At 30.2% G+C, this 57,671-nt stretch carries 54 protein-coding genes and 1 tRNA gene (2 of these 55 cut by a window edge); 24 read left to right on the plus strand and 31 right to left on the minus strand.

The window, feature by feature from the left end:
* Positions 1-1,293 carry the 3' portion of a DUF5689 domain-containing protein gene (locus OD91_RS09840; protein WP_144896215.1) on the plus strand. Its footprint begins 129 nt before the window's first position, so 1,293 of the gene's 1,422 nt are visible here — the last part of the coding sequence; the start codon falls outside the window, past its left edge; its stop codon occupies positions 1,291-1,293.
* Positions 1,294-1,416: 123 nt separating this feature from the next.
* On the opposite strand, the gene OD91_RS09845 is transcribed toward OD91_RS09840, so the two are convergent.
* Positions 1,417-2,025, minus strand: coding sequence for a superoxide dismutase (locus OD91_RS09845; protein ID WP_144896216.1), 609 nt, complete (start codon positions 2,023-2,025; stop codon positions 1,417-1,419).
* A 129-nt stretch (positions 2,026-2,154) separates the two neighbouring features.
* Positions 2,155-3,162, minus strand: coding sequence for a class 1 fructose-bisphosphatase (gene fbp, locus OD91_RS09850; protein WP_144896217.1), 1,008 nt, complete (start codon positions 3,160-3,162; stop codon positions 2,155-2,157).
* A gap of 166 nt (positions 3,163-3,328) precedes the next feature.
* On the opposite strand from fbp, the gene OD91_RS09855 reads away from it, so the two are divergent.
* The 10 genes from OD91_RS09855 to dnaG all read left to right on the plus strand — a co-directional run bounded on the left by OD91_RS09855 (position 3,329) and on the right by dnaG (position 16,107).
* Positions 3,329-3,808, plus strand: coding sequence for a GNAT family N-acetyltransferase (locus OD91_RS09855; protein WP_144896218.1), 480 nt, complete (start codon positions 3,329-3,331; stop codon positions 3,806-3,808).
* A gap of 2 nt (positions 3,809-3,810) precedes the next feature.
* Complete coding sequence (locus OD91_RS09860) at positions 3,811-5,064, plus strand: aspartate kinase (RefSeq protein WP_186434434.1); 1,254 nt, start codon at positions 3,811-3,813, stop codon at positions 5,062-5,064.
* 45 nt (positions 5,065-5,109) lie between these two features.
* Positions 5,110-6,918, plus strand: coding sequence for a lysophospholipid acyltransferase family protein (locus OD91_RS09865; protein ID WP_144896220.1), 1,809 nt, complete (start codon positions 5,110-5,112; stop codon positions 6,916-6,918).
* Between the two features lie 40 nt (positions 6,919-6,958).
* Positions 6,959-9,568 (plus strand): T9SS type A sorting domain-containing protein, encoded by a 2,610-nt coding sequence (locus OD91_RS09870; RefSeq protein ID WP_144896221.1) that lies wholly within the window; start codon positions 6,959-6,961, stop codon positions 9,566-9,568.
* Positions 9,569-9,587: 19 nt separating this feature from the next.
* Entirely contained in the window at positions 9,588-9,992 is a 405-nt protein-coding gene (locus OD91_RS09875; RefSeq protein ID WP_144896222.1) for a hypothetical protein, read from the plus strand.
* A gap of 130 nt (positions 9,993-10,122) precedes the next feature.
* The gene (locus OD91_RS09880; RefSeq protein ID WP_144896223.1) at positions 10,123-10,473 is read left to right on the plus strand and encodes a phage holin family protein; all 351 of its coding nucleotides are present in this window, start codon (positions 10,123-10,125) and stop codon (positions 10,471-10,473) included.
* A gap of 147 nt (positions 10,474-10,620) precedes the next feature.
* A complete protein-coding gene (gene tig, locus OD91_RS09885; protein ID WP_144896224.1) occupies positions 10,621-11,943 on the plus strand; it encodes a trigger factor in 1,323 nt (440 codons plus the stop codon).
* A 136-nt stretch (positions 11,944-12,079) separates the two neighbouring features.
* On the plus strand, positions 12,080-12,739 hold the full coding sequence (clpP, locus tag OD91_RS09890; RefSeq protein ID WP_144896225.1) for an ATP-dependent Clp endopeptidase proteolytic subunit ClpP: 660 nt from the start codon (positions 12,080-12,082) through the stop codon (positions 12,737-12,739).
* Between the two features lie 75 nt (positions 12,740-12,814).
* A complete protein-coding gene (gene clpX, locus OD91_RS09895; protein WP_144896226.1) occupies positions 12,815-14,053 on the plus strand; it encodes an ATP-dependent Clp protease ATP-binding subunit ClpX in 1,239 nt (412 codons plus the stop codon).
* 98 nt (positions 14,054-14,151) lie between these two features.
* Positions 14,152-16,107 (plus strand): DNA primase, encoded by a 1,956-nt coding sequence (gene dnaG, locus OD91_RS09900; protein ID WP_144896227.1) that lies wholly within the window; start codon positions 14,152-14,154, stop codon positions 16,105-16,107.
* Between the two features lie 235 nt (positions 16,108-16,342).
* Here the strand turns inward: dnaG and nadE are convergent, their stop codons facing one another.
* Positions 16,343-17,131, minus strand: a complete 789-nt coding sequence (gene nadE / locus OD91_RS09905) for an NAD(+) synthase (RefSeq protein WP_144896228.1) — start codon at positions 17,129-17,131, stop codon at positions 16,343-16,345.
* Positions 17,132-17,181: 50 nt separating this feature from the next.
* Between nadE and gldB the strand changes: the two genes are divergently transcribed.
* The 3 genes from gldB to OD91_RS09920 all read left to right on the plus strand — a co-directional run bounded on the left by gldB (position 17,182) and on the right by OD91_RS09920 (position 19,060).
* A complete protein-coding gene (gene gldB, locus OD91_RS09910) occupies positions 17,182-18,141 on the plus strand; it encodes a gliding motility lipoprotein GldB (protein WP_144896229.1) in 960 nt (319 codons plus the stop codon).
* The gene (gldC, locus tag OD91_RS09915) at positions 18,141-18,479 is read left to right on the plus strand and encodes a gliding motility protein GldC (RefSeq protein WP_144896230.1); all 339 of its coding nucleotides are present in this window, start codon (positions 18,141-18,143) and stop codon (positions 18,477-18,479) included. Before gldB ends, gldC begins: the two co-directional genes overlap by 1 nt.
* Before the next feature lie 83 nt (positions 18,480-18,562).
* A complete protein-coding gene (locus tag OD91_RS09920) occupies positions 18,563-19,060 on the plus strand; it encodes a hypothetical protein (RefSeq protein WP_144896231.1) in 498 nt (165 codons plus the stop codon).
* A gap of 58 nt (positions 19,061-19,118) precedes the next feature.
* Here the strand turns inward: OD91_RS09920 and OD91_RS09925 are convergent, their stop codons facing one another.
* The 7 genes from OD91_RS09925 to OD91_RS09955 all read right to left on the minus strand — a co-directional run bounded on the left by OD91_RS09925 (position 19,119) and on the right by OD91_RS09955 (position 29,530).
* Complete coding sequence (locus tag OD91_RS09925) at positions 19,119-20,639, minus strand: OmpA family protein (RefSeq protein ID WP_144896232.1); 1,521 nt, start codon at positions 20,637-20,639, stop codon at positions 19,119-19,121.
* Between the two features lie 76 nt (positions 20,640-20,715).
* Entirely contained in the window at positions 20,716-21,840 is a 1,125-nt protein-coding gene (gene folK / locus OD91_RS09930) for a 2-amino-4-hydroxy-6-hydroxymethyldihydropteridine diphosphokinase (RefSeq protein WP_144896233.1), read from the minus strand.
* 98 nt (positions 21,841-21,938) lie between these two features.
* On the minus strand, positions 21,939-24,179 hold the full coding sequence (locus tag OD91_RS09935) for a polyribonucleotide nucleotidyltransferase (protein ID WP_144896234.1): 2,241 nt from the start codon (positions 24,177-24,179) through the stop codon (positions 21,939-21,941).
* A 241-nt stretch (positions 24,180-24,420) separates the two neighbouring features.
* Positions 24,421-24,690: a 30S ribosomal protein S15 gene (gene rpsO, locus OD91_RS09940; protein WP_144896235.1), complete on the minus strand. Its 270-nt coding sequence runs from the start codon at positions 24,688-24,690 to the stop codon at positions 24,421-24,423.
* 128 nt (positions 24,691-24,818) lie between these two features.
* Complete coding sequence (gene accD, locus OD91_RS09945; RefSeq protein ID WP_144896236.1) at positions 24,819-25,676, minus strand: acetyl-CoA carboxylase, carboxyltransferase subunit beta; 858 nt, start codon at positions 25,674-25,676, stop codon at positions 24,819-24,821.
* A gap of 192 nt (positions 25,677-25,868) precedes the next feature.
* Positions 25,869-26,927: a class II fructose-bisphosphate aldolase gene (gene fbaA / locus OD91_RS09950; RefSeq protein WP_144896237.1), complete on the minus strand. Its 1,059-nt coding sequence runs from the start codon at positions 26,925-26,927 to the stop codon at positions 25,869-25,871.
* A gap of 104 nt (positions 26,928-27,031) precedes the next feature.
* The gene (locus OD91_RS09955; RefSeq protein WP_144896238.1) at positions 27,032-29,530 is read right to left on the minus strand and encodes a BamA/TamA family outer membrane protein; all 2,499 of its coding nucleotides are present in this window, start codon (positions 29,528-29,530) and stop codon (positions 27,032-27,034) included.
* Positions 29,531-29,599: 69 nt separating this feature from the next.
* Between OD91_RS09955 and OD91_RS09960 the strand changes: the two genes are divergently transcribed.
* Positions 29,600-30,325 carry an RNA methyltransferase gene (locus tag OD91_RS09960; RefSeq protein WP_144896239.1) on the plus strand — a complete coding sequence of 242 codons (726 nt, stop codon included), beginning with the start codon at positions 29,600-29,602 and terminating at the stop codon, positions 30,323-30,325.
* Position 30,326: 1 nt separating this feature from the next.
* Here the strand turns inward: OD91_RS09960 and OD91_RS09965 are convergent, their stop codons facing one another.
* The 5 genes from OD91_RS09965 to OD91_RS09985 all read right to left on the minus strand — a co-directional run bounded on the left by OD91_RS09965 (position 30,327) and on the right by OD91_RS09985 (position 35,266).
* Positions 30,327-31,019: a porin family protein gene (locus tag OD91_RS09965; protein WP_144896240.1), complete on the minus strand. Its 693-nt coding sequence runs from the start codon at positions 31,017-31,019 to the stop codon at positions 30,327-30,329.
* Positions 31,020-31,021: 2 nt separating this feature from the next.
* Complete coding sequence (gene ubiE, locus OD91_RS09970) at positions 31,022-31,750, minus strand: bifunctional demethylmenaquinone methyltransferase/2-methoxy-6-polyprenyl-1,4-benzoquinol methylase UbiE (RefSeq protein WP_144896241.1); 729 nt, start codon at positions 31,748-31,750, stop codon at positions 31,022-31,024.
* Positions 31,743-32,639: a NifU family protein gene (locus tag OD91_RS09975; protein ID WP_144896242.1), complete on the minus strand. Its 897-nt coding sequence runs from the start codon at positions 32,637-32,639 to the stop codon at positions 31,743-31,745. The genes ubiE and OD91_RS09975 overlap by 8 nt, the downstream gene beginning before the upstream one ends.
* Before the next feature lie 113 nt (positions 32,640-32,752).
* Positions 32,753-34,135: an OmpP1/FadL family transporter gene (locus tag OD91_RS09980; RefSeq protein WP_144896243.1), complete on the minus strand. Its 1,383-nt coding sequence runs from the start codon at positions 34,133-34,135 to the stop codon at positions 32,753-32,755.
* A 15-nt stretch (positions 34,136-34,150) separates the two neighbouring features.
* A complete protein-coding gene (locus OD91_RS09985; RefSeq protein WP_144896244.1) occupies positions 34,151-35,266 on the minus strand; it encodes a hypothetical protein in 1,116 nt (371 codons plus the stop codon).
* A gap of 177 nt (positions 35,267-35,443) precedes the next feature.
* Here OD91_RS09985 and proS point away from each other — a divergent pair, with 177 nt between their 5' ends.
* The 3 genes from proS to rpsT all read left to right on the plus strand — a co-directional run bounded on the left by proS (position 35,444) and on the right by rpsT (position 37,357).
* Entirely contained in the window at positions 35,444-36,922 is a 1,479-nt protein-coding gene (gene proS / locus OD91_RS09990) for a proline--tRNA ligase (protein ID WP_144896245.1), read from the plus strand.
* A gap of 85 nt (positions 36,923-37,007) precedes the next feature.
* Positions 37,008-37,079, plus strand: a tRNA-Glu gene (locus OD91_RS09995).
* A gap of 26 nt (positions 37,080-37,105) precedes the next feature.
* Positions 37,106-37,357, plus strand: a complete 252-nt coding sequence (gene rpsT / locus OD91_RS10000; protein ID WP_144896246.1) for a 30S ribosomal protein S20 — start codon at positions 37,106-37,108, stop codon at positions 37,355-37,357.
* 78 nt (positions 37,358-37,435) lie between these two features.
* On the opposite strand, the gene rodA is transcribed toward rpsT, so the two are convergent.
* The 7 genes from rodA to OD91_RS10035 all read right to left on the minus strand — a co-directional run bounded on the left by rodA (position 37,436) and on the right by OD91_RS10035 (position 45,456).
* Complete coding sequence (rodA, locus tag OD91_RS10005) at positions 37,436-38,716, minus strand: rod shape-determining protein RodA (protein WP_144896247.1); 1,281 nt, start codon at positions 38,714-38,716, stop codon at positions 37,436-37,438.
* On the minus strand, positions 38,697-40,583 hold the full coding sequence (gene mrdA, locus OD91_RS10010; protein ID WP_144896248.1) for a penicillin-binding protein 2: 1,887 nt from the start codon (positions 40,581-40,583) through the stop codon (positions 38,697-38,699). Before mrdA ends, rodA begins: the two co-directional genes overlap by 20 nt.
* On the minus strand, positions 40,576-41,085 hold the full coding sequence (mreD, locus tag OD91_RS10015; protein WP_144896249.1) for a rod shape-determining protein MreD: 510 nt from the start codon (positions 41,083-41,085) through the stop codon (positions 40,576-40,578). Before mreD ends, mrdA begins: the two co-directional genes overlap by 8 nt.
* Positions 41,078-41,887, minus strand: a complete 810-nt coding sequence (gene mreC, locus OD91_RS10020) for a rod shape-determining protein MreC (RefSeq protein WP_144896250.1) — start codon at positions 41,885-41,887, stop codon at positions 41,078-41,080. The genes mreD and mreC overlap by 8 nt, the downstream gene beginning before the upstream one ends.
* A gap of 22 nt (positions 41,888-41,909) precedes the next feature.
* Positions 41,910-42,938, minus strand: a complete 1,029-nt coding sequence (locus OD91_RS10025) for a rod shape-determining protein (RefSeq protein ID WP_144896251.1) — start codon at positions 42,936-42,938, stop codon at positions 41,910-41,912.
* Positions 42,939-43,014: 76 nt separating this feature from the next.
* A complete protein-coding gene (gene purH / locus OD91_RS10030) occupies positions 43,015-44,544 on the minus strand; it encodes a bifunctional phosphoribosylaminoimidazolecarboxamide formyltransferase/IMP cyclohydrolase (RefSeq protein ID WP_144896252.1) in 1,530 nt (509 codons plus the stop codon).
* A gap of 456 nt (positions 44,545-45,000) precedes the next feature.
* Positions 45,001-45,456, minus strand: coding sequence for a GAF domain-containing protein (locus OD91_RS10035; protein ID WP_144896253.1), 456 nt, complete (start codon positions 45,454-45,456; stop codon positions 45,001-45,003).
* A gap of 38 nt (positions 45,457-45,494) precedes the next feature.
* Between OD91_RS10035 and xrtF the strand changes: the two genes are divergently transcribed.
* The 6 genes from xrtF (at position 45,495) to OD91_RS10065 (ending at position 50,363) form a co-directional block, all read left to right on the plus strand.
* Positions 45,495-46,037, plus strand: a complete 543-nt coding sequence (gene xrtF, locus OD91_RS10040) for an exosortase family protein XrtF (protein WP_144896254.1) — start codon at positions 45,495-45,497, stop codon at positions 46,035-46,037.
* Positions 46,030-46,461: an exosortase F system-associated protein gene (locus tag OD91_RS10045; RefSeq protein WP_144896255.1), complete on the plus strand. Its 432-nt coding sequence runs from the start codon at positions 46,030-46,032 to the stop codon at positions 46,459-46,461. The genes xrtF and OD91_RS10045 overlap by 8 nt, the downstream gene beginning before the upstream one ends.
* Before the next feature lie 44 nt (positions 46,462-46,505).
* Positions 46,506-46,910, plus strand: a complete 405-nt coding sequence (locus OD91_RS10050; RefSeq protein WP_144896256.1) for a hypothetical protein — start codon at positions 46,506-46,508, stop codon at positions 46,908-46,910.
* 73 nt (positions 46,911-46,983) lie between these two features.
* The gene (locus tag OD91_RS10055) at positions 46,984-49,224 is read left to right on the plus strand and encodes a TonB-dependent receptor domain-containing protein (protein ID WP_144896257.1); all 2,241 of its coding nucleotides are present in this window, start codon (positions 46,984-46,986) and stop codon (positions 49,222-49,224) included.
* Between the two features lie 2 nt (positions 49,225-49,226).
* On the plus strand, positions 49,227-49,622 hold the full coding sequence (locus OD91_RS10060) for a heavy-metal-associated domain-containing protein (protein ID WP_144896258.1): 396 nt from the start codon (positions 49,227-49,229) through the stop codon (positions 49,620-49,622).
* A gap of 3 nt (positions 49,623-49,625) precedes the next feature.
* Positions 49,626-50,363 (plus strand): hypothetical protein, encoded by a 738-nt coding sequence (locus OD91_RS10065; RefSeq protein ID WP_144896259.1) that lies wholly within the window; start codon positions 49,626-49,628, stop codon positions 50,361-50,363.
* 78 nt (positions 50,364-50,441) lie between these two features.
* On the opposite strand, the gene groL is transcribed toward OD91_RS10065, so the two are convergent.
* The 9 genes from groL to OD91_RS10110 form a co-directional block, all read right to left on the minus strand.
* Positions 50,442-52,079 carry a chaperonin GroEL gene (gene groL / locus OD91_RS10070; protein ID WP_144896260.1) on the minus strand — a complete coding sequence of 546 codons (1,638 nt, stop codon included), beginning with the start codon at positions 52,077-52,079 and terminating at the stop codon, positions 50,442-50,444.
* 19 nt (positions 52,080-52,098) lie between these two features.
* The gene (groES, locus tag OD91_RS10075) at positions 52,099-52,374 is read right to left on the minus strand and encodes a co-chaperone GroES (protein ID WP_144896261.1); all 276 of its coding nucleotides are present in this window, start codon (positions 52,372-52,374) and stop codon (positions 52,099-52,101) included.
* A 179-nt stretch (positions 52,375-52,553) separates the two neighbouring features.
* The gene (secG, locus tag OD91_RS10080; RefSeq protein ID WP_144896262.1) at positions 52,554-52,892 is read right to left on the minus strand and encodes a preprotein translocase subunit SecG; all 339 of its coding nucleotides are present in this window, start codon (positions 52,890-52,892) and stop codon (positions 52,554-52,556) included.
* Positions 52,889-53,605, minus strand: a complete 717-nt coding sequence (locus OD91_RS10085; RefSeq protein ID WP_144896263.1) for a hypothetical protein — start codon at positions 53,603-53,605, stop codon at positions 52,889-52,891. Before OD91_RS10085 ends, secG begins: the two co-directional genes overlap by 4 nt.
* Positions 53,599-54,105, minus strand: coding sequence for an LptE family protein (gene lptE / locus OD91_RS10090; protein WP_144896264.1), 507 nt, complete (start codon positions 54,103-54,105; stop codon positions 53,599-53,601). The genes OD91_RS10085 and lptE overlap by 7 nt, the downstream gene beginning before the upstream one ends.
* A 33-nt stretch (positions 54,106-54,138) precedes the next feature.
* Positions 54,139-55,362 carry a sigma 54-interacting transcriptional regulator gene (locus OD91_RS10095; RefSeq protein WP_144896265.1) on the minus strand — a complete coding sequence of 408 codons (1,224 nt, stop codon included), beginning with the start codon at positions 55,360-55,362 and terminating at the stop codon, positions 54,139-54,141.
* A gap of 2 nt (positions 55,363-55,364) precedes the next feature.
* The gene (locus OD91_RS10100; protein ID WP_144896266.1) at positions 55,365-55,709 is read right to left on the minus strand and encodes a n-acetylglutamate synthase; all 345 of its coding nucleotides are present in this window, start codon (positions 55,707-55,709) and stop codon (positions 55,365-55,367) included.
* Positions 55,710-55,711: 2 nt separating this feature from the next.
* A complete protein-coding gene (miaB, locus tag OD91_RS10105; protein WP_144896267.1) occupies positions 55,712-57,169 on the minus strand; it encodes a tRNA (N6-isopentenyl adenosine(37)-C2)-methylthiotransferase MiaB in 1,458 nt (485 codons plus the stop codon).
* Positions 57,170-57,257: 88 nt separating this feature from the next.
* Positions 57,258-57,671, minus strand: partial view of a 7TM diverse intracellular signaling domain-containing protein gene (locus OD91_RS10110; RefSeq protein WP_144896268.1) — the 3' end only. Its footprint extends 1,008 nt past the window's final position; 414 of the gene's 1,422 nt are visible here — the last part of the coding sequence; its start codon lies off the right edge, out of view; its stop codon occupies positions 57,258-57,260.

The raw sequence follows: 57,671 nt of genomic DNA on the forward strand, positions 1-57,671 counted from the left end.
TCATTATTAGATAAAATTAAAAATGACAATACCTATACGCTTAGAACGATTTCAGAAATCAAACAAGATTTTTTTACATCCAGAGAAGCAAAACAAGTCACAGGTAATTTTGTGGTAAAAGGATATGTGTCTTCTTCCGATGAAACTGGTAACTTTTTTAGAGAGTTTTATTTACAAGATAAAGCAGAAAATCCTACTTCGGGAATTAAAGTGATTCTAAACAAAGTAAACTCTTATACTCAGTTTAATGTTGGGAGGGAAGTGTATATTTATTTAAAGGATTTATATATTGGTGAAACACGTGTTGGTGATAATGATGTAACAATAGGCGGATTTGTAGAGAGTGGAGGAACAGAATTAGAAGCGGTTTCTGAAAACCAAATAAAAAATCACGTATTACGATCTACAATTACAGAAACTATTGTTCCGTTACCGACTAAAATTTCTCAAATTAATGAAGGGTTATTGGGTCTTTTAGTGATTATAAATGATGCCTATTTTGATGAAGGTGTTGTTGGTAAACCGTATTTTGATCCCACTAGAGATTTTGATACAGAACGATTATTAAAGAGTTGTGATGGTTTTGATATTTCAGAGTTTTCCCTTGAAACGAGTTCTTTTTCTAATTTTGGATCATCGGTTATTCCGTCAGGAGGAGGTAGTATTACAGCAATTATAACTAAAGATTACGACAGAAATTTACGTTTAGCTTTAAATTCTGTTGACGATGTAAAAATGGGAGAATCAATTTGTGAACCGATAGACATTAACGATTTTAAAATTATTTTCGAAGAAGACTTTGATACTGGAGTTGATAATACAACGTTAGATTTCCCTAATTGGACAAATTTTGCAGAAAAAGGAAACGAATTATGGACAGAACAAGTTTTTAGTAGTAATGGATATGCAGAATATAGCGGATATAGAACTGGAGATAAAGTAAATATTAGTTGGCTAATTTCTCCTAACGTACATATGGACACACAAACTGATGAAATTCTACATTTTAAAACTGCACAACATCATATAGATTCAGATGAAAATACTTTAGAAATTTTTGTTTCCACAGATTTTGATAGCACCAATGTTTTAACAGCTACTTGGGAACCAGTTACTGCGAGTCTTGCAAAAAGATCTGATACTTGGTATACGTTTAAAGGTTCTGGTTTAATTGATATTTCTTCTTATTCAGGTACTTTAAATGTTGCTTTTAAAGTAACAGGTTCTGGAACAAATACAACCTTAGATGGTGCTTATCTTGTAGATGATTTTAAAATCTTAGCAAAAAAATAGACTATTCTGGTAAACAAAAAGAAGCCTTATCTAATTGACAAGGCTTCTGTAGTTTATAATAATTTCAGCTACACACTTTTTACGTTTTAACGTAAGAGTAAGATACAGAAAAAGGCGATGCCTTTATTTTGCTTCTGCGTAACGTCTTTCAACTTCGTTCCAGTTAATAACATTAAAAAATGCATTAATATAGTCTGGTCTTCTGTTTTGGTAGTTTAGATAGTACGCGTGTTCCCAAACATCTAAACCTAAAATAGGCGTTCCTCCACAAGTAACACCTGGCATTAATGGGTTGTCTTGATTTGGCGTTGAACAAACTTCTACTTTACCTCCTGGTAAGACACATAACCAAGCCCATCCAGAACCAAATTGTGTAGCTGCAGCTTTAGAAAAAGCAGCAATAAAATCATCTTTAGAACCAAAAGCAGCTTCAATAGCATCTTTTAATTCTCCAGATAAATAACCTCTATCTTCTGGGTTCAATACTGTCCAGAATAATGAGTGATTAAAAAATCCACCACCATTATTTCTAACCGCACCGTTACTCATATCTAAATTAGCAAGAATATCTTCTATAGATTTTCCTTCTAAATCAGTTCCAGCAATAACTGCATTTAATTTTGTAGTATATCCGTTGTGATGTTTGCTATGGTGTATTTCCATAGTTCTAGCATCTATATTTGGTTCTAACGCATCATATGCGTATCCTAATTCTGGTAATTCAAAAGCCATATTTATAATTTTTGTGTGATTAAAATTCAATTTTTACGAGTGTAAATTTAAAGCAAAAAAAAACGACAAACAACCGTTTGCCGAATTCTAAACTTATTTTACTATAAAAATAACTTATTATATGTGTGTTTAAGAAAATTCACTCATAAAATATTCTGCTTTTTCAACCATGTTTTTGCTTCCGCAGATAAAAGGAACACGTTGGTGTAATTCTTTAGGTTTTATATCCATAATTCTCATAAAACCATCAGAAGCCTTTCCGTTTGCTTGTTCAGCTATAAAAGCCATAGGATTACATTCGTATAATAAACGTAGTTTTCCTTCTGTACTTTTAGAACTTTTAGGGTATAAATAAATTCCTCCTTTTATCATATTTCTATGAAAATCTGAAACCAAAGAACCAATATATCTACTTGTGTAAGGTCTTTCTCCTTCTTCTTCCTGACAATATTTAATGTACTTTTTTACTCCGGAAGGGAAATGAATATAATTTCCTTCGTTTACAGAATAGATTTTACCATCTTCTGGAAATTCCATATTTGGATGCGATAAGTAAAATGTACCAATTGCTGGATTTAACGTAAATCCATTAACTCCATGTCCAGTTGTATAAACTAACATTGTTGAGGTTCCGTAAACAATATATCCAGCTGCAACTTGTTGATTTCCTTCTTGTAAAAAATCTTCTAATTGTACAGGTGTTCCAACAGGAGTAACACGTCTGTAAATAGAAAAAATTGTACCTACAGAAACATTAACATCAATATTTGAAGAGCCGTCTAAAGGATCTATTAAAACAACATATTTATTCTGATGATTTTCATCTTGACTATTAATTGAGATAAAATCATCTTCTTCTTCACTGGCAATTCCACAGACTATATTTCTGTTAATTAGTGTTTGGATAAACTTATCATTAGCATACACATCCAGTTTTTGTTGATCTTCTCCTTGTATATTTGTATCACCTGCATTACCAATAATATCAACTAAGCCTGCTTTATTTACTTCATAATTAACAACTTTTGCAGCTAAACGTATCGAGTTAATTAACCTTGAAAGTTCGCCTGAAGTATATTTAAAAGAAGTTTGATTTTCAATAATAAACTCACCAAGAGTTTTGTGTTGCTTTGCCATGAAGTTAATTTTTTACTGGTGCAAAAATGATGACTTTTTTAGTAAACTACAACGATTAAGTTTGTTATTATTTAAAAATTTTCAACAAAATAATCAGAAGCGTTATAAAACTTTAAATATTTTACGTTGATATCTATTCAACTATCTTTGACCAAAATTTTAGAATATGAGTTTTATCATTAGAACAGGAGAAAAAAAAGACATGCAATCGGTGTTGAATTTAATTTCAGAATTAGCAGTTTTTGAGAAACTAGGAGGGCAGGTAGATATTACAATTGATGATTTACTTCATGATGGTTTTTCTGATACACCAAAGTTTAAAACATTTGTTGCAGAAGAAGATGGTAAAATTATTGGAATGGCACTTTTTTACGAACGTTATTCTACTTGGAAAGGGAAAACTATTCATTTAGAAGATTTGTTAGTAACCAAAGAAAAAAGAGGTATTGGGGCAGGAAAATCATTGTATACTTCCGTTTTAAAATATGCTTTTGATAACAACTATAAACGTGTTGCTTGGGAGGTGTTAGATTGGAATAAAAATGCCATTGATTTTTATGAAAGCACTGGCGCAAAAATTTTAGATGGTTGGCAAGTTGTGCAAATGAATCAAGAGAATTTAAAAAACTTTATAGAAAAAAATTAGTGATGAGAATTTTTAAGTTTGGAGGCGCTTCTGTAAAAGATGCAGCAAGTGTAAAAAATGTAGCGAATGTAATTCAGCAAGAAGGAACAAAAAATACGTTAGTTGTTATTTCTGCCATGGGAAAAATGACGAATGCTTTTGAAGAGGTAATAGAAGCATATTATCATAAAAAAGAAGTTTTAAGTGAAAAGTTGACTTTTATAGAAGAGTATCATAAAAATATTATGAATTCACTTTTCGAAAAAGAAGATGCAGTTTATCAAGAGATTGATATTCTTTTTGGTGAATTAGGATGGTTTTTAGCAAGAAATACTTCGCAACGATTTAATTATGTGTACGATCAAATTATCTGTTTTGGTGAGTTACTTTCAACTAAAATTGTAAGTGCATATTTATCTAAAATGGGTTTAGAAAACAATTGGTTAGATGTAAGAAATTATATTAAAACCGATAGTAGTTATAGAGATGCTAAAGTTAATTGGGAACTTACTCAAGGTATTATTACTAAAAAAGTTGATAAGAATAAACTGAATATAACACAAGGTTTTTTAGCAGGTAACGATACAGAGAACACCACAACATTAGGTAGAGAAGGATCTGATTATACGGCAGGAATTTTTGCCTACTGTTTAGATGCAGAAAGTGTTACAATTTGGAAAGATGTAGAAGGAGTTTTAAATGCTGACCCAAGAGTTTTTTCTGATACAACGTTGTTAGAGCAGATTTCTTACGAAGAAGCCATTGAAATGGCTTTTTACGGAGCTTCTGTTATTCATCCGAAAACAATTCAACCACTACAAAACAAAGAAATTCCGTTATTAGTTCGTTCTTTTGAAGATATTTCTAAAGCAGGAACAAAAGTTTCTAGAGGAGTACAATTAAAGCCTTTTATACCCTGTTTTATTGTTAAAAAAGACCAAGTGTTAGTTTCAATTTCTGCCAATGATTTTTCGTTTATGGTAGAAAATAATATTAGTTATATTTTTCAGAAGTTACATGAATATCAGTTAAAAGTAAACTTAATTCAGAATTCAGCAATTAGTTTTTCTGTATGTGTGGATAATAAGTTCAATAAATTTGATGCTTTTTATAACGAGTTAAAATCACAATTTAAAATTGATTTTCAAAAAGGTGTAAACTTATATACAGTAAGACATTTTACTGATGAAACGTTAGAATCTATCCATAAAAAAGGAACTTCATTACTTACTCAAATTAATAAAGAAACTGCCCAATTAGTTATTAAAGAAAAATAGCATTCTCTTTTTTTATATATTTGCTGTTATGCCAAATTTATTTGAATGGGATTAGTTACTTCTAAGGAAATTGCAAAAGTTATAGGAGTCGATAAATTAGGAGCTGTTGGAACTTTTATTGGTTGGTTACTAATGAAGGTTACAAGAATATCAGCTGTTAATAAATTGTATGATGCTAATAGTCATAAAAAAGATGTAGATTTTTTTAATGGACTTTTAAATACTGCTGAAATTGATTTTGAGATTCCGGAAGAAGATTTAAAAAGGATTCCTAAAGATGGCGCGTTTATTACTATTTCTAATCATCCCTTAGGAGGTATAGATGGAATTCTATTGTTAAAACTGTTAGTTGAAAAAAGAGCAGATTATAAAATAATTGCTAATTTCTTATTACACAGAGCGGTGCCTTTAAAACCCTATGTAATGCCTGTAAATCCTTTTGAAGATCATAAGGATGCAAAATCTAGTCTTGCTGGTGTAAAAGAAGCTTTAATGCATATTAGATCTGGGAAACCATTGGGTATTTTTCCTGCAGGAGAAGTTTCTACCTATCAAGATGGAAAGTTAAAAGTTGATAAACCTTGGGAAGAAGGAGCTGTAAAGTTAATTAAGAAAGCAAAAGTACCGGTAATTCCAATTTACTTTCATGCTAAGAATAGTCGTTTTTTTTACTTCTTATCTAGAATTAGTGATACGTTTAGAACTGCAAAATTGCCTTCTGAATTGATGTCGCAAAAAAATAGACCTATTAAAGTTAGAATAGGGAAAGCTATTTCTGTTAAAGATCAAGAGGAGTATAAAGACATTCCATCATTCTATGAATTTATAAGAAAGAAAACATATATGTTGGCGAATCCTTACCAAAAAGGACCAGCAAAAATTTTAAATACTCAGAATTTAAAAATACCCAAAAAGGCAAAAAAAATAGTTTCTCAAAAAAATCCAGAATTATTTTTAAAAGAGATTGATGCCTTAAGAAAAGGTAATGGTAGATTGTTAGAGAGTAAAAATTATGAAGTGTTTTTTGCCAATGCAAAGGAGATTCCGAATTTATTACATGAAATAGGTAGACTAAGAGAAATTACTTTTAGAGATGTAGGTGAAGGAACTAATAATACGATTGATTTAGATAAATATGATAAATATTATTATCATATGTTTTTATGGGATAGCAAAGCAAAATGCTTAACAGGTGCCTATAGAATGGGTCTTGGAAAAGAGATATATAAAAAGTATGGTATCAATGGATTTTATATTCAGACGTTGTTTAGAATTGAGCCAGAGTTGTATCAAATGATGGAAAACACCATTGAAATGGGACGTGCTTTTATCATTAAAGATTATCAGCAAAAACCAATGCCTTTGTTTTTATTGTGGAAAGGGATTGTACATGTTACTTTGCGTTATCCAGAACATAAATATTTAATGGGTGGAGTAAGTATTAGTAATCAATTTTCAGAATTCTCTAAATCTTTAATGATTGAGTTTATGAAGTCTCATTATTACGATCCTTATGTTGCGCAATATATTTACCCGAAGAAAGAGTATAAAGTTAAATTAAAAGACGGTGATAAAGATTTTGTTTTTGATGCTTCAAAAGCAGATATGCAAAAGTTTGATAAAATTATTGATGAGATAGAACCAGGAGCATTACGTATTCCAGTTTTGATTAAAAAATATGTGAAGCAAAACGCACGTTTAGTTGCTTTTAACGTAGATCCCAAATTTAATAATGCAGTTGATGGATTAATGTATATTAAAGTTGCTGATATTCCCGAAAGTACCGTTAAACCTGTAATGGAGGAGTTTCAAGCAGAACTAGAACGTAAAGCTGCTGAGCTTCAGAATAAATAATATTATCGTATCTTGGAGGAACTAATTAAATATATTCCTCATGAAAAAACTACTACTATTACTACTATTATTGTTAATTTTTCAAGTCAATCTTTTTTCTCAAATAGATTACAGGCAAAAATCAACAAGTTCCGATGCAAATTATTTTGAAATTGTAAAAAATACAAGATCGTATTTTAAAAGCAGCAATAATAAAAGGGTAAAAAAATCAAGAAAATTTAAAAAACAAAAGAAACATTTTGAGCGTTGGGCTTACTATTGGAAAGATAGGGTTGCTAAAGATGGTTCTTTTCCTTCTGAAACTTTAGGATACTATAATGCAGGTATACTAGATGCAGCAGGAAAAATTGTTAATCAAAAAAAATCTAGAAGACAGAAATTAAGCGCAGAAACTTGGGTTAATATTGGTCCACAAAAAATTCCAGAAGCTAATGGATATCCTAATTTTCCACAGTTGGGGAGATTAAATACGTTTTTAAGAATCAAACATCCTTCAGATAGAGCACAAGATGTGTTATTTGTTGGAGCTCCTTCAGGTGGAATCTGGAAATCTACAAATAATGGAACAACTTGGAGCCCTAAACTAGATGTTGTTGCGGGTATTGGTGTTACTGATATTAAAACAGCATCAACAACAACTTTTGCTAATTATACCATAAAACCAATTTATGTTTCTACAGGAGATTATGATGCTGGTCAAATAAAATCAATAGGGGTCTTAAAATCTACTGATGGTGGAGAAACTTTTACTTCTACTGGTTTAAGTCATACTTTATCAGAAAGAAAAAGATTAGGCGAAATGGTGGTATTTGATGATAATACTGTTTTGGTTGGAGAAAATCAATACATTAAAAAAACGGTTGATGGTGGTGCAAATTGGACTAATTTGTATGACTCTGGTACGAATGCTAGTTTTGGTAGAGTAGCATTTTCTGGAACAAATATTATGTATTCTGGAGCTTTTGATGTCTTTTTCTCTTCGGATTCTGGAGTAAATTGGACAATTCCAATTGTAAGTAATGACTCTAATAAACATGCCGTTACTGTAGGTTCTGATGGAGATTTCTATGTTCAAAATTTAACAGGTCAGATAAAAAAATATAATATTGGTGCAGGTACTTTTTCTAACGTTGGTACTGTAAGTGCTGAATATGATCCTCAAGGAGGCTTCAATCAAGCTTTACTAGTTAGAAACGGGTTAATTGTTTCGGCTGATGTAAATGGTAGAACTTCTTCAGATAATGGAGTTACCTGGTATCGATCTTTAAATGGGTATTTTCAAAACGATGATGGTTTACCTGTAGAAGATCATGGAGTATTTGTTCATTCAGATCATCATGGATTAGGGATGTTAGATGGTCAATACGAATTTTGGAATGTAAATGATGGAGGGTTAAATTTTGTTACTTACAGTTCTGCAAATGATGAAACACCTACAAATGAATATAAATCTAATGGAGTAATTAATTCTCAATTATATGATGTGGCTATAACACCTAATGCTTCTACTGGGAATTATATTATGGCTTTACAAGATAATGATGGGTTTAGTAGAGAGATGCATAATGGTTCTATGCAATGGATTGCCGCTGCTGCTGGTGATGGAGTTTGTGCAGTTATCAATTATAATAATCCTTCAATAAGGTATTTAGGAAGTCAAAAAGGTGGTTTAACAAAAGTTGGTAATGGGTTTTCTGGTAATGTTTTTGGAAATGGTGATGCACAAATTAATGGTGCGGATTTTGTTTGGCCGTTAGAAATTCATACAACAGACCCAACAATTTTATATGCTGGTGGAGATGATGTATATAAAATTACAGACCCAAATGCTGGTGCAAATTTAGCAACTAGTGTTGCATCTGCTACAAATTTAAATTCTGGTGCAGGAGGAATGATTCAAAAAATAACAACGCATGGAAGTGGTATTGCAGCTATTGGAGATTCTGCAAAACTTTCAGTGAATTCTGGAACATCATGGACAACAATTGCAAATCCAGCAGGAGTAACAATTAACTCTGTCGATTTTAATCAATCAACAATGAATATAATATATTGTACTGTATCTGGATATACTGATGGTAGTAAAATTTTTAAATCTACAGATAGCGGTGCAACGTGGACAAATATCTCAACAGGATTGCCAAATGTTTTAATGAAAGAAGTTGTTTTGAAACAAAACCAAGGAACAGAAATACTATTTGCAGGAACTGAATTAGGAGTTTATTTTAAAAATGGTGATAAGGATTGGTCAATACTGGGTCAAACATTGCCAAATGTTATTGTAAATGATATTGATATTAATTATACAGAAGATAAATTAGTTGCTGCTACGTTTGGACGTGGTTTATGGCATATTAATATTGCAAATAGCACTTTAGGTATAGAAGATAAAGAAGTACTTAATTCAAAGCTTAATATTTTTCCAAATCCAGTTATCAAAGGTAAATTTAAATTTAAAGTGAATGATAAATATTCTAATTTTAAATATAAAATATTCAATGTTTTAGGAGGTGTTGTGTTAGAAGGAGAAAGTAATTCTAGTAAAGGAGAGGTAAATGTGCGTAATTTAAATAACGGAATATATATGTTTAAAACGTATATAGAAGGAGTGAATTCGCCGTCAGTTAAGATAATTGTTTCAAATAAATAAATTTATGTTTTTAAAAAAGATGACTATAGTTTGTGCTGTTTTAATGATAATATCTAGCTGTACCGATGATGTTTTAACAATTAACTCTGCTTCAAAAAGAATCAATTATCCAGGAATTAGAACAGTAGAACCTTTCATTAAATTTACAATACAATTTAAGGCTAAAACAAGTTTTACAATACATCAAGTAAAACTAAATGATACTGAAGAAATTAAGAATTTTAAGTTCTATAATATTGAAAAAAATGTTCTTATTAATTCAGGTACAGAAGTTGGTAAAGGTTCTTACATAATAAGTTTTAAAACAATGGATATCAAAAAAATTGATACTCTTGATGAAGTTTTCATTTATGCAGAAAGCAATAATAAAACTCTTAAGCAAAAAGTTCTAATTGTAAAGAATGAACCTTTAAAAAAGAGGTAAAATTTAGAGTACTTAAAAATTAAAATCCAAACTATTTTAGTTTGGATTTTTTTTTCTAACTGCCAAAACTACCGATTTTCTTCTTTGGTATAATTATGGTTATTAATTAAGTAATTTAATACCATAAAAAATGAAGATATTTTTAAAACTCTTATTAACGGCTATCGCAGTAATTGTATTAGCTAATATATTACCTGGAATTATTGTAAGTAATTATGTAACAGCAATACTTGTTGCAGTGGTAATTTCATTACTTAATATGTTTGTTCGTCCGTTACTTATATTTTTCACATTACCAGCAACCATTGTAACTTTAGGTCTGTTTTTATTTGTTATAAACGCAGTAATTATACTATTAGCTGGAAAACTAGTTACAGGGTTTGTAGTTAGCGGATTTTTATCTGCATTATTATTTAGTGTACTATTATCAGTATTTAGATCTTTCTTGTTTTCTCTCTTAAAAGAGGAGAAGAAAAGATAGAGATAAAGAATCAAGAGCCATGAAACAAGACTTTGAAAATTAAATGAATACGTAAATAAATAGTCAAAATTCCTATATCTAATTCTCTTGGTTCTAAAGAAATAATATAGTAATTTTGCACCCACTTTTAAAGAAATAGATTTTAAGATGAATATTACTAAAGAAAATGTAGATGCGTTAAACGCAGTTGTAAAAGTTGATATTGTTGCTGATGATTATCAAGAAAAAGTAACTAAAGTTTTACAAGATTATCGTAAAACAGCCAACATTCCTGGATTTAGAAAAGGTCATGTACCAATGGGAATGGTTAAAAAGCAGTACGGAAAATCAATAATGATTGATGAAGTAAATAAGCTTTTACAAGATTCTTTAAACAAGTTTTTAACGGAAGAAAAATTAGATATTTTAGGAAATCCGTTACCAAGAATTCAAGATGATTTTAACTGGGATGCCGATAAATTTTCTTTTGAGTTCGAATTAGGTTTAGCACCAGAATTTGATGTAAACTTAAAATCTAAGAAAAAAGTTACTCAATATAACATTGTTGCTAAAGACGATTTAATTGATAAAGAGCTAGAAAATTTAAGATCTCGTTACGGTAAAATGTCTACAAAAGATGAAGTTGTAGAAGGAGCAAATGTTACTGGAACTTTTGTAAATGAAGAGAAAGAAATCAATAAAAAATCTACTATTTCTTTAAAAGATATTAAAGGTAAATCAAACTTAAAAAAGTTTATCGGTACTAAAGTAGGAGATGTACTTGAGTTAAAAACAAAAGGATTATTTGCTGATGAACATAAATTACAAGGAGCTTTAGGAGTTTCTCATGATGATATTCATGGTTTAGATATTAAAGTTTCTTTTACTATAGAAGAAATTACAGAAACTGAATTAGCAGATTTAGATAAAGAATTGTTCGATAAATTATTTGTTGACGGAAGTGTAAATACTGTTACAGAATTAAGAGCAAAAATTAAAGAAGACGCAGAAAAACAATTTCTACAACAAGGAGATCAACAATTACTAAATGCTATTACAGAGCATTTAGTTGAGAATACTAAATTTGATTTACCAGCAGAATTTTTACAAAAATGGTTACAAACTGCAGGTGAAAAAGAATTAACATTAGAAGAAGCTACAGAAGAGTATTCTAAGTCAGAAAAAGGATTACGTTATCAGTTAATCGAAGGAAAGATTATGAAAGATAATGATATCAAATTAGACTATGCAGAATTGCAAGACTATGCAAAAGGATTTATCCGTTCGCAAATGGCACAGTTTGGTAATATGAATCCAGAAGAAAAAGAATTGGATGATATTGCAGGAAGAATTTTATCAAATCAAGAAGAAGCAAAACGTTTACAAGAGCAATTAATGTCTAATAAACTATTAGCTTTTTATAAAGAAAACATGAGTTTTAAAAAGAAAGAACTTTCTTACGAAGATTTTATTAAAGAAGTTTATAAATAAAATTTAGGGTTAAGTCTCATATAAATAATTTAAACCCGAATTGTTAGATTCGGGTTTTTTTAGCGACAAACTGTAACAAATAAGTTGTAAAATAGTTCTTATATTTACAACTCAAACATAAAAAGTATACGCAAGGATGGATTACGGAAAAGAGTTCGAAAAATATGCAACTAAACATCACGGAATAAATAGTACTTATTTCGGAAAAATAACAAGTAGTTTAACGCCATATATTATGGAAGAGCGTCAGATGAACATCACGCAAATGGATGTTTTTTCTCGTTTAATGATGGATAGGATTATCTTTTTAGGTACAGGAATAAATGATCAAGTTGCCAATATAATTCAGGCGCAATTATTGTTTTTAGAAAGTGTAGATGCAAATAAAGATATCTCAATTTATATAAATTCTCCAGGTGGTGGGGTTTATGCGGGATTAGGAATTTATGATACCATGCAATTTATAAAGCCAGATGTAGCAACAATTTGTACAGGTATGGCAGCTTCTATGGGAGCAGTTTTAATGTGTGCAGGTCAAAAAGGAAAACGTTCTGCTTTACCACATTCTAGGGTAATGATTCATCAACCTTTAGGTGGCGCACAAGGACAGGCATCGGATATCGAGATTACAACAAGAGAGATCTTAAAGTTAAAAGACGAATTATATCAAATAATTGCTAGTCATTCTGGTCAAACAGTAGAAAAAGTACATGCAGATTCTGATAGAGATTATTGGATGAAGGCAGACGAAGCTAAGGCGTATGGTATGGTTGATGAAATTTTAGCAAGAAAATAGTAGTATTTAGTTGTTGGTACATAGTTGTTAGTGTTTTTCTAATAACTATCAACTAATAACCAAAAACCAATATAAATGTCGAAAGAAGAAAATTTACAATGTTCATTTTGTGGACGTAAAAAACCAGAAACCGATTTATTAATCGCAGGATTAGATGCGCATATTTGTGACCGTTGTATAGAGCAAGCTCATGGAATTGTAGAAGAAGAAATTTCTGATGCTTCAAAAAGTACTATTTCTAAAGATTTAACGCTTAAGAAACCACTTCAGATTAAAGAGTTTCTAGATCAATACATTATTGGTCAAGATCAAACTAAAAAATCGATGTCAGTTGCTGTTTATAATCATTACAAAAGATTATTACAGACAAAAAATGATGAAGATGAGGTAGAAATAGAGAAATCAAATATCATTTTAGTAGGAGAAACTGGAACAGGAAAAACACTAGTAGCGCGTACTATTGCTAAAATGTTAAATGTGCCATTCTCTATTGTAGATGCTACAGTTTTAACTCAAGCAGGGTATGTTGGTGAAGATGTAGAAAGTATTCTTAGTAGATTGTTACAAGCTGCTGATTATGATGTTGAGAAAGCAGAAAGAGGAATTGTATTTATTGATGAAATTGATAAAATTGCCAGAAAAGGAGATAATCCTTCAATAACCAGAGATGTTTCTGGAGAAGGTGTTCAACAAGCATTATTAAAATTATTAGAAGGAACCGTTGTAAATGTTGCTCCGAAAGGAGGAAGAAAACATCCAGAACAAAAATTTGTAGAAGTTAATACACAGGAAATATTATTTATTGCAGGAGGTGCATTTTCTGGAATTGATAGATTAATAAGTAAACGTTTAAATATGCAAGCGGTAGGGTATAGCGCTTCTATTGATGATGATAAAATTGATGAGGACAATTTATTACAATATATAATTCCTTCAGATTTAAAATCATTTGGATTGATACCAGAAATTATTGGTCGTTTACCAGTGTTAAGTTACATGAATCCATTAGATGCAAAAACGTTACGAGCTATTTTAACAGAGCCTAAAAATTCGATTATAAAGCAATATACTAAGTTGTTTGCTATGGATGATGTTGCATTTTCTATGACAGAAGGCGCATTAGAATATATCGTTGACAAAGCTGTAGAATATAAGCTTGGTGCCCGTGGATTACGTTCTTTATGTGAAGCAATTCTTACAGATGCCATGTTTGATTTACCAAGTTCTGATGAAAAAGAATTTATTGTAGACAAAGAATATGCAGCTAGTAAAATAACAAAGTCAGCTTTAAAAAAGCTAAAAGCAGCGTCTTAAAAATTTGAGCTGAACTAAGGTTCAGCATATCAAAAAAATAAAATCTATAATACCTCACTAATATTTTTTAAGTTTGTGAGGTATTTTTATTTGCAAAAATGATAACCCAACAATCCATTGAACGTGTTTTTGAAACTGCTCGCTTAGAAGAAGTGATAGGGGAGTTTGTGCAGTTAAAAAAAGCAGGAAGTAATTTTAAAGGATTAAGTCCGTTTGTAGATGAGCGTACGCCTTCTTTTATGGTATCTCCGGTAAAGCAAATTTGGAAGGATTTTAGTACTGGAAAAGGTGGGAATGTAATTTCATTTTTAATGGAACATGAGCATTACACGTATCCAGAAGCTATTAAATGGTTAGCAAAAAAATACAATATCGAGGTTGAAGAAACCGAGCAATCTGACGAACAAAAAGAACAAATGAACGAACGCGAAAGTATGTTCTTAGTTTCTACTTTTGCGAAAGATTATTTTCATGATTTAATGCTTACTTCAACCCAAGGAAAAGCAATTGGATTGTCTTATTTTAAAGAACGAGGTTTTAGAGATGAAACCATTAAAAAGTTTGATTTAGGGTATTGTAAAGACGAATGGGATAATTTTACAAAAGCCGCTTTAGCAAAAGGATATGATTTAAAATACCTTGCCTCAACTGGATTAACGATTGTAAAGGAGAATAAACAGTTTGATCGTTTTAAAGGAAGAGTTTTATTTCCGATTCACTCTATGTCTGGGAGAATTTTAGGTTTCGGTGGACGTATTTTAACCAATGATAAAAAAGCTGCTAAATATTTAAATTCACCAGAAAGTGATATCTATCATAAGAGTAAAATTTTATACGGAATATATCAGGCCAAAAAAGAAATTGCCAAGGAAGACAATTGCTTTTTAGTAGAAGGCTATACAGATGTAATTTCGTTACATCAATCTGGTGTTGAAAATGTGGTTGCATCTTCGGGAACCGCGTTAACCTCAGATCAAATACGGTTAGTAAATAGACTTACTAAAAATATTACCGTACTTTTTGATGGTGATGCTGCGGGAATGAGAGCTTCTATTCGAGGAATTGATTTGATTCTTGAACAAGGAATGAATGTAAAAGTTGTTACATTCCCAGATGGTGAAGATCCAGACAGTTTTGCTAAAAGTCATACAGATCAAGAGTTAAAAGAATATTTAGAAAATACTGCGCAAGATTTCATCAATTTTAAAGTGTCTTTATTAATGAAAGACGTTAAAAATGATCCGATAAAAAAAGCAGGATTAATTAGAGATATTGTTACTAGTATTTCTAAAATACCTGATGCGATAAAACGCGAGGTTTATGTGCAAGAATGTGCAAGAATTATGGACATTTCTGAACGTGTTTTGTTTAGTGAATTAGCACAGTTAATCTCTAAAACTGATAAAGAAGAAGCGAAAAAACATCAATCAGAAAAAAAATCATTTGAAGTCGTAAAAAAGAAAGATGTTGAGTTTAAAGAAATTGATCAAATTTCAGTTTTAGAAAAAGAAATCATTAGAGTTTTATTGTTGTATGGCAATAAAGAGGTTGATTTTACTGAAGTAGTTGAAGTTAAAGATGAAGAAGGAGTTGTAAGTACTCAGAAAAGAAAATATGCAAATAAAGTTTCTAACGAGTTGTATTTACACTTGCAAGATGATGAAATAGAATTTACTAACGAAGTTTTTCAGTCCATTTATTATGATATTATCCATCAAATGAATCAAAAAGATATAATTCAAAATGATTTTTTTGTCGGTCATAAAAATACAGACATTTCAAGTATTTCAACTGCTATATTAATGGATGATGAAAAGTATCAATTAAGTGATTGGGAAAGTAAAAACATTTATGTTTCTAGTTATGAAGATGTGCTTTCAAAATTGGTAAATGATGCTATTTTTAATCTAAGAAGAGTTTTAATTGACAAAAAAATTAAAGACTTAATTAAAGAATCTGAAGAAATTAAAGAAGAAAAAATTGACTTAGAATTGATACAAAACTACACAAACCTTAAAATGAGATTATACGATAAACTCAATAGAGTAGTATAAAATCTTATACCTAACACTAGGTATTTATATAAAACAGGTGTTTTCCCCTAGTGTATTTTTAATAACATTTATTTCTTTTTTGTATATTGCAGCCCGAAAAAGAGTGAAGATTATGAAAAGAGTGTTACAAATATTGAAAATTATTCAATTATTTATTTTCTTACCATTTGAAATTTCAAAGGGTTCAAAGAAAAGAGCATATAGAGAAATTAAGAAAATGATGATTGCTGCAAACTTACTTTAGTAACTTCGGAATTTCACAAACAGGTATTGGTAACATTTTATGCTGATTGATGCTATTCAATCTAGTATAAATTTTATATACCTCTAATTCTCTACCAGAGAAATCATTTTCAAATTTACCAGTATCTTGCATTTTCATTGCCCATTCAAGTTCATCATAAGATGCTCCAATTTGGTCTTCATCTGTTCTGCTATCACCAAATAAACCATCTGTTGGTTGTGCATTTTGAATAGAATTTGGCACTTCTAAATGTGTTGCTAATGCATACACTTCAGATTTTACTAAATCAGCAATTGGGCTTAAATCAACACCGCCATCACCATATTTTGTAAAAAAGCCAACACCAAAATCTTCCACTTTATTTCCAGTTCCTGCAACTAATAAACCTTTTAAACCTGCAAAATAATACAATGTTGTCATTCGTAAACGTGCTCTGGCATTTGCTAACGCTAAATCTACTTTAGCCGAAACTTCTGTTTCTGGCACAACAGTTTTAAAATCTTCAAAAGTACTTGTTAAATTAACTTCTGCTTCACTAACATTTTTAAAACGTTTTTTTAATTGTGCAATATGCTCGTTCCCTCTGTTAACTTGACTCTTTGCTTGGTGTATGGGTAATTCAACGCATAAGGTTTCTAAGCCTGTTTTTGCACATAAAGTTGAGGTTACTGCAGAATCGATCCCTCCAGAAATTCCTACTACAAAACCTTTAACTTTTGCATTTTCAGCATAATCTTTTAACCACTTTACAATATGATCTGTAACTTTTTGAGCATTCATTGACAAACTAATTTAGTATTTTTAACGTTCTATTTTCTATAGCTAAGATAATGCGAAAAATTTTATTATTATTTCTTCTTATTTCTTCTTTTTTATCATGTAATAATGCTAAAGATAATCAAGTAAATGTATCTACTATTCCTGTTAATTTTGAATTTGAAAGATTCGATAAGGCGTTTTATACAAGTTCAGAAAAGGGATTAAAAAAATTAAAAGAAAAATATCCGATTTTGTTCCCAAAACAAGTTCATGATAGTGTTTGGATTCATAAAATTAACAATAAAGACGAACAGGAGTTATTTGCGGAAACTCAAAAAATATTTAATGATGATGAATTTTTACAAGAGCAACTAATTTCCTTATTTAAACATATAAAGTATTATAATAAAAGTTTTACTTCACCAAAAGTTATTACAATGTTAAGCAATATTGATTATGATAATAGGGTTGTGTATGCAGATAGCTTATTATTAATTTCTTTGGATGCGTATTTAGGAGAAAAACATCTGTTTTATAATGATTACCCTAAGTATATAAAACAAAATAATCATAAAGGCCATATTATTGTTGATGTTGCAAACTCAATCGTTCATCAACAAATAGTACCAAATTCTAATAGAACATTTTTAGAAAAAATTATTTTTGAAGGTAAAAAAATGTATGTGTTAGATCTTTTTTTGCCACAAATTACTGATCAAGAAAAAATAGGGTATTCATTGGATAAGAACACTTGGATTTTAGAAAATGAGGAACAAGTTTGGAAGTATTTTATAGAAAATAAAATACTGTTTAGTACAGAAACAAAATTGAATAAAAGATTTATAGAAAATGGCCCTTTTTCTAAGTTTTATTTAAGTGAAGATAAAAATTCTCCAGGTAAAGTTGGTGTTTGGATTGGTTGGCAAATTGTACGTTCTTATATGCAAAATAATGATGTATCTTTGCAACAATTATTGAGAAATAAAGGAATAGAGATATTTAACAAATCTAAGTATAAACCTAGAAAATAATGGCAGTTAAGCATACTTCAAAAATTGAATTTACAATTGGGTTAGATGAAAATAAAGTTCCAGAAGAAATGACATGGAATGCAGAAGATGGAGGAATAAATAATGAATCGACCAAAGCAGTTATGCTTTCTGTTTGGGATGAAAAGAAGAAGGACACATTACGTATGGATTTATGGACAAAAGATATGCCTGTAGATGAGATGAAACAATTCTTTCATCAAACTTTAGTGTCTATGGCTGCTACTTTTGAACGTGCAACAGACGATCAAAAAATGAGTGCTACAATGAGAGACTTTAGCGATTATTTTGCTGAGAAATTAGAGTTGATTAAAAAATAATTTCAATAGTTTGTTGTTGGATTAGTAGGTTAATGAACATTTTTTTTTAAATTGTAGACTATAACCCTTAAAATCCCTCAACAATGAACTCGTTAAAAACGTGTTTAGTAGTTATAGTATGTTCAATATTTATAACTTCTTGCTCAAATCAATCCGACAGTGTTGTCTTTTATTTAGATAATACAATTTCAAAAAACTTACCTATTATAGTTAATATTTTAGATTCAGGTTCAAATAATCTAACATCTCAAGTTGAGTTAGATCTAACTTCAAAACAAGATTTTAAACAACATATAGGTTCATTACAAAGTTTAGAAGTAGTAGAGTTAGCATATAAAATATCTGGTTATAATGGAGCTTCTATAAATAAACCTGAATTAATGATAGATGATGTTATGTTAATGTCTAATCTGAAAAATGATACTTTTATTGAAGTAACAGACAAAAATAAATTAGAAAGATTGGCTAGTTTGTTTATTGAAAAAAAATCTACTCAACTTATGTTTAAAGGTGAGATTTTGAATGCTGATAATTTTATGATTGAAGTTCGTGTTAAAATGAAAGGAACTTTTATTGAATAACTAGTATTTAAAATAATAACATAAAAAAAGGAGCTTTAAGCTCCTTTTTTTATTTGTTTTATTCTTCTTCTAGAATGACCCTTGTTTTTTGTTTGAAAGGATTTACAGACCTAATTTCTACACGTCTATTAAGTTGTCTTCCTTCTTTAGTATCGTTTCCGTATTTAGGACTTAGTTCACCTAAACCTCTAGAGATTATTCTACTTTCATCAACTCCTCTTGCAATTAAGTATGCTCTTGCTTCTTTTGCTCTTTTTTCAGAAAGTTTTTGATTGTATGCAACTTCACCTCTATTATCTGTATATCCGTATACGCTAAAGGTAACATCAGAGTTTTTAAGCATTATTTCTGCTACTTCATCTAACAAAGTGTAATAGTATTCACTTCTTATTCTATTACTTGCAGTATTAAAGTATATGTCTTTTACATATTCTTTCATTTCTACATAACCAGTAATTTTTAAAGCATCAGAATCTGGACATCCTTGATATCTAGCTAAACCTTTTACATCTGGACATTTATCGTCTCTATCAGAAACTCCATCTTTATCTCTATCTCCAACAAAAGGACATCCTTTATTGTCTTTTAATCCAGGTTCAAATCTACAATCATCTTTATAGTCTGGAACTCCATCGCCATCACTATCAATAGAAACACCATTTGCATATACTAATACTCCAGGAGGAGTTGCTGGTTCTTTATCTAGTTGATCTATTACGCCGTCTTCATCAGTATCTATAACTTCAAATGCATCTTCTGCTTCTCTATTCTGGGTTTCATCTTCATCACCCCAAATGCTAAATATTTTAGATTTTCCAAGTTTTACAGTAACACCTAATTGATTTAAGAAAAAAGTTTCCCAATCTTGTTTATTAGAAATAGCTGCATCTAAATGATCTTCGTAATTAAAATACATTCCAGTTCTAAATTCAATATCTACTCTTTTAGAAATTCTTCTTTTTAAACCAAATTGAGCTGATAAATAAATTGAACTTGCTTCATTTTGACTATTTCTTGTACGATTAAAACCAAAATCTACTAAGGGTATATCTGGACCTCCGTTTATAATATCTTTTTCAAATAAAGCAGAATTGTATTGATGATATCCTACACCAAAATAACCAGCAGCGTGCCATTTTTCTGAAACACCAGAATCATATAAGTTAGAAAAACTAAAAATTAAGTTTAATTCTGCTCCATATGCACGACCATTGAAGAACATATTATTTTCTAATACTTTACTTTTATCTACATAGAGTATTTCGTAAACTTCAGAAAAGTATTGTGCTCCACCTGCAATTTTATTGTAGTTTACTTTAAATTCTAACCCTAGAAGAGGGTTAAACATTTTATTTACATATAAGTAACCCCCAAAGTTGTAAAAACTACCTAAGTTTCCTGTACCAATAGAACGTAAGTCACCGTGCATAATGAAGTTACTAAAACCACCACCAACTGCCCAAGTGTTTGTATTCTTTAAATTAATCGTTTTACGGTACGTTATTTCATCTGTTCTAAATTGCCCAAAAGAGTGTAGGGTAAAAAAGCTAATGCATAGTAATAGAATAATTCTCCTCATTTGATTCCTAAGATACGTTTCGTTATTCAAAATGTTGGGGGGGGAATTATTGATTCTGGCAAAATTATAAAAAAACTTAAAACTTTTTGATCTTTTTTAAGATAATTTCATAATCATTTTCATTATTAACAAAGTCTAATTTAGAAATGTCGATAATTAATGTGTTTAAATTTTGTTCTGTTTTAATAAAACTAGCATATCCATCATGTATTTTCTGAAGATATTCTGGTTTTATGTTTTGCTCATAAACCCTCCCTCTATTTTTAATGTTTGTAAGTAGACTTTCAGTATTTTGATACAAATAGATATATAAATCTGGTTTTGTAATTTCCCTATACATGAGATTAAACATCTTACTGTATAAAGCATATTCATCTTGCTGTAAAGTTATCTTTGCAAATATTAAAGATTTAAAAATATAATAATCTGAGACAATAAAGTTTTTAAATAAGTCAAATTGAGCTAAATCATCGGTTAATTGTTGATATCTATCGGCTAAGAAACTCATTTCTAGTGGGAAAGCGAATCTTTCTTTATCTTGATAAAATTTAGGTAAAAAAGGGTTTTCAGAATAACGTTCTAATACAACTTTAGCATTAAAATCGTCGGAGATTAAATTAGCTAACGTTGTTTTTCCAGCACCAATATTTCCTTCAATAGCTATATAATTGTATTTTTCTGATAAAGGAATAGGGCGAACCAAAGTTTCATCAATTTTTATAATCTCTGAAGAATCATCACAATTTTCTAAACAAATTTTTATTTGTTTTTTTTCTATAGGATGAAGTATGTTTGATGCAATTTCTTCTAATGGAACTAAAACAAATTTGCGTTGCAACATTCTAGGATGCGGTACAATCAAATTTTTAGAAAAGATAATTTCATCTTCAAAAAGAAGAATGTCGATATCGATGAGTCTATTTATATATTCTCCATTTTCACTTCGCGCTCTTCCTAATTCATTTTCAATTTTTAAAAGAGTAGTAATTAATGTCTCGGGAGGTAAATAAGTTGAAACCTTAATAACAGTATTGTAAAAATCATCTCCGTCAAAACCTAGTGCTGGTGTTTTATAAATAGCTGCTATTTTCTTAATTGCACCTATTTTTTCATCAATTAACTCGATAGCTTTTTGAAGATTTTTTGTTTTATCTCCTTGATTACTTCCAAGTGATAAATATGTAATTCTTTGAATTTTCATTTAATATTACAAAGTAATTAAAAGGAATCTATTTATTTAAGTTTTAAGCAAAAAAAATCGCCAATAAATTGGCGATTTAAATTGTATATAAAAGAAGATTACTCTTCTTTTCTTGGTTCTCTAGGTTTTCTATCGTCTCTACGATTATCTCGTCCACGATTATCTCTCCCTCTGTTATCACGTCCACGATTGTTATCTCTTGGTGGTCTTTCAACAAAACCTTCTGGTTTTGGTAAAATAGCTTTTCTAGAAACTTTCTCTTTACGAGTTCTAGGATCTAATCCAAAGTATTTTACATCAAAAATATCTCCCATGTTTACAACATCAGAGACTTTATCTGTACGTTCCCAAGCTAATTCGCTTACGTGTAATAAAACTTCGTTTCCTGGTGCTTCAACATATTCTACAACAGCACCAAAATCTAACATTTTAATTACTTTAACTTCGTAAACAGAACCTTTTTCTGGTTTAAACATCATTGACTCAATACGAGCTATAACTGCTTCAATTCCTTCTGGTTTTGTACCTAAGATTTCAATAATTCCTTCTTCAGTTACAGCGTCTTCAGTAATTACAATAGTAGTTTCTGTTTCTTTCTGTAATTCTTGAATGTGTTTTCCACCTGGTCCAATAAATGCACCAATTAATTCGTTAGGAATTCTTCTATTAATCATTTTAGGAGCATGTGCTTTTACTTCTTCGTTTGGAGTAGTAATAGTGTCAGTCAATTTCTCTAAAATGTGAAAACGACCATCTCTAGCTTGTTTTAGTGCGTTCACTAAAATTTCGTAAGACAATCCTTTTACTTTAATATCCATTTGACACGCAGTAATTCCTTCAGAAGTACCCGTTACTTTAAAGTCCATATCTCCTAAGTGATCTTCATCACCTAAAATATCAGATAAAACTGCGTAACGATCACCATCAGAAATTAATCCCATAGCAATACCAGAAACTGGTCTTGTCATTTGAACACCAGCGTCCATTAATGCCATTGTACCAGCACAAACTGTTGCCATAGAAGAAGAACCGTTAGATTCTAAAACTTCAGAAACAACTCTTACTGTATAAGGACAATCGTCTGGAATCATTCCTTTTAATCCACGTTGCGCTAAGTTACCATGACCAACTTCTCTACGAGATGTTCCTCTTAATGGTCTTGCTTCACCTGTACAAAAAGGAGGGAAGTTATAATGTAAATAGAAATTTTCTTCACCTTCGTAAGATGGCATATCTATCTTGTTTGCATCTCTTGATGTTCCTAAAGTAACTGTAGCTAATGCTTGAGTTTCTCCACGAGTAAAAATTGATGAACCATGAACTGATGGTAAGTAATCTACCTCACACCAAATTGGTCTAATTTCATCAGTCTTACGTCCATCTAAACGTAAACCTTCTGCTAAAGTTAATTCTCTAACTGCATTTTTTTGAGCTTTGTTGAAATACTTTCCAACTAATTCTGCATAGTCTTCTAATTCTTCTTCTGTAAACGAAGCTATTACTTCTTCTTTTACTTCAGAAAAAGCAGCTGAACGTTCAGCTTTAGAAGTCCCTTTTTTAGCGATAGCATAACATTTATCGTAAGCAAGGTCATTTATTTTTGTAGCTAATTCTTCATCTTCTCTTTCACCTTCATATTCTCTAGTTTCTTTCTTTCCGAAAGCTTCAGCTAAACGAACTTGAGCAGCACATTGAACCTTAATAGATTCATGAGCAAACTTAATTGCTTCTGCCATTTCTTCTTCAGAAATCTCATCCATTTCACCTTCCACCATCATCACAGAATCTGCAGAAGCTCCAATCATCATATCAATATCAGATTCTGCTAACTGAGCTCTACTTGGGTTGATTACAAATTCTCCATTTACTCTCGCAACTCGTGCTTCAGAAATTGGACATTCAAAAGGGAAATCAGATAATTGAATAGCCGCTGATGCTGCTAAACCTGCTAATGCATCTGGCATAACATCTTCATCATGAGACATTAGCTGAATCATAACTTGTACTTCAGAATGATAATCTTTTGGAAATAACGGACGTAAAACACGGTCTACTAAACGCATTGTTAAAACTTCTCCATCACTTGGTCTTGCTTCTCTTTTAAAGAAACCTCCAGGATATCTTCCTGCAGCAGCAAATTTTTCTCTATAATCTACCGTCAATGGTAAAAAATCTACTGGACTTTGTTTGTAGTTAGATACTACTGTACATAACAACATTGCTTTTCCCATCTGAACAACAACTGAACCGTGTGCTTGTTTCGCTAACTTTCCGGTTTCTAATGAAATGGTTCTTCCATCTCCAAGGTCTATTACCTCATTAAATACTTTTGGAATCATAAATTTTAATTCTAATTTTTAATTTGTTTGTTGTTGTGTTGTTGTTTGTTGCAATGGAAATTCAAAAATGCTGTTACTATTTTTGAAGTTTTTATATAAAAATTCTACTAGTTAAATAGAATTGAATATTTTTTTTGATTCCTGCTTTTGCAGGAAAGACAAGTTATTGTTTTGTAGCAAGCTACAAGAAACCTGTCATAATAAAAAAGAGGCACGTTTATAGAGCCTCTTTTTATGTGAATTATTTTCTAATTCCTAATTCTTTAATAATTGCACGATATCTAGTGATATCTTTCTTCTTAAGATAATCTAATAAGCTTCTACGCTTACCAACCATACGTACTAAAGAACGCTCTGTGTTAAAATCTTTACGATTGTTTTTTAAGTGTTCTGTTAGATGGTTAATTCTGTGCGTAAATAATGCTACTTGCCCTTCTGTTGAACCAGTATCATTTGCTCCTTTACCGTGTTTTGTGAAAATTCCTTCTTTCACTTCTTTTGTTAAATACATGCCAATATTATTTAAATGATTTTTATGTAAATCAATGATGTTTTCATTGAAGCTGCAAATATATAATTATTTTTTAGATTGAACTATCTTTTTATCAGTAGAGTATCTAGTTTGAAAACCGGTTTTTATTAAGCTCTAATAGGTTGATTTTGAATTAAATCGATATATAAGTTTACTTGTTTTTTTAAGTTTTTACGCTCGTAAATACCGTCTAAAAAACCATGTTCTAAAACAAATTCAGATTTTTGAAATCCATCAGGTAATTCTTTACCTGTTGTATCTTTTACAACCCTTGGTCCAGCAAAAGCTATTAATGCGTTTGGTTCTGCAATATTAATATCGCCAAGCATTGCAAACGAAGCAGTTGTTCCGCCTGTTGTAGGATCTGTACATAACGAAATGTAAGGAATTTTTGCTTCTGCTAATTGAGCTAGTTTTGCTGATGTTTTTACAAGTTGCATTAATGAAAGAGAAGCTTCCATCATACGTGCACCTCCAGATTTAGAAATCATTAAGAATGGTAACTTCTTTTTGATTGAATAATCAATTGCACGAGCAATTTTTTCACCAACAACAGAACCCATAGAACCACCGATAAAAGCAAAATCCATGGCAGCGATTACAATATTGTTTCCGTTAGATTTCCCTACTGCTGTTCTAACAGCATCTTTAAGGTTTGTTTTTTTATAGGCAGCTTTTAATCTGTCTGGATACTTTTTTGTGTCTTCGAATTTTAATGGATCTTTAGAGGTTAAACTTTCATTTAATTCTTTGAATTTATTGTCATCAAAAAACATTTCAAAATACTCATTACTACCAATTCTTACATGATATCCATCTTCCGGACTCACATATAGATTCTTTTTTAACTCTTCTGTGTCAATTACTTTTCCACTAGGAGTTTTATACCATAATCCTTTTGGTGTGTCTTTTTTATCTTCTGTTGGAGTATGAATCCCCTTGTCTTTACGTTTAAACCAAGCCATAGTTTAATGTATATTTTGTTGAGTTTTAGTTTTCTTAGTCGTTTCCTAAATTATTAGGAAGTATGCAAATGTAAAAAAGATTTTATCAACTTAACTTTTTCTTTACATTTAAGTTTCTACTTCTAATTTTGATCATAAAAAAAAGCATTTTGAAAGAATCAAAATGCTTTTAAAAATTTATGTAATAGATTTTTATAATGTATTTACATTATTTAAGTCTTCAAATGCTTTTGTTAAACGAGCTTTAAATGTTTGCTCACCTTCACGTAACCATTTTCTTGGATCGTAATATTTTTTATTTGGTTGATCTGCTCCATCTGGATTTCCGATTTGAGAAGCTAAATAATCAGCTTTTTCTCCCATATAATCTCTAATTCCTTCTGTAAATGCATATTGTAAATCGGTATCAATATTCATTTTTATAACACCATAACCAATAGCTTCTCTAATTTCTTCTAATGTAGAACCTGATCCTCCGTGAAATACAAAATCAATATGATTTTCTTCAACACCATATTTTTTTGTGACAAACTCTTGCGAATTCTTTAAGATTTTTGGCGTTAATTTTACGTTACCTGGTTTGTAAACACCATGAACATTTCCAAACGCAGCTGCAATTGTAAATTGAGGAGAAACTTTCATTAACTCTTCATAAGAATAAGCTACTTCTTCTGGTTGTGTGTATAATTTAGAAACATCTACATCAGAATTATCAACTCCATCTTCTTCACCACCAGTAATACCTAATTCAATTTCTAAAGTCATACCCATTTTACTCATTCTAGCTAGGTATTCTTTACAAATCTCTATGTTTTCTTCTAATGGTTCTTCAGATAAATCAATCATATGAGAACTATATAAAGGTTTACCAGTTTCTGCAAAATGTTTTTCTGAAGCATCTAATAAACCATCTATCCAAGGTAATAATTTTTTAGCACAGTGGTCTGTATGTAAAATTACAGGAACACCATATGTAACTGCTAATTCATGAACATGTTTTGCACCTGCAACACCACCAGCTATAGCAGCTTTTTGATTTTCGTTTGATAACCCTTTACCTGCATTAAATTGTGCACCACCATTAGAAAATTGGATGATTACTGGAGAATTTAAATCTCTTGCAGTTTCTAAAACAGTATTAATTGTGTTAGATCCAATTACGTTTACAGCTGGTAACGCAAATCCTTTTTCTTTGGCTAGTTTAAATATTTCTTGAACTTCTTTGCCTGTGGCAACACCTGGTTTTATCATTTTTAAATCTTTTTATATTAACCTTTTAAGTTAAGCAAAATTACACTTTTTTATAAAGCAATAAAATTTTTAGGATTGTAGTTTACTAAAAGGTTGTAGTACAATTAGAATGGGTAATTTATACCAATATTAAATACTGAGTTAGAAATATTAAAGTTTTTAAACCATCTATTTCCTGTTAAATAAGGTTCGTGCATTTTAAAACCTAAGTCTAATCTAATAATTAAGAAACTAAAATCTATTCTAGTTCCAAAACCGCCACCTACTGCCATATCTCCCAAAGAACCAAAACCATTAAATTTTGCTGCTTCATCTACAAAAGAAGAACCAGTAATGTCCCAAATATTTCCAGCATCAAGAAAAAGAGCTCCTTTTAATTTACCAACAATGTCAAAACGATATTCTAGACTTGTTAAGAATTTTAAGCTACCAATATTAAATTCTAATCCTGTATTTGTTTTCCCTGGACCTAACTCGTAGGTATGCCAAGCTCTAATGTCATTTGCGCCTCCAGCAAAATAACTTTTTGTAAAGGGGATATCTGAGTTTTCATAAGTAAAGATTGCTCCTAAGAAAGATCTAAATCCGAAAACAGCATTATTTCCAACATCCCAAAATTGTTTATACTCAAAGTCGGTTTTAAAATACTGTGCAACAGGAATATTAAAAACAGTACTTTTATTATTTAAGTTTAATTTTTCATTGATAATTCCCATCACATTTCCAGAATTTGCTATTCTTATTTTAAAGAAGGAAAAATTATTGTCAGTAAAATTGTCCTTACTATTAAAGGTAAATGAATATGCAATAGTTGGAATTAAAAAATCTGATGTTAAAATGTTAAATCGATTTAAAATATTTAGGTTATTTTGAAATTCTGTTGCATTTGTTGCTTTAAAACTATTATCTATTGAAACTTCATTCATGAAATCTCTAATCTCAGTAAATTCTTCTAAATCAGTAGCGTTTTTAATTGTTGGAAAAGAAAAATCAGCATCATTTTTATGCGTCTTTGCAATCGAATTTAGGTTGGTTTTTTCAGAGCTATATATTTTAAAATAATTTTGAGTATTTAAATTCTTAATATATTGTGTATTAAATATTTCTAACTGAATGGTTTTTTTAGGTGAAAATTGCCATTTATAATCTAAGCCGAAAGCAAAAGTCTGTCTATCTAACCCTATGTTTTTTTGGATACTTGTTCCTAAGGAAATTAATGTATTAGGAGACATTCTTTTAGGAACTGATTTTTGTAATCCAAAAGGAGCAAAAAATCTAGGAACATTTAATGAGACATCGGCTCCGATTTCCCAACCAGGACCATTTTTTGATGTAAAATAAGATCCTAAAAGTGATAGTTTTAATATTTCTGCACCTCTAAAAACATTTCTATCTATAATAGAAAATTTGGCAGAAATACCTACATCTCTAATATTAGAATGAGTAAGTTCAGTTTCAAAACCTAGCGTATATTTTTCTATGGGAGTTAAGAAAATATCTGCTTGTATCTCATGATCGTTTAAATCTTGAAATTTTATAATAGTAGATTTAAAGTTTTTAAGTGATTTTAAATGATTTCGAGTTAATGAACTTAATGAATCACTATAGTTTTTGTTTATCTTTAAAAAGATAGATTCTGACAAGTATTTTGGATTATATCGTATTTTATCATGAGCTAAAAATCGAATATTTTTATAGGTAAGGGTGTCTAAATATTCGTCACTTTTTTTAGTGAAATAATAATCAGTATAAATATTTATTTTGCTGATTTTTTGTTGTTGATAAGGTTTTGCTAATGTTTTTCCGCTTTCTTCATAATATCTTTCTCCAGAAACAATTAAATCTACATTAGTTTTGTATTCTGTACTGTCAGAACCGATATAAAAACCGATGGCACTTTTGTTAAAATGGTATATGCCATTATTTCTAAAAAGTTTAACAAGCTTATTAGCTTCTTCTCTAAATACATTGTCTTTATATTGATCTCCTTTTCTTAATAAAGAAGTTATTTTTGATTCTTTATAAATAGAATCTAAAACGGGTGATTCAATATCAACATTAATTGTGTCTAAAAGTGTCGGTTTTCCAGGAGTGATATGATATTCTACTGTAGCTTTTTTATCATTATACTCATTAACCACTGTATCTACTTTTGAATGAAAATAACCATGATTTTTATAATAAGCAGTTAAATTATTTTTGGTGCTTCCTACTTTCCTTTTATTAATGATTTCTGGTCCAGGATAATTTAAAAACCAATTATTAAGTCCTATAAATGTTTTTGCGTAGGCAATACTTTGTTTTTCTGAAAATAGATTTTTGACTAAATTGTAAGAGTGTGGATTTTTTTTTGCCCACTCTTTTGGTGTTGTAGGCTTATCATGGTTCCCAAAATTATGAAAATACAATCCTAGAGGTAAATCTAATAATCTGGCATTCGGTTTTTGAAGTAATAATTTTTGTAATTCTTCACTTTTATTTCTCACACTATCAACATACACATAGTTCTGAGTAAGCATGTGCTCATCTTCTGCAACATGCTTTGTAGAATTACATGATGCTAGTATTATAAGTAGTAAAAAATAAAAGGAAAGTTTTTTCATTAACTTTAGCTTCGCTATCAAAATCAAAAATAGTATTTTTCGGCGGTATATAAGTGTTAAAACTAAATAATGAGTTTATCTAAAAACCATATTAAATTAATAACAAGTTTATCTCAAAAAAAGTATCGTCAGAAGCATCAATTATTTATTGCTGAAGGTGTAAAAGTGGTTCATGAATTTATAAATTCAGATTTTGAAGTTGAAAAATTGTTTGCTGTTGATGATTATAGTTTTAATAATAAGAATATTGATGTTGTACTAGTTTCAGAAACAGAATTAAAAAAGGTAAGTAGTTTAAAAACACCTAATAAAGTTTTAGCATTATTTAGAATCCCTAGTTTTTCGGATCATCAAAATAAAGGATTAATTGTTGGATTAGATGCTATTAATGACCCAGGAAATTTGGGAACTATTATTAGATTATGCGATTGGTTTGGAATTAAGGAACTTGTTTGTTCTAAAGATACGGTAGATTGTTATAATCAAAAAGTAGTGCAAGCAAGCATGGGCTCATTAACAAGAGTTCAAATTAACTATGTCGATTTAGAATCATACCTGAAATCTTCTGATTTGCCTAAATTTATTGCAGATATGAATGGTGAAAATGTTTATAAAACTACATTACCTGAAGAGGCAATTTTAATTATGGGTAATGAGGCTAACGGGATTTCAGATAGTATCAAAGAACTCGTTAATCACACTATTTCTATACCACAATTCGGTGAAATTAAAGAAACTGAGAGCTTAAATGTAGCAACAGCTACAGCAATACTACTAAGTGAATTTAGGAGGTAATTTACTCGAAAGCAAAATTTAAAAATACACCTCTAGTGCCTAAATATTTTATAGGTGAAGTCCATTTACTATTAATATCGTTATCGTAAGTTAACTCATTATTAATTGCAAAAACACCTCTAATAGATGGGGAAAATTTGAAATAATAGAGGTAAATATCTATACCTATACCTACTTCGTACATAAAATTATGAGTCTTCATTCTAAATTCTCCAGATGAGTTATCATCTGGGTTCTTTTGATTACTAGAAAAATTATAATCATAAGCAACACCAGCTAATAAATAGGGTCTAACATTATCCAATCTATTGGTGCTAAACTTAAATAGTATAGGCATGTGTAAAAAGGTAGAGCCCGCTTCTCTAACGCTGTCTCGTTTTGTAGTTAAATGATTGAAATAGATTTTTTTAGAGTTACTTACTAAGCCTGGTTCAAAGCGTAAGTTTATGTTTTTATGCAAGCGTAAATCTGCAATTAAACCAACATTAAAACCTGTTTGATCTTCTACCAAAATATTGGCATTAGTAATCGTACTCGGTTGTAAATCTACTTTAAAATCATTTTGATTTATACCTAAATAAAAACCATAGTGTAGTTTTCTTTTATCAAAACTAGGTAAATAGTCAATTCTTTGTGCAAAAGCACTGGAAATCATTAGAAAGATAATACCAAAAACAACAAGTTTTTTACTCATAATTATTCAGAAGCTTTGTAAATAGTAGCAACTCCAAAAGTTACTGGATTGTCTTCTGTATTTGTAAACCCATTTTTTTGCAAAATATTGTTGAAAGCTTTTCCAAACGGAAAATGATTTGCAGATTCTGATAAATAAGAATAGGCAACTTTATCTTTAGAAAAGATTTTTCCGATAATCGGTAAGATAAAATTAGTGTAAAATTTATACCCTTGTTTAAAAGGAAATTTTGTTGGGTTAGATGTCTCTAAAATAACCAAAACACCTGTCGGTTTTAATACACGTTTTATTTCCTGTAATCCTTTATCTAAATTGGCAAAATTACGTACTCCGAAAGAAACTGTAATTGCATCAAAAGTATTGTCGTTAAAAGGCATGTCTTCAGAATCTCCAACAATAAGTTCTATTTTTTCAGATAAATTTTCTTTTGCAACTTTTTGTTTTCCTACTTCAAGCATTCCTGCAGAAATATCTAATCCAGTAATTTTATCAGGATGTAAAGAAGCCATCATAATAGCTAAATCTCCAGTACCTGTAGCGATATCTAAAATCTGTTTTGGATTCTTTTCTCCAACAATTTTAACTACTTTTTTTCTCCAGGAAACATCAATACCTAAAGAAATTACACGATTTAGTCCATCGTAATTCTTAGAAATGGTATCAAACATTTTTGCTACCTGTTCTTTCTTCCCTAGTTCAGAATCTTTATATGGTTTTACAACTTTATCCATTAATGGCTACAACTTCGTTAATTTGATTCGGTAACATTTCTTTTAACATGGTTTCTATACCATTTTTTAATGTAATTGTAGATGATGGACAACCACTACAAGCACCTTGTAAAACTACTTTTACTTGTTTAGATTCTTCATCATACGATTGAAAAGCAATATTTCCACCATCTGAAGCAACAGCAGGTTTTATATATTCATCTAAAATTGAAATTATTTTTTCTGAAGTTTCAGACAAATTTTCTTGAACAATTACTGTACTGTTTTGAGCTTCTGCTTTAAGAAGTTCTGCAATAATAGTTTTGCCTTCTTGTAAATAGGCTCTAATAAATGTTCTTACTTCTTGGTAAATATCATTCCATTCTACCATATCAAACTTGGTGATAGAAATATAGTTTTCTGAAATAAAGATCTCTTTTACAAACGGAAAATTATATAATGCTTGTGCTAAAGGTGAAGATTTACTTGCTTCATCAATATTTTTAAACTCAACATCTGTTTGTGTTAGTGCTTTATTCGTCCCAAATTTCATCACAGCAGGATTTGGAGTCACTTCTGCATATACTTCAATCGCTTCTTTTTTAGAAGCTCTTTCTTCTTTTATTATGGTTTCGCCAGATTGTAAATAGTTTTTTATTTGTTCTTTTACTTCTTCTTGAACATCACTCCACTCAACGATATCAAATCGCTGAATTGCAATAAAATTTGCAGTAATAAATATCTTTTTTACAAAAGGTAAATAAAACAATTGTTGTGCTAAAACAGAGTTTTTAGCTTCGTCAACATTATTAAATTCATAACTACCACCATTTATCAAAATTTGATTACTCACAAACTTTATAATGGTTTCGTTAGTAGTTTGTTCTATGTTTATTTTAATTGTTTCCATGTCTAAAAATGAATTGCAAAATTACGCTAAAAAACCGAAAGAATTTTAACTTTACTACAACAAAAAAGATTCTCAAATTAATGAGAATCTTTAGTTATACTTTTTCTTCTTATTTACAGGTTGAGGGTAAGGGTAGCCGTAACTCTTCTATTATTTATGTTTAAATTTGCAGGATTTACATTAAAACCTGAGTAGAAATTGTACACCGAAGTTTGAGAGCTATCACTATAAGCTAAGTCTAATTTTAAATTACCAAAATTATAACCACCACCTAATGAATATCCTTCTATATTGTCTGTGTCTATAGCATTATTATAAGGACTTTGTTCAAAACTATAACCACCTCTAATACTAAATCTGTCTAGTCTCCATTCTGTACCTACATTAAATTGATGTGTATTTCTTAGATCATTTTGAAAAAACTGATTTTCAGAAGTAAAATCAGAATTTGTTAATTTTATACTTTTAAAATGTTTGTTGGTATAGTCAAAACTTAATAATCCACTTTTGCCAAAAATAAATGCAGCACTAGCTGTTAATTTACTTGGTGTTTTAAGTTTGTAAAGTAAACCCTGTGTTGGAAAATTATTACCAGTAGTATTGTCGTAAATAGTGTTGTTATTACTTACAGCAATTTCTGCATCTCCATTAAAACCATCATTATCTGTAATGTTGGTTTCTTCAATAACCTCTGTATACCAAGTAGGTGTTTGATAGGAAGCTCCAAATCTAAAACTCTTATGAGCTTTGTAAATAAAACCAGTGTTTAAAGAAAATCCTGTTCCAGTAGTAAAGTTTTCTTGGTAAAAACGAGCATCTAAAGTATTTCCGTTTCCATCATTATTACTTTCTCTTAATTCCGCAAGTTGTGCAAAATTTAAATCATAGGTATGTAATGCAGCTCCAATATGTAATTTATTTTGATGTACCGCTGAAAATCCCATGCTAAATTCACTTAAATCGCCCGAATATGTATTGGAAAACTGTTGTTGAACAGCATTTGAATATTGTATAGGGTTTGTGGCTGGATCTAAAGGAAACTCTTTAAAAGTTACAACACCACTATTACCTTTTACTAAAAATTGATTTTTAAAATCTTTCTTTGTTCTATAGTTAAATCCGATAGCAAATTTAGACCATTCACTATTGTGATGACTATCAAAAACCAAAACAGCCCCAGCATGTGAAATGTTAAAGAAATCGTCTTGATTTAAAATTGAATTTCCGTAGTATGAACTATTGATGTCTGTGTTTCTTGTATTTAAAGTTCCAGAAAATTGACTGTTTTTAAATACTGATAAACCTGCTGGATTAATATTTATTGATGAAATATCCCCGCCTAAAGAACCAAAAGCTCCGCTCATTGCAGTAAATCTTGCAGATCCATTATTATCGTTTTCAGAGAATAATAATGCTAAATCTTGATATCCTAATGATTGAGAATAGGACGTGTAAATGGTGGCGAACAATGTCGCTAATAGTATAATTTTTTTCATGATGTGTGTTGCTTTTTAACCTCTTCTTCCGCTTCTTCCAGAGCTTCTACTTGATGATGATCTACCTGAATTTCTAGTGCTTGAACCTCTTGAAGAGCTACTTCTACTAGGTGTATAACTTCTAGAAGATGATCTGCTAGAAGAAGACCGTGTGCTAGAGCTTCGTCTTGTTGAATTACTTCTTGAAGAACTATTACGTTTTGGAGTGTAATTTCTTGTACTTGTATTTCGTCTAGGTGTATTGCTTCTTTTTGTTCTGCTTGGTCTAGAAGAAGATGAATTTCTTTTTACAGTATTTCTACCTCTTGTATTATATGCTCTTCTTGGAGAGTCACTATTTCTTCTAACTTTTGTATTTCTATTTCTGTTATAGGTAGTTGATGAGCGTCTAGAAGTTGTTGAATTTCTTCTTGATGAATAACTTCTTCTAGAGGTTACACTATTTCTTCTATTTGTAGAGTTATATGCTACACCTCTTCTTCCGTATCTATAGTTTCTATAACTGTTATTGTAATAATTTCTATTAGGAGAATAAAATCTGTTTTGATAAAAAGGAGGGCAATAAAAACCGTTATTCCAACCATAATTCCAAGCTAACCCAGAGTTCCAGTAAAAATTATTATGATATGGATGCCAGTATGGGTTATAGTAACCCCCTAACCTATATCCCCAACGATTTCTCCATGGATTGTTATATCCATAACCATAATCCCAGGCATTTCCCCAACCGTTATATCCAATTAGATTTACATTTACAACTACGTCATTATCATTAGAATATCCCCAAGATTCGTTATTATTATCATAATCCCTTTCTTCTTCATATCTGTTATCTACATCAAGAGAATCTGCTTCTAAAGATTTGTAATTTTCTATATCCGTAATAATATCTGTCCCGTTTAAATCATCTAAACGGTCTACTTCTTTTGTGAAATAGTCTTTATTGTATTTTCTATATTCTCTTGCATCTGCAACGATTACTTTTCTTTCTCTCTTTTCAACTCTTTCATCATCATAAATACCATCACTAGTTGCAACTCGTTGTGTTACACCACAAGAAACAAGGAATGTACTAGAGACTAGTAAAAGTAAAAGCTGATTAAGTTTTGTAGTAGTGTAATTGAGTTTCATATTATAATCTTTAAATAAATATTCTGTTTTCTGATTTTGATTCTTCAAAAAAGTTTACACTTTAATAGGTCTCTTATATAGAAATCCCTTAGTTTTGTACCGTTTTTCTGTGGTTGTTAAATATAACAAAACAAAATCATTTAAAAAGTAACAATATTTGTGCCAAACTTTTAATTTATGAGTAAGAAGTTAACAAAAAGAGCTGAAGATTATTCCAAATGGTATAATGAATTAGTTGTAAAAGCTGATTTAGCAGAGAATTCTGCGGTAAGAGGATGTATGGTTATTAAGCCTTACGGATTTGCTATTTGGGAAAATATGCAAAAAGAGTTGGATAGGATGTTTAAAGAAACTGGGCATCAGAATGCTTATTTTCCACTTTTTGTTCCAAAGAGTTTATTTGAAGCTGAAGAAAAAAATGCAGAAGGTTTTGCAAAAGAATGTGCTGTAGTTACACATTATAGATTGCAAAATGATCCTGATAATGAAGGAAAGTTGCGTGTAGACCCAGAAGCAAAATTGGAAGAAGAATTGGTAGTTAGACCAACATCTGAAGCAATTATTTGGAATACTTATAAAGGATGGATTCAATCATATAGAGATTTACCATTATTAATAAATCAATGGGCAAATGTTGTGCGTTGGGAAATGCGTACACGATTATTTTTACGTACAGCAGAATTTTTATGGCAAGAAGGTCATACAGCACATGCTACTAAAACTGAAGCATTAGCAGAAGCAAAACAAATGCAAGAAGTGTATGCAGAGTTTGCTGAAACTTTTATGGCGATGCCAGTAATAAAAGGATCAAAATCTGAGAGCGAACGATTTGCAGGAGCAGAAGAAACGTATACAATTGAAGCCTTAATGCAAGACGGAAAAGCGTTACAAGCTGGTACAAGTCATTTTTTAGGTCAGAACTTTGCGAAAGCGTTTGATGTAAAATATACCTCTAAAGAAGGAAAGCAAGAATATGTTTGGGCTACGTCTTGGGGAGTTTCAACACGTTTGATTGGTGGATTAATTATGACGCATTCTGATGATTTTGGATTGGTTTTACCGCCAAAATTAGCACCAATTCAGGTTGCTATTGTACCTATATACAAAGGAGAAGAACAATTAGCTGTTATTTCTGAAAAAGTAAATGTGATTGTAAAAGCATTACGCAAAAAAGGAATTTCTGTTAAGTTTGATGATAGAGATACATTTAGACCAGGAGCTAAATTTGCAGAATACGAGTTAAAAGGTGTTCCGGTAAGAATTGCGATGGGAAATAGAGATCTAGAAAATAACACAGTTGAGGTTGCGAGAAGAGATACCTTGGTAAAAGAAACTATTTCTCAAGATAATGTAGTTGATTTTGTTGCAGATTTATTAGATGAAATTCAAGATAACTTATTTAATCGAGCAAAAGAATATAGAACTGAACATACAACTGAGGTTTCAACCTTTGAAGAGTTTAAAGAAGCGATAAAAACTAAAGGAGGTTTTGTTTCTGCACATTGGGACGGAACTTCTGAGACAGAAGATAAGATTAAAGAGTTAACAAAAGCGACTATTAGATGTATACCAAATGATGCTGTAAACGAGGAAGGTAGCTGTATTTTTTCAGGAAAATTATCTTCTAAAAAAGTATTATTTGCAAAGGCGTATTAAAATTTTAAAAAAAGTATTGCAGAGTTTTAAAAACGTTGTATATTTGCATCCGCAATCGGAAGATTATTTATTTAAGATTGCAACTGGTCCGTTCGTCTAGGGGTTAGGACGCCAGGTTTTCATCCTGGTAACACGGGTTCGATTCCCGTACGGACTACAAGTTTTTAAACTAAAATATAAATTATGGCAAATCATAAGTCAGCATTAAAGAGAATTAGAAGTAACGACGCTAAAAGAATTCGTAACAAGTATCAACACAAGACTACGCGTAATGCTGTTAGAGACTTGCGTACTTCAACTGATAAGAAAGAAGCAGAAGGATTACTTACTAAAGTTGTTTCTATGTTAGACAAGTTAGCTAAGAACAATGTTATTCATAAGAATAAAGCTGCAAACTTAAAGTCTAAATTATCAAAACAAGTAGCTGCTTTATAAATAGCTGTTATTAAAAAATTATTAAACGCTCCAACATTGTTGGAGCGTTTTTGTTTTATATAAGTTGTTTATTATAAATTACCAATCATAATTTTTGTGTGCATCTAGTCGTATAAAAATAAAAAGAAGTAAGGTAAAGCCCCATAAAGATGAGCCTCCGTAGCTGAAAAAGGGTAGGGGAATTCCTACAGTAGGTAATAATCCTATTACCATTCCAATATTTACTACTACATGAAAAAATAGAATAGAGGCTACTCCGTAGCCATAAATTCTTCCAAATTTATTGTTGTGAGTATCTGCTAAGTAAATTATTCTATACATTAAAAACATAAAAAGAATAATAACAGTCGTGCTTCCTAAAAATCCCCATTCTTCTCCTAGCGTACTAAAAATATAATCTGTATGTTGTTCTGGCACAAATTTACCTTGAGTTCTATCGCCTTGTAAAAAACCTTTTCCAGAAAATCCACCAGAACTTATTGTTAATTCGGATTGATAAGAATTATATCCAACATCTTTAGTATCTTTTTTTAATCCTAATAAAACTTCAAATCTATTTCTGTGATGTTGTTTAAAAACATTGTTATAGGTAAATCCTACGCCAAAAATAAAAAGTCCAACAATAAGATAAATCCCTAATACTTTGTGCCAATTAAAACGAATGAATCTTTTTCCGCCTTTATAGATTGCATAGATTACAGATAGAGTCATTAAAATCAAAAGTGAGATAAAAATCCCTTTAGCACCAAAATAAATGGTAAGGAAGAAAAGTATAATAAACGCTACGCCAAATAAGAAATAATTTAAAGTTAAACCTTCTCTATTTAATACAAAAAAGAATGCAAGATAAATTAAAGCAGAACCAGCATCGGGTTGTAATAGAATTAAAAAAGCTGGAAGTAAAACGATAAAAAAAGCTTTTACTTGGTTTTTAATAAGGTTTAAATTATACTTTCTGTCACTCATTAATTTTGCGACTGCTAGTGCGGTAAAAGCTTTAGCAAATTCGGAAGGTTGTAAGCCCATTACTCCAAAATTATACCAAGAAGTTGCACCATTTATGTTTTTTCCAAATAAGAAAAGACCTATTAGAAGCAGTAATGAAGAAAGATATAATATACTTGCAAATCGTTCATAAAATTTTGAATTAAAAAAAAGTATAAATATGATTAATGGTATACTTAATAAAATCCAGATAAGCTGTTTGCCGTATTTTGTTGAGAAATCTAAAACTTCGAAATTTGTATCTGTAATTGAAGCTGCATGAATGTTTAACCATCCAAAAAAAACGAGTGCAAGATAAATAAAGACTAAAATCCAGTCTATTCCAAGAAAAATGTTATTTCTTTCCTGCCTCAAGATCTGTTGGTTTTATAAGTTGTTGATCATAAATGTCTTTTAAACTCAAATTTATCATGTTTGATTCACGATATTTATGCGCGTTTGAAATCTTACCGTTTAAATATTTTTCTATTAATAAACTAGTTACTGGTGCTCCAATTGTAGAGCCATATCCTCCATTTTCTACAAACACCGCCAAGGCAATTTTGGGATTCTCTTTTGGTGCAAATGCCACTAAAATAGAATGATCTTCTAGTTGAGTTTTTTCGCCATTAATTCTAATAAAATTTTCTACTGTTCCAGTTTTTCCACAGATCTCTATTCCTGGAACTTGACTCCATTTTCCTGTTCCAGTTTTAAAAACTTCATGCATCGCATCAATGATAGGGCTAAAATGTGTTGAATTTATTGTGGTCTTCTTTTTTGTCAAATAGACGCTATCTATACTAAGTTTACTGTTAATCTTTTTAACAATATGAGGCGTATAGAAAAAACCTCGATTGGCAATTGCTGCTGTTACATTTGCTAATTGTATAGGTGTTGTAATAATCTCTCCTTGCCCTATAGCGTTGGAAATGTTCGAATTAGCATTCCATCTATATTTTAATCGATCATTATAGTATTTTCCATCTGGAATTAATCCTTTTTTTCCTGCGGGTAAATCGTATCCTAAGTAATTTCCTAAACCAAAACTTTTAACGTGTTTACTCCAATTATTTAATCCTGATGTAGCGTTTTCTCCCTTCTCAACAATCTTTTTATAGGTATTAGAAAAATAACTATTACACGATTTCGAAATCGCTGTTTTTAATCGTATTGGACGTCCATAGATCCCACAGTGACATCCCATAAACTCATTTTTTCTACTTCCATATCTATAACCGCTATAGCAATAAAAAGGTGTTTGAGGGTTTATTACGCCTTCTTGTAAACCAATTAATGCATTGATCATTTTAAAGGGTGAACCTGGCGAGTAATATTCTTCTAAACCTCTGTCGTACATTGGTTTATTTATGGTGTCATTAAATAAAAGTACAGAATTTTTTGAGCGTTGTCTACCAACCATCATATTTGGATCATAACTTGGAGCAGTAACTAACGCTAGAATTTCTCCAGAAGAAGGTTCTAAAGCAACAATTCCACCTCTTTTTCCTTTCATTAATAATTCTGCATATTGCTGTAATTTACTGTCTATAGTTAATGTTAAATCCTGTCCGTTAACAGCCAGAGTATCATATTTTCCCTCTTTGTAAATTCCAGTAATTTTATTTAGGCGATTTCTTTTGAAATGTTTTTTTCCTTTAATTCCTCTTAAAAATTTTTCATATTGTCTTTCTATTCCAGCTTTTCCTAATAGTTCTCCTGCTTGATAATAGTCACTTTTTTTAGCAATATTTTCACTCACTTCACTAATATAACCTACTACATTAGCAGCAGAATTGATTGGATAATTTCTTATGATTCTTTTTTGGATAAAGAACCCTTTAAACTTATGAAGTTTTTCTTGTAAGTAAGCAAAGTCGTTTTTGTCTAACTGTTTTAAGAAAGGAGAAGCTAACCAAGGAGCATACTTATGAGCTCTATTAAAGTTTTTAATAAACGCGTTTTTATCAATTTTTAAAAGCGAACAAAATTCTACTGTGTCAAGTGGTTCAACTTCTTTTGGCACAACCATAACATCATAAGAAACTTGATTGGCAACTAATAATATTCCGTTTCTGTCATAAATATAACCACGTTCTGGTAAATCATATTCAATCTTTACCGCAGCACTTTGCACTGGATTTTGATTATCTCCACGTAAGATTTGTAATTGAAATAACCTGCCAATAAAGATTATGCCAATTAAAGTGATTAAAAAATAAAGCAAAAAGCTTCTACTCATTTTTGTTTCCGACTAAAATATAAGTTCCTAAAAAGTATAAAATTAACGTAAAAATACTTGAAAAAAGTGTGTTAATTAAAACATTTGTTAGGTTGTAAATGCTAAAGTTAGCTAAAGAAAATAAGATAAGGTGATGAATAACCGTTAATATTACCACATAATTAAAAACTTTACCAAATGTTTCTTGATGTAGTTTGAAAAGATGAAAATCTACTGGGGTTTTCTGAAAAAGAACTCTAATAAAAAATAGTCTTATATAGGCGATAAATAAAAGAGAAAAGGCGTGTGTGCCTCCAGAATTACTGAAAAAATCTACCGAAAGTCCAACTAAAAAAGATAAAATTAAAAAAGGGAATCTATTTTCTTTTAAGGGATAAATAAACACAAAAGCTATGTAAATGTAAGGGTTGATATAACCTAAAAACAACACATTATTTAATACTAATACTTGAAGTAAAATTAAAAATAGCACTATAAAAAGGAGGCGAATATTTTTATTCATTTAGACTTTTTAAATCAAGTTTTTCTAGGTTTTTTATCACATATAGAGGACCAATATTTGCCATGTCATTAAATAATTTGACATCTAAACTATTGGTGGTTGTATTTATTTTATCAACAGTACCAATCAAAATTCCTTCTGGAAAAATAGCAGATTTTCCACCAGTAATAATTGTATCACCTCGTTTTACAATAATTTGTCTTGGAATATCATTTAATTGAACAATATTGTAATCGTTTCCATTCCATTCTAAAGTTCCGAAATAAGTGTTGTTTTTTAGGCGAGCATTAATCTTGCTATTTATGTTAATTATAGATTGTACACGTGAATAATTATTGTTGCTCAAATCTGTGATGCCGATAATTCCTTTACTATTTACAACAGCCATTTCAAAAGAAATTCCATCTTTTTCACCTTTGTTTATAGTGATGTAATTAGAGTTTTTATGATATTCGTTCTTTATAGTTTTAGCTGCAGTGTAAATATACTTTTGGTTGTATTTAGTGCTATCGACTACAGAAATATAAATTGTTGTATCCAAAAGCGATTTTAAGTTTTCTAAATCGTTTTTTAGTTGCAGATTTTCTAAAACTAACTCTTTATTTCTATCGTTTAGATTTAGGTATTCAGTTAAATTAGAGGTTTTTTCATAAAGATTGCCTGTGATAAAATTTGTGGAACTTACAAATTTACTCTTATGAAAAGTATGGTTGTTTACGATTAAAAAAAAAGCAATGCCTTCTAACAATAAGAAAAACAGAAAAAATTTATATTTCTGTATAAAAAAGACTAATTGCTGCATTGGTTAGAGTTTCGGAAAGAAATTATTTCATTAAAACACTTTTATATTTCTCTAGTTCTTTTAACGCGATACCAGTTCCTCTTACCACAGCTCTTAATGGATCTTCTGCAACATAAACCGGTAAGTCTGTTTTTCTAGATAAACGTTTGTCTAAACCACGTAGCATAGAACCTCCGCCTGCTAAATAAATTCCAGTATTATAAATGTCTGCAGCTAATTCTGGTGGAGTCTTAGATAAAGTTTCCATTACAGCATCTTCAATTCTTAAGATTGATTTGTCTAATGCTTTTGCAATTTCTCTATGTGAAACTTGAACTTGTTTTGGTTTACCACTAAGTAAATCTCTACCCTGAACCATCATGTCTTCTGGCGGAGTATCTAAATCTTCTGTAGCTGCACCTATTTGAATTTTAATTTTTTCTGCTGTAGTTTCTCCAACATATAAGTTGTGTTGTGTACGCATATAATACATAATATCACTTGTAAATAAATCACCTGCAACTTTTACAGACTGATCACAAACAATACCAGCCAAAGCAATAACTGCAATTTCTGTAGTTCCACCACCTATATCAATAATCATGTTTCCTTTAGGTTCCATAATATCAATACCAACACCAATCGCAGCAGCCATTGGTTCATATATTAAATAAATTTCTTTTGCATTCATATGACGAGCAGAATCGATAACTGCACGTTTTTCTACTTCTGTAATTCCAGAAGGAATACAAATAACCATACGTAAAGAAGGTGGGAATAATTTCTTTTTTATTGCAGGAATCATTTTTACAAATTCCTTAATCATCTCTTCAGATGCTTGAAAATCTGCAATTACTCCATCTTTTAATGGACGAATAGTTTTTATATTTTCATGCGTTTTTCCTTGCATTAAATTTGCTTCCTTACCAGTAGCAATAATTTTACCAGTAATTCTATTTCTTGCAACAATAGAAGGACTATCAATAACAACTTTTCCGTTATGAATAATTAAGGTATTTGCTGTTCCTAAATCAATAGCAATATCCTCCGTCATGAAATCAAAAAAACCCATATAATGTTTTTATTTTGGTGTAGATGTAACCTTACAAATTTAATAAAAATTTGTGTGCTAATTACATTGTGATTTTTTAATGCTTAAAATGTCTTGTTCCTGTCATTACCATCGATAAATTATGTTCATTACAATAATCGATACTTAATTGATCTTTTATAGATCCGCCAGGTTGAATGACACTTTTTATACCCGCTTTATCTGCTATTTCTACACAATCTGGAAAAGGGAAAAAAGCATCACTTGCCATAACTGATCCGTTTAAATCGAAACCGAAATTTTTTGCTTTTTCTATAGCTTGATTTAATGCATCAACTCTACTTGTTTGTCCAGTCCCACTCGCAAATAACTGTTTGTTCTTTGTTAAAACAATAGTGTTAGATTTTGTGTGTTTACAAATTTTAGAAGCGAATAATAAATCATCTAACTCGTTTTCACTTGGTTTATTGTTAGTTGCATATGATAAATCAGCTAAAGTATCCGTTTTATGGTCTCTTTCTTGAACTAAAGTTCCATTTAAACAGGTTCTGACTGTTGTGTTAGAGAAATCGGCTTCTTTTTGAATTAATAAAATTCTATTCTTTTTTCCTTTTAAAATTGTTAATGCTTCATCTGTAAATGAAGGAGCAATTACAACTTCGCAAAATAACTTATGGATTTCTTCAGCAGTAGTTTTGTCAATTGCAGTGTTGCAAATTAATACACCGCCAAAAGCAGAAACAGGATCGCCAGCTAAAGCATCTACATACGCTTGATGTACAGTTTCTCTTTGTGCAAAACCACATGCGTTGTTATGTTTTAAAATAGCAAATGTTGGTGCTTCTCCTTTAAATTCGTTAATTAAATTTACAGCAGCATCAACATCTAATAAGTTGTTATAGCTTAATTCTTTACCGTGTAGTTTGTCAAACATAGCGTCAAAATCACCAAAGAAAAATCCTTTTTGATGTGGGTTTTCTCCGTATCGTAACACTTTACCAGAAGTTTCTGATATTTTTAAAACAGCGTCTTCATGTTGATTAAAATAATTGAAGATTGCCGTGTCGTAGTGTGATGAAATGTTAAATGATTTAGCGGCAAACTTTTTTCTATTTTCAATAGTTGTAATTCCGTTGCTTTCATTTATGATATTTAAAAATTCATCATATTGTTCCATAGAAGAAACAGTAATAACGTCTTTAAAGTTTTTTGCAGCAGCTCTTATTAATGAGATTCCACCAATATCAATTTTTTCAATAATATCTTGCTCAGCAGCACCAGAAGCAACCGTTTTTTCGAACGGATATAAATCTACAATCACTACATCTATTTGTGGAATTTCAAAACTAGCCATTTCTGCGATATCGTCATCATGATCTTGTCTATTTAAGATTCCACCAAAAACTTTAGGGTGTAATGTTTTAACTCTTCCACCTAAAATAGAAGGGTAAGAAGTTACATCTTCTACCGGAACAACATTAATTCCTAAATCTTTAATGAATTTTTCTGTTCCTCCAGTAGAGTAGATAGTAACATTTAAGTCATTTAACTTCTTTACTATAGGTTCTAATCCGTTTTTATGAAATACGGAAATTAGTGCAGATTTAATCGTTTTTTGAGTGCTCATAGTTGTGTTGTTATAAGCAAGCAAATCTACTAAAACCTAACGCGTTCTACAATAAAAAGATAATAACAAAAATCTAAAATAATTAACAATTATTCTGTTAAAACACGAGATTTAAAATGGTTTACTAGCTCATTATAATCTCTGTGCCTTTTTAAGGCGCTTAGTTTTTTTCTAAAAAGAAATTTACCAAGGACTGTTTGGGAAAAAGTGTCTTGTTTTTTCATACTAAGGGGGTTTTAAGTTATTCTGCGTTTTCTAAAAAATTACGAAACCAAAAGACAAATTTGTCTAAAAGTTTAGTTTTTTTCATTGAAAAATTAGAATGTGGGCTACCAGTGGGGACTGAAGTTCTGTATTCTTGTCGTCTCATTATAAGGGGGGTTAATGATTAATAGAATGGGTTAATAATAATATTTTACTTAACAAACATAGAAAAATAAAATAAAAAAAACAATTTTATTCTAAAATTTCCGATACTCTCTTACATACAAACTCCAACAATTCTTCATCTTTTGATGTAAATGTGTTTTTTGTATGAGAATCTATATCAATTTGTCCAATGTTTTCTTCATCAACAAAAATGGGAATAACAATTTCTGATTTAACCTTCCAGCCACAAGAAATATAATTGTCTTGTTCTGTAACATCTTGTACAACAAAGTTTTCATTACTTACAGCAACTTGACCGCAAATTCCTTTTCCAAAAGGTATAATGGTATGATCTGTAGGTTCACCAGAAAATTGAGCTAATTTCAACTCTTCTTTATCACCATTTTTAAAATAGAAACCGACCCAATCATAATAAGAAATTTCATTTTTTAAGTAGTCACATATCGCTTGTAATTTAATTTCAGTACTACTTGTTGTGTTAATAATTTCCTTAATTTGAGTTTTTAAAATATCTATCTCCATTTTTGTATATTTGTTATGCAAAATAAACCAAAATCTTTGTGAAAAAATACAGAAACATCGTTCTTTTTCTAATTAAGTTTTTTGCGACCTACTTTATATTATTCGCTATTTATTCGTTTTACTTACATCAAACTCAAGAAAAAGATGAGGTTTTTGTTTGTGCTCCAATAACAACAAAAGTAGCAGAACAAGCAACAAATACATTGCAGGCTTTTGGTCATAATGCTAATTTTGTGCAGCATGAAGATGAATTGTCTGTTAAAGTTTTAATAGATGATGTTTATCTTGCTAGAGTAATTGAAGGGTGTAATTCTATTAGTATTATTGTACTTTTTATTGCATTTATTTTTGCGTTTTCCGGTAAAGTGATACCTACAATTTTATATGCGATTATTGGTAGTCTAATTATTTATAGTATAAATATATTTAGAATCTCATTTTTGGTTTATATGCTGAAAATGTTTCCAGAAAAACAAACCATTCTGCATGATTTAGTTTTTCCTGCAATAATTTATGGAACCACATTTTTACTATGGGTAATTTGGGTAAATAAGTTTTCTAAAAAGAAGAATGATGCATAAAACTACTAGAATCATATTAATTATTTTGTTGTTTTTGATGCTGATATTTGTTAGATCAATTTCATCAGATGTTTTTTATGATCCATTAATTCGGTATTTTCATAATGATTACTTGTATAAGATGATGCCAGAAATGAATGAATGGAAATTAGTTGTAAATATACTTTATAGATATACGATTAATACACTTATTTCTTTAGGGATTATATGGCTGATTTTTCAGAAAAAGGATCATCTAAAGTTTGCTGGATTTTTTCACATGACCGCTTTTATGATTCTAATTGTTGTCTTTGTTTTCTTACTAAGAGACAAGTTTCAAGAGGGTTATTTATTACCTTTTTATATAAGACGATTTTTAATTCATCCATTGTTTTTATTGATTTTATTACCAGCGTTTTACTATCAAAAACTTCGAAGCAAATAATTTAACAAACTTTTAAATTTACAAGTCGTAAATTTGTTTTCAGAATGAAGCAGTTTTCTTTAAAAATATCATCTACATTATTAGCTCTTTTAGTGCTGTTTTCAACCTTTTCATTTGCGGTTGACAAGCATTTTTGTGGCGATTTTTTGGTTGATGTTTCTTATTTTGGTGATGCTAAGGGCTGTGGAATGGAGTTAAATAAAAATCCATCAAGGAAAAAGAAAAGTTGTTGTAAAGATGAAATTCTAAAAGTTGAAGGACAAGACGAATTACAACAGTTTTCAGATATTGAGTTAGATCTTAAAACAAAAGAATTTGCAATCACTTTTCTTATTTCGTTTCAAGATTTGTTTATTCAAATCGAATCAGAAAAATTAATTAAAAAAGATTTTTCTCCTCCCGATATACCCAAAGATTTTCAAGTCGCTTTCCAGGCATTTTTAATTTGATTTTATAATAGCACAATTGTTTTCATCTTTTTTTAAGATGAAGTTGTCTATTTATTAAAATCAAAAACATAAAATGAAAAAATATATTCTCAATGTCCTTTTATTAATTCCGTTATTTTCTTTTTCACAAGAAACGTTTAAAGGAATGATAATGGATAGAAACAATCCGAAAAATAATAAAGGTGTTGCCGATGTTAATGTACACTGGTTAAATACAAATGTTGGTGTAATTACCAATAAAAAAGGATGGTTTACAATACCTTATAAATCATCTTATAAAAAATTAGTCATAAGTTATATCGGTTATAAAACAGATACGTTAACAATAAAAAACTTAAATCTGATTCATCATTTTTTAACAGAAGAATCCGATTTAGAGGAAATAAAAATAACTAGTAAAAAAGCTGCAACTCAAAAATCATTTTTATCTACAGCAAATGTATTTACGGTAAATTCTGATGAATTGTTAAAAGCCGCGTGTTGTAATTTGGCAGAGAGTTTTGAAACAAACCCATCGATTGATGTTAGTTTTTCTGATGCATTAACAGGTACAAGGCAAATTCAAATGTTAGGACTTACAAGTCCGTATTTGTTAATTTCTGAAGAAAATATACCTTCAGTGAGAGGAGCTTCGCAAGCTTTTGGATTAACTTTTACACCTGGAACTTGGGTAGAAAGTATTCAGATTACAAAAGGAGCAGGGTCAGTTGTTAACGGATACGAAAGTATTTCTGGACAGATTAATGCAGAATTGGTAAAACCTTTTACAGATAAAAAGTTCTTTTTAAATGCCTATAGTTCTTTAAACGGACGATTAGAGTTAAACACACATTTCAATCAAAAAGTTTCAGATAAATGGCAAACAGGTTTGTATGTTCATGGAAATCTTAGAAAACAAAAATTTGATAAAAACAACGATGGTTTTTTAGATGCCCCATTAGCAAACCAAATAAATATAATGAATCGTTGGCAGTATACCGATGCTCAAAAAGGATGGGTTAGTTTTCTTAGTTTTAGATATGTAAATGATGAAAAACAAACTGGGCAAACGTCCTTTAATCCAGATATTGATAAAAACTCATCAACCATTTGGGGTAGTGAAATTAAAACGAAACGTTTTAATACCGCAGCAAAAGTTGGATATGTTTTTCCAGAGTTGCCATTTCAAAGTTTCGGATTACAAGTAGCTTATAGTAATCATGATCAAGATTCTTATTTTGGGTTAAGAAATTATGATATCAATCATCAAAGTGTATATGCAAATTTGCTTTTTAATTCAATCATTGGAGATACTAGAAGTAAGTTTAAAACAGGAATTTCTTATACAAATGATCTCTATGATGAACTTGTAAATGCTATAAATTTTGATAGAAGCGAAAACTCTTTTGGCGCATTTTTTGAATATGCTTACGACAATTTAGAAGATTTTAGTTTTACTGCAGGCTTACGAATTGACAAGCATAATTTATTAGGTACATTTTTAACTCCACGTTTGCATTTACGATATGTTCCTTGGGAAAAAGGTGTGATTAGAGCTTCGGCAGGAAGAGGAAAAAGGAGTGCAAATATCTTTGCCGAAAATCAGCAATTATTTGCAAGTTCTAGACAAATAAAAATTGATGCGAATGGTGGAAATATCTATGGATTAAATCCTGAAATTGCTTGGAATTATGGAGTTTCATATTTGCAGAAGTTTAATTTATTTGATAAAAAAGGTGATATTACTTTTGATTTTTATCGAACAGATTTTCAAAATCAAATAGTGGTTGATTGGGAAAATCCACAAGAAATAGCCTTCTATGATTTATCAGGAGAAAGTATCGCGAATAGTTTTCAAGTAGAAGTAAATTATACACTAGCAAAAAATTTAAACCTTAGAACTGCGTATAAATACTTTGATGTTTCAACAGATTATAAATCAGGTCATTTTCAAAAAGCGATTCAACCAAAAAATAGATTTTTTGCAAATCTATCATATGAAACTGAGATACAAGAAAATGATAATCAATGGAAATTTGATACAACATTTAATTTAATTGGAGAGCAGCGTTTACCAAATACGTCTACAAATCCTGTTCAATATCAATTAGAAAAATATTCTAAAGAATATAGTTTGCTGAATTTGCAAATCACAAAAGTCTTTTCGAAGAAATTTGAAATATATTTTGGAGGAGAGAATATCACAAACTTTAAACTTAAAAATCCTATTTTAGCAAGTGATGCTGCTTTTGGCTCAAACTTTGATACCACAATTGTATACGGCCCAATTTTTGGAGCTGCATATTATACAGGATTACGTTATAAAATCGATTAAAAATGAAAAAAATAATAGTATTATTTAGTTTACTAATGATTGGGTTTTCAGTTCAATCTCAAGAAGTAAAAAAGAAGAAAAACGCTAAAATAAGTATAGAAGTTGATGGTATTTGCGGGATGTGCAAAAAGCGAATAGAGAAAGCAGCTTTAAATACAAAAGGTGTAAAATTTGCAATTTGGAACGTAAAAACACATCAATTAAATATGATTATTGATGAGCGTAAAACGACCGTAAATAAAATTCAGAAGAATATTGCAGAAGTTGGTCATGACTCTAAAGGCTATGTGGCAACGGAAGAGTCTTATAATGCGGTGCATCCATGTTGTAAATATAGAGATGAAGAAATTGTGTTAGATCATGAAGGAGGAATGAAAAAGCAGAAAAAGAAGAATTAAAAGATGCTTAAAAAGTTACCTTTATATTTAGTTGTTATTCTTTCATTTTTTTACTGTAAAGAGAAAGAAAATATATCAGCAAAATTTATTGTTGAAAAATCAATTGAAAAACATGGAGGTTTGAAAAATTGGAATTCTTTAAAGGAATTAAGTTTTGATAAAAAAGTGATTCTTTATAATGAAAAAGGTATAATAGAGTCAGATGTTTCACAACATCAAAAATTTATTTTTTATCCAAAATTATCAGGAAAACTATCATGGAAAAATAAACAGGATAGTATGTTTATAGCTTATGAAAATAATGTAATTAGAAAATACATTAATGATTCTTTAGTTACAGATTCAAAAGAATTAATGAAGGCTAGAAATAGTTTTTTTGCATCTCAATATGTAATTCGTCAACCTTTCGATTTATTAAATGAAAATGTTAAGCTGGATTATACTGGAATTGTAAAGTTAGAAGATAATAAGAATGCATATGAAATAAAGGTTGCTTACAAAGGTGATTCTAAATTGTCTGATGTTTGGTTTTATTATTTTGATGTAGAAGATTTTAAAATTATCGCCAATAAAGTAATTAGGCAAGACCATACAAGTTTAGTAGAAAACATAACATTTAATTCGAGTTACTATTTTACTTTTAATGAAAAAAGAAAAAGTTATCGACTTGATAGTAAGGGAGAGAAAACATTTCTAAGGGCAGAGTATTATTATTCAAATTATAAAACATCATATAAGTAAAAATCCGATAGAATTTCTATCGGATTTTTTACTTATTGTTTGCGCAAGAGTGAGAAAATTACTCGCACACGTTGTGTGCTACATCATTCCTGGCATTCCACCACCCATTGGAGGCATTCCACCGCCAGCAGGAGCATCTTCTTTAATATCTACTAATGCACATTCTGTGGTTAAGATCATTCCAGCAACAGAAGCTGCATTTTCTAAAGCAACTCTAGTTACTTTCTTAGGGTCAATAATTCCAGCTTTTAGCATATCTACATAGGCTTCAGATTTTGCATCATAACCAAAGTCTTTTTTACCTTCTAATACTTTGTTGATTACAACAGAACCTTCACCGCCGGCATTCTCAACAATCGTTCTTAAAGGAGATTCAATAGCTTTGTTTACAATTTGAACTCCAGTAGTTTCATCTAAGTTTTCAGTTGTAATTTTCTCTAAAACTTTTTTAGCTCTTACTAAAGCAACTCCACCACCGGCAACAATTCCTTCTTCAACGGCAGCACGAGTAGCGTGTAAAGCATCATCAACTCTGTCTTTCTTTTCTTTCATTTCTACTTCAGAAGCAGCACCAACATATAAAACTGCAACACCACCAGCTAATTTAGCTAAACGCTCTTGTAGTTTCTCTCTATCGTAATCTGAAGTTGTAGTTTCTATTTGTGCTTTAATTTGATTCACTCTAGCTTTTATATTACTAGCTTTTCCTGAACCATTTACTATGGTTGTATTGTCTTTATCAATTGTAATACCTTCAGCATTACCTAATAAATCTAAAGTTGCGTTTTCTAGAGAAAAACCTCTTTCTTCAGAAATTACCGTTGCACCTGTTAAGATTGCAATGTCTTCTAGCATAGCTTTTCTTCTGTCACCAAAACCAGGAGCTTTTACGGCAGCAATTTTTAAACCACCACGTAATTTATTTACTACTAAAGTTGCTAATGCTTGTCCATCTACATCTTCAGCAATAATTAATAATGGTCTTCCTGATTGAGAAACTGGTTCTAAAATTGGAAGTATCTCTTGTAAGTTAGAAATCTTTTTGTCAAATAATAAAACATAAGGATTTTCTAAATCAGCAATCATTTTATCTGCATCTGTTACAAAATAAGGAGATAAATAACCTCTATCAAATTGCATTCCTTCTACAACATCAACATACGTTTCCATACCTTTAGCTTCTTCAACAGTAATAACACCTTCTTTACCAACTTTGGTGAAGGCAGTAGCAATTAAATCGCCAATAGTATTATCGTTATTTGCAGAAATTGCAGCAACTTGTTTTATTTTTTCTGATGAGTTACCAACTTGTTTAGATTGTTTATCTAAATCTGCAACTATTGCTGTTACAGCTTTGTCAATACCACGTTTTAAATCCATAGGATTTGCACCAGCGGCAACATTTTTTAAACCTTCTTTAACGATAGCTTGTGCTAAAACTGTAGCAGTTGTAGTTCCGTCACCAGCTAAATCATTGGTTTTAGAAGCAACTTCCTTTACCATTTGAGCTCCCATGTTTTCAAGCTCATTTTCTAGTTCTATTTCTTTTGCTACAGAAACACCATCTTTAGTTACTGTTGGTGCGCCAAAAGATTTAGAAATTATTACATTTCTTCCTTTTGGTCCTAACGTTACTTTTACAGCATTTGCCAATGCATCAACTCCGCGTTTTAATCCGTCACGAGCTTCAATATCAAATTTTATATCTTTTGCCATTTTCTTAAGTTTTTATCAATTAAACAATTGCTAAAATGTCGCTTTCGCGCATCATTAAATAATCTTTTCCTTCTAGTTTTAATTCAGTTCCACCATACTTGCTGTATAAAACTGTATCGCCAACTTTTACTGTTAAAGGTTCGTCTTTTTTGCCATTACCGGTAGCAACAACAGTTCCTTTTTGTGGTTTTTCTTTTGCATTATCTGGAATAATAATTCCTGATGCTGTAGTAGTTTCAGCTGCAGCTGGTTCTACAAGAACTCTGTCTGCTAAAGGTTTAATGTTTAATCCCATTTAATTGTAATTTTATTTTGTTAGTAAATTAATTTTAACATGATTACTTTAAGTCAGTAATTGTGCCATTGATTAAAAACTGTCAAATTTTCAATCAAGGTAATTATTGTTTCAATTTATTGAATAAAAAAATGCCAACGTGTCATTTCGTTGGCATTTTTAATATCTTTTTTAGATTGTTAATTTACAGTATCTTTTGTTGTAGATGCTGGTAAATTAGTATCTGTAGTAGGTGCAGAAGTTTCAACACCTTCTAATGTTTTATCTAACTTAAAATTATCTCCAGCTCTTGGGATTGCGAAATTTGCTAATAAAATTAACGCAAACATTGCAATTGCTAATGTCCAAGTAGTTCTATCTAAAAAGTTATTTGTGTTTTGAACACCACCTAAAGATTGTGCTCCACCACCTCCAAATGAAGAAGATAATCCTCCACCTTTAGGGTTTTGAACCATAACAATTAATATTAGCGCTATCGCTAAGATTAAAATTAAAGCTAAAAATAAGTTATAACTCATGATTTGTTTTTTTGTAAAATTTGTATTCTTTTAATTTGGTCTGCAAAGAAACCACTTTTTTCTGGATATTTCAAACTTAAAATATCATATGCTTTTATCGCTTTTTTGTATTTTTTCTGCTCAAGATAAACTTTAGCAAGTGTTTGTGTCATTAAGGAAGAATCTGTTTTTACTTCATTAATATTTATAGAAATATCTTGGTTCTTTTCTGTTGGTTTTATTTTTGGATTATTTTTAATAAAACGATCAATTAAACTAGCCTTGTTTTGTTTCTCAGATTTCCTTTCTGTAACTCTTTTAATTGGTTTTTTTGCTGCTAATTGTAGCCATTCATTAAATGAATGTGTTTCGTTATTATTAAATGAAATAGGTTTCCCAATATCTAATTTTTCTACAGCTTTAGAAACTTCTGGAGTTTTTGGTTCTTCCTTTAGAATGATATTTTCTTTAGGCTTTTCAATTTTTGGAAGCGTGTTAAATGTTTTAGAACTGATAAAATCAAATAAAATAGTTCTGTCTGTTGTATGAGCTGCAGTTATTTTGAGTTCGTTGTTGTATTTAAAGCTATCTTGATTTTTTAATCCTTTTAAATACAAAGCTCTAACTGATTGAAAATAGGGATACTTTTCAGTAATATCTTTTAAAGTAGCTGTTTTTTCTTTGGATATTATTCCTGTACTTTTAAGCGTTTCTATGTATTCAGATTTTACCATTTTGCTACAGAAGCATTAAAGATATCTTGTGTAACACGTTCTATGATTTCTTCTAAAGCACCGTCTAAAACACCACCAATAAGTTGTTCTGTAGCTCCATAATCTGAATAAAAAGAAAAGCTTTTTTCAAAATCATCTTTTTCATTTAGTTTATTTACAAAACGAACATTAAATGTAATTTGCAATCTATTTTGTGCCGCAGTTTGTTGTGCAGTTGCACTCATAGGAGTAATTCTATATCCAGTGATTTCGCCAGACAGGTATAAATCGCCATTTCTTGGAACCAATGTTAAATTGGTCTGTCGTGTAAATAAATCTTGTAAATCTTGTGTGAATTTTTGACTAAGTTGAGGTTCAACTAAAGAAGCTTGATTCGGAAAAAAATCAATCTGTATTGTTTTTGCATCTCCTGTATTTCCTCCTGTGAAAGAATATGCGCCACAACCAACGATAACAATTGCTGTGAAAAATGTTATAAAAAGAAACTTGATTTTTTTCATATCGAACTCAAATGTACTCATTTTAACGTTGATTTATAAATCGTATTGTTTGATTTTTCTATAAAGTGTTCGCTCAGAAATACCAAGTTCTTTTGCTGCTAATTTACGTTTGTTATTGTTTTTCTCTAATGATTTTTTAATCATTTCGATTTCTTTGTCTTGAAGTGATAAACTTTCATCTTCTTCAATTGTCTCTATAAAATCGTAATTATTTTGAACATTATTTTGTGGAATCTGAACAACTTCAATGTTTGATTCTTGTTCAGTTTGTTCTTGATAAATCTTTTCTATTAGCTGATGATTCTGTGCTTGAACTTGTTCTGAATCTCCGTTTTTAATTAAATCTAAAGTCAGTTTTTTTAGATCATTAATATCATTTCGCATATCAAACAAAACTTTGTACATAATGTCTCGTTCATTAGCGAAATCAGAATTACTAGTTTTACCTCCAATTACAGCTGGTAAATTACCTTTCATATTTGGTAAATACTGAACTATTTTATCAGCAGTAACTAATCTATTTTCTTCAACAACAGAAATTTGTTCTGCTATATTTCTTAATTGACGAATGTTACCAGGAAAACTATAATTTAATAATAATTTTGTTGCATTTTCGTCCAAACGAATCGTTGGCATTCTATATTTTTGAGCAAAGTCTGATGCAAACTTTCTAAATAATAAATGAATGTCTTCATTACGTTCTCTTAAAGCTGGTAAGTTAATTTCAATAGTACTTAATCTGTAATATAAGTCTTCTCTAAATTTTTCTTTAGATATGGCTTCGTGCATTTTCATGTTGGTTGCAGCAACAATTCGAACATTTGTTTTTTGTACTTCTGATGATCCAACTTTAATATACTCGCCATTTTCTAAAACACGTAATAAACGTACTTGTGTTGTTAATGGTAATTCTCCAACTTCATCTAGAAATATCGTTCCACCGTCAGCAACTTCAAAATATCCTTTTCTGGTAGATGAAGCTCCAGTAAATGCTCCTTTTTCGTGTCCAAATAACTCACTATCTATAGTTCCTTCAGGAATTGCACCACAATTTACGGCAATATATTTTGCATGCTTTCTATGTGATAATTGATGAATAATCTTTGGGATACTTTCTTTTCCAACACCACTTTCTCCAGTAACTAAAACAGAAATATCTGTAGGTGCAACTCTAACGGCTTTTTCTAAAGCACGATTTAGTTGCACATCGTTACCAATGATGCCAAAACGTTGTTTTATAGCTTGTAAGTTTTCCATTTTTATTTTTCTAAATATTCAGAAAGTCCTTTTCCTTTTTCATCAATTAACCATTCCCATTTTAGGCTTAACTTTATTTTTTGATTGCTGGTTAAACTAATTTTTGCAATAGCTTTTCCAGCTTTTAATTCGTTTTCATTTGTTACACATTGATATAACATATTCAATTTGTCATTGTCTAGTGTCGCAATTATTTTACCATATTTTATAGTGCCACCAAAATAATCTGCCGTAACTAAATTCCCTTCTTGTTTGTATTTAAATACTGTTTCCGAATTAACTTTCCCAGTCTCAGAGTTTTCTAATAACTCAAATGTTTTATTATGAAAATTGAATTCTTGTTTCAAAATTAATTATTATCTGAATAACCAATAGCAGTTCCTTTTAAAGTCGCAGAAGTACAATCTTCAATTTTTACATTAACAAAATCACCTAATTTATAATCACCTTTTGCAAAAACTGCAACCATATTTTGTGTGTTTCTAGCTTTCCATTGGTTTGGATCTTTTTTAGAAGTTCCTTCAATTAAAAACTCTTCAGTTTTTCCTAAATGTTGCTGTGTTCTATATAAACCATGCTTTCTTTGTAAAGCAATTACTTCTGCTAAACGACGTTGTTTCGTTTCTTTTGGAACGTCATCTTCCATTTTTTTGGCTGCTAAAGTCCCGGGTCTTTCAGAATAAGCAAACATAAAACCGTAGTCGTATTTTACATATTCTAGCAATTCTAAAGTATCTTGATGATCTTCTTCTGTTTCTCCACAAAAACCAACAATCATATCTTGACTTAAAGCGATTTCGGGAATTATTCTAAAAATATTATCTACTAATTCTTTGTATTCTTCACGTGTATGTTGACGGTTCATAGCTTTTAACATTGCGTTACTTCCGCTTTGAACAGGGAGGTGTAAATATTTACAAATATTTTTGTGTTTAGCCATTACATGTATTACATCTAAACTCATGTCTTGTGGATTGGATGTAGAAAAACGAAAACGTGTTTTTGGAAACTCTTTAGCACATAGGTCTAATAATTCTGCAAATCCGACAGCAGTTGCTTGAGCAAGTTCAGAAGCTTTTTTGAAGTCTTTTTTCAATCCGCCACCATACCATAAATAAGAATCTACATTTTGACCTAATAAAGTAATTTCTTTGAAATTCTTATCTACCATAGATTGAATTTCCTCAATAATACTTTTTGGATCACGGCTTCTTTCTCGTCCTCTTGTAAAAGGAACAACACAGAAAGTACACATGTTATCACATCCACGTGTAATGGAAACAAATGCAGAAACTCCGTTAGAATTTAATCGAACTGGAGATACATCTCCGTAGGTTTCGTCTTTAGATAAAATTACGTTTACTGCATCTCTACCAGCATCAATTTCTTCTAAAAGGTTTGGTAAATCTCTATATGCATCTGGTCCAACAACTAAATCAACAATTTTTTCTTCCTCTAAAAATTTTTCTTTTAGACGTTCTGCCATGCAGCCTAAAACCCCAACTTTCATTTTTGGATTTACATGTTTTTTTACCCTATTGTATTTTTGTAAACGTTTTCTAACTGTAGTTTCAGCTTTTTCCCTTATAGAGCAAGTATTTACCAAAACTAAATCGGCATTTTCTAAATTCTGAGTTGTATTAAAACCTTGTTCAGAAAGGATAGAAGCAACAATCTCACTATCATTCATATTCATTTGACAGCCATAACTTTCAATGAATAATTTCTTACTATTTTCTTGCTTACTTTCAGTTACAAGAGCTTTTCCTTGTATTTTTTCATCAATAACTTTCTCTACCTGTTCCATGGATCACTTTTCAATTTTGATAGAAAGCAAAGATACAACCAAAATCTAAATTTTATGACAAATTGTCATATAAAATATTTTAAGTAAGTTATACTGTATTTTGAAGTGCCCATTTTAATAAATTGTTCTTTTCTGGGGTAAGTTCTAACTTTTTCGATATGTTATATCTATGATTTCTAATTGTTTTTTCTGTAACAAAAAGTTTGTCAGCAATTTCTTTACTTGTAAAACCTAATCCAATCATTTCAATAATTTTTATTTCCGTTTTAGATAAAAGATTGATGTATTTGTTTTTATTAGGTTCATTTAATTCAGTTTTTATTTTTTGAGATATATTTAAAATCAATTCTTCTTCCTGTTGTTTTCTTTTTTTGTAAAAGAAAACTAAAGTTATTAAAAAGACAAAAAATTCTGCAATAAGGGTTACACTAGAAATGTTTTGGGTAAAGAAATTTGTTGGTACTAATTCTAATACCCTTAAGAAATTTAATAATCCTCCAAA

It is taken from the genome of Lutibacter sp. Hel_I_33_5 (genome assembly GCF_007827455.1).
Taxonomy (GTDB): domain Bacteria; phylum Bacteroidota; class Bacteroidia; order Flavobacteriales; family Flavobacteriaceae; genus Polaribacter.

Excerpts from the sequence above, each read along its gene's own strand:
- purH (WP_144896252.1), bottom strand. The coding sequence starts at position 44,544 with ATGAGCACTCAAAAAACGATTAAATCTGCACTAATTTCCGTATTTCAT.
- OD91_RS09875 (WP_144896222.1), top strand. The coding sequence starts at position 9,588 with ATGACTATAGTTTGTGCTGTTTTAATGATAATATCTAGCTGTACCGAT.
- OD91_RS09845 (WP_144896216.1), bottom strand. The coding sequence starts at position 2,025 with ATGGCTTTTGAATTACCAGAATTAGGATACGCATATGATGCGTTAGAA.
- OD91_RS09935 (WP_144896234.1), bottom strand. The coding sequence starts at position 24,179 with ATGATTCCAAAAGTATTTAATGAGGTAATAGACCTTGGAGATGGAAGA.
- OD91_RS10045 (WP_144896255.1), top strand. The coding sequence starts at position 46,030 with ATGCATAAAACTACTAGAATCATATTAATTATTTTGTTGTTTTTGATG.
- lptE (WP_144896264.1), bottom strand. The coding sequence starts at position 54,105 with ATGAAAAAAATCAAGTTTCTTTTTATAACATTTTTCACAGCAATTGTT.
- dnaG (WP_144896227.1), top strand. The coding sequence starts at position 14,152 with ATGATAACCCAACAATCCATTGAACGTGTTTTTGAAACTGCTCGCTTA.
- OD91_RS10025 (WP_144896251.1), bottom strand. The coding sequence starts at position 42,938 with ATGGGTTTTTTTGATTTCATGACGGAGGATATTGCTATTGATTTAGGA.
- OD91_RS09965 (WP_144896240.1), bottom strand. The coding sequence starts at position 31,019 with ATGAGTAAAAAACTTGTTGTTTTTGGTATTATCTTTCTAATGATTTCC.
- tig (WP_144896224.1), top strand. The coding sequence starts at position 10,621 with ATGAATATTACTAAAGAAAATGTAGATGCGTTAAACGCAGTTGTAAAA.
- OD91_RS09960 (WP_144896239.1), top strand. The coding sequence starts at position 29,600 with ATGAGTTTATCTAAAAACCATATTAAATTAATAACAAGTTTATCTCAA.
- OD91_RS09920 (WP_144896231.1), top strand. The coding sequence starts at position 18,563 with ATGAACTCGTTAAAAACGTGTTTAGTAGTTATAGTATGTTCAATATTT.
- OD91_RS10055 (WP_144896257.1), top strand. The coding sequence starts at position 46,984 with ATGAAAAAATATATTCTCAATGTCCTTTTATTAATTCCGTTATTTTCT.
- clpX (WP_144896226.1), top strand. The coding sequence starts at position 12,815 with ATGTCGAAAGAAGAAAATTTACAATGTTCATTTTGTGGACGTAAAAAA.
- fbaA (WP_144896237.1), bottom strand. The coding sequence starts at position 26,927 with ATGATAAAACCAGGTGTTGCCACAGGCAAAGAAGTTCAAGAAATATTT.
- groL (WP_144896260.1), bottom strand. The coding sequence starts at position 52,079 with ATGGCAAAAGATATAAAATTTGATATTGAAGCTCGTGACGGATTAAAA.
- gldC (WP_144896230.1), top strand. The coding sequence starts at position 18,141 with ATGGCAGTTAAGCATACTTCAAAAATTGAATTTACAATTGGGTTAGAT.
- mreD (WP_144896249.1), bottom strand. The coding sequence starts at position 41,085 with ATGAATAAAAATATTCGCCTCCTTTTTATAGTGCTATTTTTAATTTTA.
- accD (WP_144896236.1), bottom strand. The coding sequence starts at position 25,676 with ATGGCTTGGTTTAAACGTAAAGACAAGGGGATTCATACTCCAACAGAA.
- groES (WP_144896261.1), bottom strand. The coding sequence starts at position 52,374 with ATGGGATTAAACATTAAACCTTTAGCAGACAGAGTTCTTGTAGAACCA.
- OD91_RS10065 (WP_144896259.1), top strand. The coding sequence starts at position 49,626 with ATGCTTAAAAAGTTACCTTTATATTTAGTTGTTATTCTTTCATTTTTT.
- fbp (WP_144896217.1), bottom strand. The coding sequence starts at position 3,162 with ATGGCAAAGCAACACAAAACTCTTGGTGAGTTTATTATTGAAAATCAA.
- OD91_RS09955 (WP_144896238.1), bottom strand. The coding sequence starts at position 29,530 with ATGAAAAAACTTTCCTTTTATTTTTTACTACTTATAATACTAGCATCA.
- rpsT (WP_144896246.1), top strand. The coding sequence starts at position 37,106 with ATGGCAAATCATAAGTCAGCATTAAAGAGAATTAGAAGTAACGACGCT.
- nadE (WP_144896228.1), bottom strand. The coding sequence starts at position 17,131 with ATGAATGCTCAAAAAGTTACAGATCATATTGTAAAGTGGTTAAAAGAT.
- OD91_RS09855 (WP_144896218.1), top strand. The coding sequence starts at position 3,329 with ATGAGTTTTATCATTAGAACAGGAGAAAAAAAAGACATGCAATCGGTG.
- mrdA (WP_144896248.1), bottom strand. The coding sequence starts at position 40,583 with ATGAGTAGAAGCTTTTTGCTTTATTTTTTAATCACTTTAATTGGCATA.
- OD91_RS09975 (WP_144896242.1), bottom strand. The coding sequence starts at position 32,639 with ATGGAAACAATTAAAATAAACATAGAACAAACTACTAACGAAACCATT.
- OD91_RS09865 (WP_144896220.1), top strand. The coding sequence starts at position 5,110 with ATGGGATTAGTTACTTCTAAGGAAATTGCAAAAGTTATAGGAGTCGAT.
- secG (WP_144896262.1), bottom strand. The coding sequence starts at position 52,892 with ATGAGTTATAACTTATTTTTAGCTTTAATTTTAATCTTAGCGATAGCG.
- rpsO (WP_144896235.1), bottom strand. The coding sequence starts at position 24,690 with ATGTATTTAACAAAAGAAGTGAAAGAAGGAATTTTCACAAAACACGGT.
- clpP (WP_144896225.1), top strand. The coding sequence starts at position 12,080 with ATGGATTACGGAAAAGAGTTCGAAAAATATGCAACTAAACATCACGGA.
- mreC (WP_144896250.1), bottom strand. The coding sequence starts at position 41,887 with ATGCAGCAATTAGTCTTTTTTATACAGAAATATAAATTTTTTCTGTTT.
- folK (WP_144896233.1), bottom strand. The coding sequence starts at position 21,840 with ATGAAAATTCAAAGAATTACATATTTATCACTTGGAAGTAATCAAGGA.
- OD91_RS10085 (WP_144896263.1), bottom strand. The coding sequence starts at position 53,605 with ATGGTAAAATCTGAATACATAGAAACGCTTAAAAGTACAGGAATAATA.
- OD91_RS09985 (WP_144896244.1), bottom strand. The coding sequence starts at position 35,266 with ATGAAACTCAATTACACTACTACAAAACTTAATCAGCTTTTACTTTTA.
- OD91_RS10050 (WP_144896256.1), top strand. The coding sequence starts at position 46,506 with ATGAAGCAGTTTTCTTTAAAAATATCATCTACATTATTAGCTCTTTTA.
- OD91_RS09860 (WP_186434434.1), top strand. The coding sequence starts at position 3,811 with ATGAGAATTTTTAAGTTTGGAGGCGCTTCTGTAAAAGATGCAGCAAGT.
- proS (WP_144896245.1), top strand. The coding sequence starts at position 35,444 with ATGAGTAAGAAGTTAACAAAAAGAGCTGAAGATTATTCCAAATGGTAT.
- gldB (WP_144896229.1), top strand. The coding sequence starts at position 17,182 with ATGCGAAAAATTTTATTATTATTTCTTCTTATTTCTTCTTTTTTATCA.
- ubiE (WP_144896241.1), bottom strand. The coding sequence starts at position 31,750 with ATGGATAAAGTTGTAAAACCATATAAAGATTCTGAACTAGGGAAGAAA.
- miaB (WP_144896267.1), bottom strand. The coding sequence starts at position 57,169 with ATGGAACAGGTAGAGAAAGTTATTGATGAAAAAATACAAGGAAAAGCT.
- OD91_RS09880 (WP_144896223.1), top strand. The coding sequence starts at position 10,123 with ATGAAGATATTTTTAAAACTCTTATTAACGGCTATCGCAGTAATTGTA.
- OD91_RS09925 (WP_144896232.1), bottom strand. The coding sequence starts at position 20,639 with ATGAGGAGAATTATTCTATTACTATGCATTAGCTTTTTTACCCTACAC.
- OD91_RS10095 (WP_144896265.1), bottom strand. The coding sequence starts at position 55,362 with ATGGAAAACTTACAAGCTATAAAACAACGTTTTGGCATCATTGGTAAC.
- OD91_RS09870 (WP_144896221.1), top strand. The coding sequence starts at position 6,959 with ATGAAAAAACTACTACTATTACTACTATTATTGTTAATTTTTCAAGTC.
- OD91_RS10035 (WP_144896253.1), bottom strand. The coding sequence starts at position 45,456 with ATGGAGATAGATATTTTAAAAACTCAAATTAAGGAAATTATTAACACA.
- OD91_RS09980 (WP_144896243.1), bottom strand. The coding sequence starts at position 34,135 with ATGAAAAAAATTATACTATTAGCGACATTGTTCGCCACCATTTACACG.
- OD91_RS10060 (WP_144896258.1), top strand. The coding sequence starts at position 49,227 with ATGAAAAAAATAATAGTATTATTTAGTTTACTAATGATTGGGTTTTCA.